Origin of the sequence: Enterococcus sp. DIV0170, from assembly GCF_051710765.1 — a bacterium.
Taxonomy (GTDB): Bacteria; Bacillota; Bacilli; order Lactobacillales; family Enterococcaceae; genus Enterococcus_A; species Enterococcus_A raffinosus.
The window spans coordinates 2,471,716-2,529,386 of record NZ_JBIOLG010000001.1; the positions used below are offsets into that span (position 1 = coordinate 2,471,716).

Genomic DNA, 57,671 nt, shown 5'->3' on the forward strand with positions numbered 1-57,671 from the left:
AGATCTGGGTTCTTGCATTCCCCAGTTTTTGGTGTATCTAATACTTTTTTATAAAAACGAGCCTCCTCGGTGAATCGTTGGTATTCTTTTTTGTTACTAAATAGTCGACCGATCACGGTTGTCCATTCTCCCTCTGCGGAAAAATAGTCTTTGAAATATACACAATATTTACGTAAAGCGTCATTCGGTTTAGCTGTTATAAATAATTCTCGAACTAAGTCATAGCACAAGAAGGAAAAGTCGCTACATACAATCGCATTCCGCAACATAACAACTACTAGATACTCGATGACTGAGGCTGTATCCTGTGTGTTTTTGAAATAGGTAAGAATTTTAGCTTCTAATCGTTCCCGTTTCATACTGAATAGTGCTCTCTGAGTTAGTGGCTGTGTCTTTTGGTTGGCTTTCATGATAGGCTCTCTCCTTTTTTGTATCCGTTTTCTTTTCTTAGGAATTATCATAACGTATTTTCTATAAAAAAATTTTCTTATTTTTTTTGCTAAATCGCGCAAAAAAAACATAACCCAAATAATATGGTATTTTTAAAGAATACGGGTATTTTAAAATAACAAAAATAAATTTATACATTCCACTTTCTCGTTTATATATTGTCGTTTATCAATAAAAAAAGAACAGCATTCGACTGTTATTAGTCGTATCGCTGTTCTAGTTTCTGTTTGTGAACCGTCATTATTTCCTGTAAAGAAATTTCATATTTATCGGCGATAATGAAGAGATTGTCTAAAACATCCCCTAATTCTTCGGTTAAATTTTCGAGTGATTTTGAACGATTAGACAGCATCTCATCTGGTCGATCACGCCCAATCTCAATGGTTCGAATCGCTCGACAAACCTCACCTACTTCCTCTGTTAAAAAGTTTGATCGGATAAACGGATCGTATTGATACCAGTCTCTTTTCTTATAAAAATCGCCGATCCATTCTTGATATTCTTGAATATCCAAAAAATCTCCCCCTTCTATTTCTTCGAACGCAAGTTCCCTTTATATGATATACTACTATCCATTGAAATGAAAGTGAGGGTTTATTTTGAAAATTATTGTATATTGTGGTGCTAGTAGTGGCAATGATCCTATTTATCTACAAACGACGGAAAAATTTGGCAAATGGATCGCCGAAAATGATCATACTTTGATTTATGGCGGCGGAAAAGTTGGTTTGATGGGAACAATCGCTGATACTGTCTTGAAGAATCATGGAAAAGTAATTGGAGTTATTCCGTCCTTTTTGATTGAAAGAGAGTTAGCGCATCCTCAATTGACAGAGATGCTTATTGTACAATCGATGGCGGAAAGAAAACAAAAAATGCTTGAGCTAGGAGATGCTTGTATTGCTTTACCAGGTGGTCCTGGAACATTAGAAGAAATCACTGAAATGATTTCTTGGGCAAGAGTTGGGCAAAATGAGAATCCTTGTGTATTGTTTAATGAAAAAGGTTTTTATGACCCATTGAAAAATCTCTATGATAGTATGGTTGAAAATCAATTTCTTACTCCAGAGGATCGTAGTAAAACTTTATTTTCTAATTCGCTGAGTGAAATCGATCATTTCATTCATAATTATACCCCTCCATTGGTTCGCAACTATTAATCAAAAAGACAGCAGTAAGCATAAATAATTATACTTACCGCTGTCTCATTTTTATTTTATTTCTGTTGGATTCATTTCTTGCCATTCTTTGCTTAAAAAGTAAGGATTATTGATTTTATAATTTTCAGCTTGCGATCTATGATCCTTTAAGAATGGCGCAATTTTCTTATCTGCTGCCAACCAGCCGTTCCATCCTAAGTGAATGGTGTCTTGCATGAAGTATGGCGTGTTTTCTTGTTCTGTATAGTCAGCGATATTATTGAAGCCCTGTGACGTCAATTGATACTTAATCTTGTCAGAGAACTGTTGCAGCATTTCTTTTGAAAGCCCCGTAAATTTCGCCCAGCGTCCATTGACGGGTGGAATAATAAAGAGCGCATCCGCATGTTCCTTGGCTAATTGATCCAAAGCTAGTTGGAAGTCAGAGAACTCTGGCGAGAATCGATAATCCCAATTTTTTTGTGAATCTGCTAAACGGTTCATATGTGGCTTGATTCGTTGATGGTAGAAACGTTGCTGAATCCCAAATTCATTTCCTTGAGTCGCCCGTTCACCTAATTGATTAGCCAACGTATCCAGCTCATCTTGATTGTATTTTTTCGGTAATGCCTTAACGTTTTTATCAATCTCAGCCTGTTTGCTTAACATACCAATGGTACTGAACAGTTCATCTTCCCGCTCCAGCATGTTTAATTTTAACTTGCTGACAGCGATATCTGATTTGTCAGGCAGTTGGCCATCCATCACTGCATCTAGCATCCGTTCTAGCCGTTCATCTTTTTTTACTACACCGTAATGCGTTAACCGTTGTGCCAAATATTTATCACTTGCTTGTACTTTTTTCAAGTTCAGCAGCCAATTCAACGTTTGCTCGGGAGAATAATACGCATCAAAGTAATCACGCTTGATCCCATGCTTAACAAACCATTGTGGAGAGATAATGAAGACTACTTTCCGATCCTTCAACTCATTTCCCAACGACTGCATCATCATGAATTGTGTCAATGATTGCGTCCCCGGTGCCCCCATCAAAAATGGCGTATAGCCCCGATCATATTTTTCTGCTAAAACCGACGGATGAAACGGACTGATTCGGCTCAATTCGGAAGAACCAAAAAATGGGACGTATTTATCAGTACTCAGAGCCTCTTTTGTGATACTGTTTCCTCGCAAGACATTTCCCGCCATCGAACTTGAAGCAGCCTTGATCAGCTCCGGATCATTGCTGTTGATTTTAAAGGGGGAAAAAAACAAGAGAATCAATAACATTGCCGCTAAAAGAATCGGCCCAAAGATACCGAAGAGTTTCTTTTTCATTAAGCTTGTAGAACCTTCACTTGTTCAATGATTTTATTGGGTGTGTTCCATTGAGCGCGGTCAAACTCTGAAACTGGAACCTGTACGCCTAATTGTCCTTCAATCTCAACCAATAATTGAACAGTTGCTAAAGAGTCCATTAATCCTTCTTCAAACAAATCCACATCGGGATTGTCTCTTACTTCGTCTGTTCCTGTAATATCTTCTAAAATGCTAAATAATGTGTCTTCCATGTTACTCGCTCCATTTCGTTTTTTTTAAGGAAATATAGTTTTTTCTATCGTTACTGTCCTTTATCATGTGGGCTAGCTCATTATAGTTGTCCGAATTTTTTCTAACGCAAAAATTCGAAACGTTTTCGTACGCATACCATCCGGCTAAACAGTTCATGCGATATCCTGCATTGAAACTATTCCGTCAGTTAGAGCTTTAGTTATCTGCTAAAAGCCGGACTGGCAAAAAATAATTTATCCAAGAAGCCTGAGAAGATTAAAAAGCTCAAGCAGACAGCGTTGAAGGTTAAGAAAATCGCCAACGCATGGGTAAATTTATTGGATGGAATTTGTTTCTTGTGTTTCTTTTTAAAACGCAGCCACGCATCGGTCAAACAGATCAAGGTTGCGTGGTAAATGCCATAGACAATGTAATACCAAGTCAAGCCGTGCCAAACACCCATGATTAGGAACAACGCGAAGTAGCCAACATTAGAAGCTACGATCCGGCTCTTGAAGGTCTTCTTCTTAATCAAGGTGAACATCAACCGCATATAGATATAATCACGGAACCAGAAGGACAAGGTCATGTGCCAACGATTCCAGAATTCCTTGATGTTCCAGGATAGGAATGGTTTATTAAAGTTCGGCGGTGTTTCATACCCCATCAGCTTGCTTGTACCGAGGGCGAACAGACTATAGCCGGCAAAATCAAAGAACAGATACATACTATAGACATACATATACCCGACTAAGCCCCATGAGATGCCGCCGTGATGCATCGCAATTCGATCAACAAGGGGCAGGAGCACTTGACCGAAATAATAACCGATCACGAATTTATATAAGAAACCGACAAAAATATCATGGACCCCCGCGCCTAACAGATCCACATATTTTTCTGGTGCTGGCGGCTCGTTTAAGTCCTTTTCAAATCGACGATAGCGATCAATTGGACCAGATGAGATGGTTGGGAAGAACAGCAAGAACTTGATATAGTTCAACGGACTGTACTCCTTAATCATGCCATCGCGCATTTCCATGATGATCTGAACGGACTTGAATGTCAGATAAGAAATTCCTAAAAAGCCGAAGATCGATGCCTGTCCATCCATAAACGGCGTCACTTTGACCAAAATCAGCGGCAGGATACTTAAAAATACGGCGAAGTAAAAGACCCCCGCTTGATTCTTATTTTTTCGGTAATGGTTGTAGCACCATACTAAAATGCTTTGGAATATCACATAGCCGATCAATGCTAAGCCTTGGCGATAATCTTTTCCGCCGAAGGAAATGTATAGAAAGAACAACGTAATCAGTGATTGGTACCAGCTGATTCGCTTCCCCCGAATCAATAAACTTAGAACCAACGGCAGCAGTGCCATCATTAAAATAATGAAATAAATCGGTGACGCATAAGGCACCATGTGAGGAATCAGCATCAGCTATTCACCTCGTTAATCAGTCGTTTACGGTCAATCTTGCCATTGGGTGTCAATGGCAGCTGATCCACATAGACAAATTTTTGTGGGATCATATAGTCCATGACCCCTTCTGCCAATTCTTCTTTGACTGCTTTCGTTAATTGATACGCTTTTTCAAAATCGTTTTCGTTCGCAACAATATAAGCAACTAATTGTTGAACTTTGTGTTCCTGATATTTTGGCACAACGGTCGCTTGCTTCACATAAGAGACTTTTTCTAAATGGTGATCAATATCCTCCAATTCAATTCGGAAGCCGTGCAATTTTACTTGGAAATCGATACGTCCTTCATATAGAAGCAATCCATCTTTTTCTATACGACCAGCGTCTCCTGTACGGTAGGCGGGCACTCCGTCAATCTCAAAGAAAGCAGCAGCTGTTTTTTCTGGGTTGTTCATGTACCCTTTTGATACACTTGGACCTTTGATAATAATCTCGCCTGCTTCACCCTTTGCGGCTTCCTGATCCCCATCGTAAATCAAGACCTCAGTATCTTCCTTGATATAGCCGATCGGTACACGATCGTATCGCGCTAAAACCTCAGCGGTCACTTCGATTTGAGTCATTGCGACAGTTGCTTCGGTCGGGCCGTATGTGTTAAAGATTTTCGCGTTTGGAAAACGTCGCAGTAATTCCTCCGCTGTTTTACGAGGAAGCTCCTCCCCGCAGAATTGGAATATTTTCAATGAAGGAACGTGCGCTCCATCAAATGTTTTCTCCATCAAACAAATATCCATAAATGAAGGGGTGGATACCCAAACTTCCAGATCTAACTGAGGAAGAAAGCTGAATAATTTTTTGAAATCGTTAATGACAGCTTTTTCCATTGGAACCAACGTCCCTCCACTGCAAAGTGCCGGATAGACACTCATGACAGACAAATCAAATGAATAGGGTGCTTGGGATAAGAAGCGCATGCCGGGTTCAATGCCGAAATCCTTTAGGTCCCAATTCGTAAAGCTCAATAGATTTTTATGACTGATCTGAACGCCTTTTGGTACGCCCGTTGTTCCAGAAGTAAAAATAATGTAGAAGGTATCCTTGTCTTCAACAGGTACCAACTCTTTTTTTTCGCCAGATGTTACAAATAGCTCCTGAAGTTCCTTTGGTGCAACAACTGGAATAGTCGCAGCGATTTCTTCCGGCCAAGGCTGTACACTCAAGATCATTACTGGCTGCGCAACGTCTAAAATCAACTGAATCCGATCCAATGGTGTATTCGATTCAATTGGAATGTACGCATGACCGCTCTTGACAGCGCCTAGAAAGCTAGCGATCATTTCAAATTCTAATTCACCAAATACAACAATCGGCGCTTTGTCCGTTATTTGCTGATTCAAGTGTTGCGCTAAGTTGTCTGACCATTGCTGCAATGTTTGATAGCTGTATTTTTCTGTTTCTGATTGGTAAGCGATTGCCTCTGGCTTCTCACTTGCCCATTTATCAATCGTTGTAATGATATTTTGCATGATATTCCCCCCGTTCAGTTCAAGAACGACTTATTATTAAAACTCGTTATAGATAAAATTACCGCCTTGGATGCTCTTGTAATGGTATAAGTAAACTAAAATCAAAAGGACCGCAAAGTAGAAAATCGTCTTTCCAATAAAACTCAACCAGTAACGAGCAGCGGGGCGTTTAAAAAAATCCTTCATCCAATCGCCCTCTCCTTTTTTCTTTTGAGCTAATTATAGAACCTTGAAAAAAAACTGCCATTTGTTCCTCTTACATATACCGCTTTCAAACGAACAGTTTTGTCACATGCTTAAAAATCCTTCTACGCAAAAAAAAGGATATACCAAAGTAAATTGGTATACCCCGTTGCTTTGCCGTTATAAAAGTTTTTTCTGATAGGCACAAGAAGCCCAATAAAACAGCGCATAGACTGCTAACATCAATCCACAGAATAAGTAAACGAACCAATAATCGGTATCTTTGGCTATGTGGGAAATCACCGAGATCGCCAGCATGCTATGGACGAGGGCCAAAAAGGCTGGAGTGAAAAATACCACACGATTCTCTCGTTTGATTTCCTGATAGATCGTTTTGTCAGGAATACCCATTTGCCGCAATAGCTGATATTTTTTCCGTTTTTGTTTAAATTCTGAAAGTTGTCGTAAAGTTACCATACTTGCCGTTGATATGATGAACGTCGTCGTTACGAATGTTACTACGAATAAAACAAGCCCCATGCTGCTGCGAGTCGCTCGATACACCTCTTGGTAAGAAGTATATTCCGATCGATAAACGGTAGAGCCATCATTTTTCGCCCCTTCGCCTTCAATGATATCTCCCACCAATTGATGATTCCGCCAAGACAACTCATAGTGAATCGGAAAGCCCCAGTCGCCCTTCAGTTCTTTGTGAATCAGTCTTGCCAATTTTTCTTCTTCTTGCTTTTCTACATCAATGGCTTCAATCGTATAGGAAATCCCCGATGTGCTATTAAAGACTTCATCAGAAACAACGATCAACCCCGTTCCGTAACGTAAACTCGCGTCTCCAAAAAAATTAGGATAGGTTCCCTGAACCGTCAATTTACGATCTTTTAAATAAATAAATCTACTGTAATGTGCGTATTCCGTTAAGTATCGCTGATAAGAGCTTAAAACGATGGTTGACGTAGGCGTGTTTAAATGAATATTAGGTAAGGTATGATTTATTTTTTGAAACGCTCGATAATCCGAAAGAGAGATCATATCCATTACTTCAGGCTGCGAATTTGTCCCTTCCCCGGAAATCTCAACGCTTTGTTTCGCCGGAACAGCATTAAACGTTAAGGACTGTTTCTGATAATCTTCAAACCTCTGGAGTTTAGGTGCAATTTTCTTATAGCTTTCTTCCGTGATCATTAAAGAGGTAGGAGCGATCTCGTTTACAGAACGCATTTCTAACGAAACAATTGCCGCCATCCCACCCAGAATCGCTAGCGCCAATCCTAAAGCAACCGTAATCGAGCCTAAAAAGCGCCAATCACTAAACAAGCGCAATTGCCATTCACTGCGGGACAGCATTCCCAAATTCTTGAATAAGCGTTTTGGCCGATAAGAATTGTACCATCTCATAGTAAAGCCGAAGAACAAGTAGCTGCCGATGACACATAGTAAAAAAATAGTCCCCATTAATAGGATGTTGCCTCGAATCAAACCGAGATGGTCACTCGCTTTGCGCGCAAAGATGATATAGCTCAGAGCCATTCCCCAGCCGCCTAGTAAACACAATGCCCCTGTCACACCTAGGAGCTTTTGCCATAAGGGCACCTTCATCGCCTGTATCTTCCGCAAATCAAGCCTCTTTAAGTGAGTGAATTTGTAACCCGAGACTAGCCATAAAATTTGAAAAGAAACAACGGCTAAAATAAATAGTACAACTAACCCTGTCATCATAATCGCATCGGTAGAAAAAAAGAAATGCACTTGCAGCGGCAGATCCATCGCCTTTACTAGAATCATACTGAAAAGCTTCGATAGTAACACCCCAAAACTGATTCCAACGACAAAAGAAAAGATACCAATAAAAAAGATCTCTAAAATAAACCAGAGACAAATCTGATAATAGCTCAACCCATATAAATGGAAGATACTGATATCTTTGCGGCGGTTTTCAATAAAAAAGCGATTGGTACTCGCCATAAAAAAGAGCAGAATCAAGACGACGGCAAAACTCCCGAAGCCCAACATTCCAACAAGCTCAGTATTTTTCCCGGCACTGCGGATTAACGGCTGCTCATAAGTCATCGCTGTAAAGGAATAAAACACCATGACCGCAAAGATCAAGCTAAAGAAAAAGACTAGGTAGTTTGATAGCTGTTTTTTAAAGCCGCGCCAAATAATTCTAATCAGCATTGGCCTTGCCACCCCCGCCGATCGTTGCCTGCATATCTATCACTTTCTCAAAAAAATCTTTTCGTGACGAACGGCGAACAATCTCAGCAAAAAAACGGCCATCCTTGATAAACAGCACACGATTGCAATAGCTCGCGGTGTAAGGATCATGTGTAACCATTAAGATCGTTGTTTCTTCATGAAGGTTCACATCGTCCAAATAGTTTAAAAATTCCGTCGCAGACTTCGAATCCAACGATCCGGTCGGCTCATCGGCAAACAAAACTAACGGTTTGCTGATTAATGCTCGAGCTGCGGCAGTTCGCTGCTGCTGCCCCACTGAAATTTCTTCTGGATAGCGCGCTAATATATGTTCGATCCTTAATATTCCAGCTAATCGAAGCACTCGTTCTTCGATTTCATTGTTCGAAAGTTTGCTGACTGTCAACGGTAAGATGATATTGTCCTTCACCGTCAAGCTGTCAATCAAATTAAAGTCTTGAAAAATGAACCCAAGCTTCTCCCGTCGAAAATCCGTCAATCGATTTTCCCGCATTTGAGTGATGTCTGCGCCAGCGATCTTAACGGATCCCATCGTCGGCAGTAAAATCGTCGAAAGGATATTCATCAGGGTGGTCTTGCCTGCACCGCTTGGCCCCATGATCCCGACAAACTCCCCCTTTTCCACCGTAAAATTCAAATCATTTAGGACAGTCACTTTATTATTTCGTGTGCCGTAGCTTTTGCTAAGGTGCTGCACGTTGATTATTTTTTCCATTCAATCCCTCCTATCTCGGGTTAGAAAAATAATTGATGCCCGTTCTGCTTGCCAGACTGCTAAAAACTGGCAAATGCTCTCGCTGAAATCTATTTGTAACATCAAATTTTTTTCTTTTATGGTATCATATTTGAGGTGAATTCCTATGTGAAACGACCTTCAATAACCTTACAATTTTTTCACTTTTTAGGAAAAATTATTTTCAGTTATTTTATTTTTCATAGAAGCTTGTCCTTATCAGCTTTCTTTTATCTTTCAGTAAACAAACACACTATATATGGTGTGTTTTTCTTTTTTGGCAAAAAAATAATACTATATATCGTTGCAACGGCATCAAAAATACTATATGATTGATAATGAACTTTAAAGGAAATGGAGTTGTTTATAATGATGGAAATCCACACAAAAGATTCGTTGCTCAACGAATATCAACCGTCGCTAAAAAATATAAAGGTCGTAAAACGTGATGGTCGTCACACAGCATTTGATGACCAAAAAATTTACGATGCCTTAATCAAAGCTGAAACTAAAATCAAAGGATCTGTCGACCCATTGGCTCATGAACGCATTCAGTCAATTGTTGAACGAGTAGATGCTGAAATTTCTGAACGTTTTACTAGCGATATCAAAATTTATGAAATCCAGAACATTGTGGAGCATACATTATTAGAACACAACGAGTATGAATTAGCAGAGGAATATATCAACTATCGTACACGCCGTGACTTCCAACGCAGCAAGGCGACCGATATCAACTTTACAATCGGAAAACTGATCAATAAGGATCAAACGGTGGTCAATGAAAATGCGAATAAAGATAGTGATGTTTTTAACACACAACGCGATTTAACTGCTGGGATTGTTGGCAAATCCATCGGGTTAAAAATGCTGCCGCCTCATGTAGCAAATGCTCATCAAAAAGGCGACATTCATTATCATGATTTAGACTACCATCCATACACACCGATGACGAACTGCTGTTTGATTGACTTCAAAGGCATGTTGAATAACGGCTTCAAAATCGGGAATGCGGAAGTAGAAAGTCCTAAATCCATTCAAACAGCTACCGCTCAAATTTCTCAAATCATCGCCAACGTGGCTTCAAGCCAATATGGCGGCTGTTCGGCGGACCGTACTGACGAGCTATTAGCTCCTTTTGCGCGCCTAAATTATGCTAAACACTTAAAAGATGCCGAGGAATGGATCGATGATCCAGAAAAACAAAAGGCTTTCGCCAAACAAAAAACACGTAAAGACATTTACGATGCGATGCAAAGTTTGGAATACGAGATCAATACCTTGTTCACTTCTAATGGACAAACCCCTTTCACTTCTTTAGGCTTCGGTCTTGGAACTGATTGGTTTGAACGTGAGATCCAAAAAGCGATCCTGCAGATCCGTATCGAAGGCCTAGGCAGTGAAAAACGGACAGCGATCTTCCCTAAATTGATCTTTACTTTACGTCGCGGGACAAACTTAGAACCAAATGATCCAAACTACGACATTAAAGAATTAGCGCTAGAATGTGCTACCAAACGGATGTATCCAGACATCTTGAACTACGATAAATTGATCGAATTAACTGGCAGCTTTAAGGTACCAATGGGTTGTCGCTCATTCCTACAAGGCTGGAAAAATGAACAAGGCGAAGAAGTTAACGCGGGACGGATGAATCTTGGTGTGGTGACCTTGAACTTACCAAGAATCGCTTTAGAATCTGGCGGCAACAAAGAAAAATTCTGGTCGTTACTGGAAGAACGTCTGCAAATTGCCAAAGATGCGTTAGTTTTCCGAATCGATCGCTGTAAAGAAGCGACCCCGGCAAACGCACCGATCCTTTATCAATATGGCGCTTTCGGCAAACGGTTGAAACGCACAGATGCCGTAAATGAATTATTCAAAAATAAACGGGCAACGATTTCGCTAGGTTATATTGGCCTTTACGAAGTTGCCAGCGTCTTTTACGGCGGCGAATGGGAAGACAATCCAGAAGCGAAAGACTTCACCATCGACATCATGAAAGACCTGAAAGAGCACGCAGATGCTTGGGGCAACGAATACGGCTATCACTTCAGCGTATATTCAACACCTAGCGAGAGCTTAACCGACCGCTTCTGCCGTTTAGACACAGAACGTTTCGGTATTGTGGAGAACATTACAGATAAGGATTACTATACCAATAGTTTCCATTATGATGTTCGTAAAAATCCAACACCATTTGAAAAATTGGACTTTGAAAAGGATTATCCTAAATATTGTTCAGGCGGCTTCATTCACTACTGTGAATACCCTGTTCTGCAGCAAAATCCAAAATCATTGGAAGCTGTTTGGGATTATGGCTATGACCGCATCGCTTATCTAGGAACCAATACACCGATCGATCACTGCTACGAATGTGGCTTCGAAGGCGACTTCAAACCAACGAAACGTGGATTTGAATGCCCACAATGCGGCAATCATGATCCAAAATCATGTGATGTAGTCAAACGAACTTGCGGTTACTTAGGCAACCCACAAGCACGTCCAATGGTACATGGACGTCACGAAGAAATCGCTTCTCGTGTAAAACACATGTAATAAAAGAACCAATGAACAGAACTATTTATGACAGGGACGGCGCTCTTTGCCGCTCCCTGTTTTACTTGAAAGGTGAAAAATATGCGTAATCCTAAACCAAAAGAGTGGTTGGCCAGCGAATTAAGTCAACAATACATCGCCGATTACAAGCCCTTCAACTTTGTTGATGGTGAAGGCGTCCGCAACAGTCTTTATGTTAGTGGCTGTCCCTTTGCTTGCGAAGGCTGCTTTAATGCTGCCTCCCAAAATTTTCACTACGGAAAACCCTTCACACAAGAAATAGAAGATCAGCTGATTGCCGACACTGCTCATGATTATGTTCAAGGAGTGACCTTTTTAGGCGGGGAGCCCTTCCTAAATACACAGGTCTGTTTAAAAGTGATTGATCGTCTACGCAGTGAATTTGGTGATACAAAGGATATTTGGTCCTGGAGTGGGTATACTTTTGAAGAACTGCTGCTGGACAGCGAAGACAAGCTTGAAATGTTGAGTAAGATCGATATTCTTGTTGATGGTCGCTTTGAGCTTTCAAAGAAAAACTTGATGCTGCAATTCCGCGGCAGCTCAAATCAGCGCATCATTGATGTTAAAAAATCATTGGCAAAAGGCGAAGTGGTCATCTGGGAAAAGCTTCATGATTCAGAAAAAGCCTTTGAACAAATCAAAAAGAGCGATCTAATTTGATCGCTCTTCCCATAATGGTAACACAATATTTTCATAGGCGACGGGATCTAGATTGGTCAGGGTAATACCGACTAATCGGATCCCTTTTTCTACACCGCCGATTTCCTCCCAAATCAAGCTTGCTTGAGAAAATAATTCCTCTTTCTTTTCTATGTAATAAGGCAAAGTAACCCGGCGCGTCACCGTCGTGTAATCCGCATAACGAATCTTAACGACGACCGTCTTCCCATGACGCTGGACTCGTTTTAGCGATCCTTCCACCTTCTCTGCCAGCTGTCTTAATTGACTTAATACTTCATCCTCTGTTGATAAAGGACGGCCATAGGTATGCTCCTTGCCAACAGATTTTCGCTCACGAGTGATGCTCACTGGCGAATCATGGATGCCTCGCACTTTTCGATATAAAGAATAGCCCATTTTCCCGAATTCTTGGATCAAAAACATTTCACTCTTCTCGTACAAATCCGCGCCCGTAAAAATACCAAGCTCATTCATTTTAGGAACCGTTTTCTTTCCTACCCCATGAAACTTTTCAATCGGCAAACGTTTCAGAAAAACCACGGCCTCTTCTGGTGATATCACCGTCATTCCCTTCGGCTTTTGATAATCAGAAGCTAGCTTGGCCAAAAATTTATTGTAGCTGACGCCAGCAGAACAGGTCAGCTGCAGCTCTTGCCAAATATCCTGCTGAATCATGCGGGCAATTTTGATGGCAGAACGCGCATCAATCTTATTTTCTGTCACATCAAGATAGGCTTCATCTATCGAAACAGGTTCGATAATATCCGTATAGCGATGAAAAATTTCTCGTACCTGCTTTGAGACCGCACTGTACTTTGCGTGATCCCCCGGCTTAAAAATCGCCTGTGGACATAATTCATACGCTTTTTGCGCACTCATGGCCGAATGAATACCATAGACCCGCGCCTTGTAATTCGCTGTCGTCACCACACCTTTTCCACCGGTATCGGAAGGATGGCGGGCAATCACCAACGGATGCTTCGCCAATTCAGGATCATCCCGTTCCTCCACGGAGGCAAAAAAGGCATCCATATCAATATGAATTATTTTCCTTGATGTATCATTTTTTAATGGAAACACTAGCTCAGCCAACCGATTCCCCTCCCTTCAGCGAATCATTCTAGTTCTATTATAAACGAACGTTTGTTCACAGACAATTAATCCTGCGGAAAGTAAGAGGAATTTAAGCAGAGGTTTAATTTATAATGAATAATTTTCGTACACATCCGATTTTTCTAATCACGCAAGTAAGAAGTAGGTCTGGCAGCTAGCTCCTTTAAAGGCATTCATTTTTCTTGGGAAAAATGAGTTCTATCTTCACTGCGCATACGATTCCACTAATCGTACTAAAAGTACGAAGTGGAACTCGCAGCTACCTCAATTATATGGATGAATTTTTTCTGAAGTAAAAAATTCTTCGCATTTTCGTACGCATACCATTTTACGAATCTGCTAAAGCAGGAAGTAAAACTGGCAAAAAAAAATAGACAGTGGCGACTGTCTATCGTTCGATCAGATTTACTTTGCGAATCATCAGCTTGTCGGCAGAACCCCGTTGGAATTCTTGTGGCTCGCCAAAAATTTCAGCATAGATAACTTTGTTGTGTTCCCGACGACGTAGTTGGTAGATAATTTTTCCTGTATCTTCCAGCTCCTTCATCATTTCTGTTACCCCGCCAAAACCGGTTTTCTTGGTGATAAAGCCGGTCGCTACCATGCGTTCATCTAAGTAACGAGCAGAGATCACTGAGCCCTTAGCCAACGTTGTTCGTAAGGCTGTTGCTAGCTCTTCTAATTCCTCTGGAACAGGAAGCTCTCGCTCTACTGGTTGATATAAAGTATCACGCAAAGTATTCAATTCTTCCACTAATGCTTCATACTGCTCTTTGGTCAGCATCACACCAGCAATTTTTTCGCGATTAAAAATGTAAACACCCGTCTCTGCTTTACGAGCCTGAGCAAAAACGTCCATTGGTGATTTTTTTACTTCTGTAATCGAAGATGTCGGAACATCTAGTTTTCGTAACCCCATTCTGCTCTCCTCCAATTAAATAGTTTCTCAAAAGAAAGAACTAAATTATTTTCATCTGTATACCTGTTGATCACACGTAAAAAAATAGTACAAACGTGTGAAATAGAACGGCATCTTCAACATAGTCTTCATCATTATAGCATAACCTTTCTTGAAGAAAAATCTTCATCTAACATTCCCTAATCAGAGAGTAAAAAAGGCTGAAACTTTTCTTGAATCAGTAGCGACGATTCTAGGTTAGGCGCTGTTGTCAAGGCCGTATAATGACTCACAAAAAGAATGTTCTTTACCGCCAAAGCCAACTCGTCTACACGACAATTGTTCAGTAAAGGGAGTTGCCTCTTCAATTCTTTACTAAGATGATAATAATTCTCTGAAACAACGCTTTTCTGCCACTTTAAATTGAAAACCGTTAGCGGCAGCCCCTGATGAATTCCAAAAAATAGATCGAACAGCTTCACATAGAAGGTGTTCTCTAATACTTCGTTTTTCCAGTTTATTACTTCCCCGATAATTTTACCAGCCTGTTTGACCTCATGATATAAATTTGTCTGATAACTTTTATGACAGTGATAAAAATCAACAAATATTTGAAAGTGATACCGCATATAATCAAAATAAAAATACGGAGCAAACTTGGATTGCAATTCAAATTTCTCGATAAAGGCTTGGAGACTCTTATCATCTGGAAACAGTTCTTTACTTATAGGGATCATAGGACTCCTCTGATGATATTGCTCCATTTGCTGAAAGATCTCCGCTTCCTCAAAATAATAAAAGTCTCGTAAATAGCGGAGCTGCAATAAGAAGATCAGTCCGCTTTCTCCTAATAAGCCTCCTATTTTGCAATCGGCGGAAAGATTTAAATAGATTAATTGTCGATTGAGTTCTTTCAATTTAGAATAATTAACCGTTTCAGAGCCTTGACCCCAAAGAAACTGTCGAAAAAGTTGAAACCGTGGATCTGTCATCAGCAACATTCGATACAGCTCGGAATAGCTTTTTTTATTTTGATAGTTTAGGTGCCACTCTCGCTCTTTTATTACATAGCCCTTTTGCTGAAGATCCTTAAGATAGCGCAGTATAGTTCTTCGACTGACCTTTACCTGCTTGGCCATTTCTGTCACTGTGTACATTTCTTCTTTTACTAATCCGATCAATTCCAATTGTCGCTGACATTTTTTTCTCGCTATAAATTGCCAAATCATCCTTCTCGCCCTCTTTTCTATGCATATAATTCCCCTAATTAAAAAATAGCACAAAACGAACGAAAGTTTTTTCTCAACTTTTTTCAAAAAAAAATAGCGTCTGAATAATCAGACGCTTAAAGTCATCGCATTAATAGCTACGATAATCGTACTTAAGGACATAAGAATCGCACCGACCGCTGGACTTAACAGAATTCCTATTGGAGCCAAAACACCTGCTGCAAGTGGAATGGCTAGGATATTATAGCCGGCTCCCCACCATAGATTTTGAATCATTTTTCGATGTGTATTTTTAGCCAAACGTACAAATTTCAAAATATCCGATAGGTTACTATTGGTTAAAACGACATCCGCAGAATCAATCGCAATATCTGTTCCTGCTCCGATAGCCATCCCGATAGACGCTCTGGCTAAAGCTGGTGCGTCATTGATTCCATCGCCTACCATCATTACCTTTTTGCTCTTATCGGTGTAGCTCTTGATAATTTTTTCTTTATCATCCGGCAATAATTCGCTGTAAAACTCTTTGATGCCCAAATACTCAGCCACCGCTTTCGCTGCAGCTTTGTTATCTCCTGTCAGCATTACAGGTTCAATGTCAGCCTCACGCAAGCGCGTTATGAAATCTTGCGCTTGATCTTTTAGCGTATCTCCCATTGCAAAGAAGGCGATCAATTGATCATCTACTAATAGGAAGGAAATCGTATTTCCTTGTGCTTGATAATTCTTCAGCTTTTCTTGATCAACGCTTAGTTTCCGCTTTTCTACTTCCTTCTGGTTGGCCAAAATCACTTGATGTCCTTCAACCAAGCCGCTTACGCCGATCCCTTTTAAAGTCGACACATCCTGTGCTTGATAAGGTTCGATCTTTTCAGACTTCAAGTAGTTCATGACACCCACCGCTAACGGATGATTGGTTTGACTTTCCAAAGCACCAATGTATTTTAGGACTTCTTCTTTATCTATATCAGTCAGCACTTCCACACCAGTTACTGTGAATTTTCCTTCTGTCAGTGTTCCCGTCTTATCAAGGAAGACATAATCCAATTGATTTCCTTGCTCTAAGGCCTGACGACTTTTCAGCAATAGCCCATTTTTTGCAGCCAAAGAAGTCGAGCGTGCAATAACTAAAGGAATCGCCAACCCTAAAGCATGAGGACAAGCAATAACGAAGACTGTCACCATTCGATCCAAGGCTTCTGGCAGGTCTGCTACGATCAGCCAAGCAATAAATGTTAATATCCCCGCAGCTAAGGCAACATAAAACAGCCATTTTGCCACTTTATCAGAAATAGATTCTAGTTTTGATTTTTCTTGCTGAGCTTCCTTCACCATCGTCATAACTTTGGCCAAGTAGCCGTCTTCACCGGTTCCTGTTACTTTTACTTGAATGGTTCCGTCACCATTGACTGAACCGCCAATAACTTTATCGCCGACGTTTTTTTGAACACCTTTTGATTCCCCAGTCACTGCTGACTCATCGACGATCGTGGAGCCGTCCATGATTTCTCCATCCGTTGGCATCTTATCTCCAGCGCGAACCAATAAAAGGTCGCCAGAATGAATGTCCTGCAGCTTCACTTTTTTCGTCGAACCATCTGCTTCGAGCTTATTGACCTCATCTGGCAGCAATTCTGCTAATTTCTTCAAGGCATTGCTGGCATTCGATACTGCACTCATTTCCACCCAATGCCCTAATAGCATAATGACAATCAAAGTAGCTAATTCCCAGAAAAAGTCCATTACATGCTCATGAGGGTTTATCTTATTGACAATAAAAGAGTACAAGCTATAAATATAAGCTACGGATATCCCCATCGCGATCAAGGTCATCATAGCAGGACTCTTCATTTTTAATTCCATTTTGGCACCGCTCAAAAAAGGCTGACCGCCATAAATAAAAAGAATCGTGGCTAAAACCAATACGACCCATTCAGATCCCGGAAAGGTAAATTGGAATGGCAGCTGCATCCCCATCATAGGAGATAGCACGATGATGGGGATAGATAAAACAAGCGAGAGCCAAAACTTCTGTTTGAAATTCCCCATATGCATCGAATGATCCATTCCTCCATGATCCATATCCTGATGATCATGTCCGCCCATTCCATGATTCATATTGTGATGATCGTGGTCATCCATCCCATGATCCATCTCGTGATGTTCATGCATTGAATGATCCATTCCCATTGATTCATTCATTTGTTTTTGTTCTCCCTGTTTCATCAGAAATCACTCCTACAATTTTTTCTGATTTAAACTAAGCGAGTTTAGCAGTACACTAACCGAACTAAAGGCCATGGCACCACCAGCGATGATCGGATTCAAGAAGCCTAACGCCGCAAAAGGAATGCCGATCACATTGTATAAAAACGCCCAGAATAAATTTTGTTTGATTTTTCTTAGTGTTAACTTGGATAAACGAATACTTTTTTCAACCGATAGAAGATCGCTGTTCATTAAGGTAATGTCCGCTGTCTCCATGGCGATATCCGTTCCGCTGCCCATCGCAATCCCGATATCTGCCAAAGCTAGTGCAGGAGCATCATTGATCCCATCTCCTACCATACCTACCGATTCGTTCTTCCCTTGGAGCTCTTTTACAACCTGTGCTTTGTCTTCAGGTAAAACCTCAGCGACAATATCAGACTCTTGAAGTCCAACCTGGGCTCCAATAAAACGAGCTGTCTGAGGATTATCCCCCGTCAGCATTTTTACATTGATTCCAAGCTGATGCAGCGCGTCAATCGCAGCTTTAGAAGAATGTTTGACTTGATCCGTTACTGAAATCAGCGCCAGAACACGTTCCTGATCGGTTAAAAACATGACTGTTTTTCCTTCCTCTTCTAACGCTAGCACACGTTCTTTTGAAAATGAAATATTTCGCTCCTTCAATCCCCGTTTTGACCCGACAAAATAAGAAGTTCCATTGATTGTTCCAGTCACTCCCTGTCCTGTCAAACTCTCAAAATTTTCAACTGGCAAAAGCTCTGTCTGCTCTTTCCCATACTGATAGATTGCTTTGGCTAAAGGATGTTCAGAGTATTGCTCCAAACTCGTTAAGTAAGCCAAGGCCTGCGGATCAGAAGAGTCAAAATCTGCCACCACGGGTTTTCCCTCAGTAATTGTTCCTGTCTTATCTAAGACAATCGTTGTCAAATGAGCAATTTTCTCCAAGGCACCGCCGCCTTTGATTAAAATACCGGATTTTGCCCCTAAGCCGGTCCCAACCATGATCGCTGTCGGTGTTGCCAGACCTAATGCGCAGGGACAAGCGATTACTAGAACAGAAACACTGTGTACGATCGCTTGTTGCCAATCGCCGGTAAATAAACCCGTAGCGAGCAATGTAAGTAAAGCAATTCCTAAAACTGTTGGGACAAATACCTTTGAAATTTTATCTGCGATTTGTTGGATTGGTGCTTTTTCTCCTTGCGCATCTTCCACCATCCGAATGATTCGTGAAAGGACCGTCATACTACCGACTTGAGTAGCATTAAACTGGATACTGCCTGTCGTGTTAACTGTTCCGCCAAACACCTGATCGTCAATTTGCTTATCCACCGGTAAGCTTTCACCAGTCAGCATACTTTCATCAATTGTCGTTTGACCAGCAACTATTTTTCCATCTACTGGAATCTGTTCCCCCGGCCGTACCCGCAGCAGATCACCTGCCTGCACTGTCTCGATCGGTACCTCTTTTTCTTCGCCGTCAACGATGATCGTTGCCGTCTTCGCCTGTAAACTCATGAGCTGTTTAATCGCATCGCTTGTTTTTGTTTTGGCTTTTTGTTCTAAATACTTTCCTAGCAAAATCAAAGTAATGATCATACCGCTGCTTTCAAAGTATAGATCGGAATTGTAAGGATTAAAGAAACCATTATATACACTCAATGCAAAGGCCGCCGATGTTCCCATCGCTACCAAAACATCCATATTCGGAGCTTTAGTTTTCAAAGCATGATACGCGCCGCGATAAAAACGCATGCCGACACCAAATTGAACGGGTGTTACTAAGATCAACTGAACCCAAGGCAGATGAAGAAAATGAACCCAGCCCGCATGACTTCCTAGCAGCATCGCGATCATAGCGATCATCAGCGGTGCAACTAAAACGGCACTTAGAATCAGATCCCGTTTCATTTTTTTTAAATGCGCTGCTTTTTCCTGCTCAATTTTTTGTTTATGGGCATCGTCAAAAAGAATCGCGCCATAACCAATTGCTTCGACACGTTGAATTAAGTTTTCTGCCGTCAATGTCTCATCAAATTGAACGGTGGCCTTTTCCGTAGCCAAATTGACATTCGCTTCTAATACACCTTCTGTCGCCTTCAATTCCTTTTCTACTCGAGCAGAACAGTTGGCACAAGTCATACCTGTGATCGCGAATGTTTCTACTGTTGCCTCTGCCAATTAGATCACCTCAGTTTCATACCCTGCTTCGGTCACTGCCGCAGCGATTTGATCTGCTGAAACCTGTGCTTCGTCAAATTTTACAACCCCTTGATTTTTCTTTAGGTTGATTTTTACTTTGTCGATCCCATCCAATTGATTGATCGCCTTTTCCACGTTCGCTACGCAGTGATTACAGCTCATTCCGTTGATTGCAAATTGTTTTTTCATGTTTGTTTCTCTCCTTATAATTGTTTTTTATTTATGATGATTGCATTCGCATTGTCCGGGAATACAATTACAGTCAATTTTGTCAACTGTCTTCTTATTTACTAACTGCTCCTTGATTAGCGCAACATCTGCATCTGTCAATTCTGCCTCGGCTACAAGCTCAGCAATGGTTTCCCCGATTCTCTTTGCACAGATATGAGAAAACAAATTTTCTGTCGCACTTTTAACTGTCTCGCCTTCACTAATTGCAGGATAATAAATATATTTTTTTCCTGACTGTTCCGTTCGCACAGCTTCCTTTTTTACTAGGCGACCTAACAAAGTCTTGATTGTCGCAGGCTTCCAGTCCATCGTTTGCCCAAGAATAGCAATAATTTCCTGTGCTGTAGTAGATCCCTGGGTCCAAATCACCCGCATGACTTCCCATTCCGAATCACTAATCTTGATTGGTGTAACCGTCATAGTCATAAGTATCACTCCTTTCGTTTACATTTGTAATCCACACTTTTAGTTTACAATTGTAATCGTTCGCCGTCAACCAATAAGACAGCTTTTTTTCGATTATTTTTTATGGAGCACAAAAAAAAGCTTTGCAGCAACGATTGCCACAAAGCCTTTGTATTAATTATTTGATTCTCAAACAACGCATTGCATTCAAAACAGCGATCACGGTTACACCGACATCTGCAAAAACAGCGGCATACATAGTAGCAAACCCTAATGCACCTAGAATCAGGACGAGAATCTTCACACCGATCGCAAAGACAATGTTTTGTTTAACGATTCCCATTGTTTTACGCGCGATACGAATCGCAGTAGGAATTTTCGCCGGCTGATCGTCCATAATAACCACATCTGCCGCTTCAATCGCTGCATCGGAACCAAGTCCACCCATAGCGATCCCAATATCCGCCCGCGCAAGTACTGGTGCATCATTCATGCCATCACCGACAAAAGCCGTTTTTTGTTCACGTTTCAATTCATCTTCTAAATGAAGAACTTTATCTTCCGGTAACAACTCACTATAGACTTGATCGATACCGATTTTCTTGCCGATTGCCTCCGCAATTCCACGATTGTCCCCAGTCAGCATCACTGTCCGCTTCACACCAAGATTTTTTACTTCAGTCAAAGCAGTCGTCACATGTTCCTTCAATTCATCCGCTATGACTAAATGTCCAATGTATTCTTCATCCATTGCGACATAAACGATCGTTCCGATTTCATTAACCGCTTGGAAGGAAATATCATATTTCGCTAATAGCTTTTCATTTCCAACTAAGAAGTGATGTCCTTCAATCTCAACAGAAATACCAAAACCGGCAATTTCTTCCAGTTGGCTAACTGCTGCCAAAGGCTGATCCACATATTTTACGATTGACTGTGCGATAGGGTGGCTTGAACTTTGCTCCGCACTCGCGACATAGCGTAAGAAATCTTTTTGATCAATCGTTGTTTCAACTGTTTGGACTTCAAAGACACCTTTTGTTAAGGTTCCTGTTTTATCGAAAACCAACGTTTCTACATTGGCTAAGGTTTCAATATAATTACTTCCTTTGATCAAGACTCCAGCTTTACTTGCCCCTCCGATCCCACCAAAGAAACTTAATGGAACGGAGATAACCAATGCACAAGGACAAGAAATAACTAAGAAGGTTAGGGCACGATAAACCCAATCATAAAAAGGTTCGCCCGTAACAAGTGGTGGAACCACCGCCAACAAGACAGCCAATCCAACCACGATTGGTGTATAGTAGCGTGCGAAGCTGGTAATAAAATTCTCAGCCGGTGCTTTTTTACTGCTGGCATTTTCTACTAAATCTAAAATCTTGCTAACTGTCGATTCGCCAAAGGTGGTTGTGACTTCTACCGTCAATTGCCCACTTTGATTAATGAAGCCACTAAGAATCTGTTCATCAGGATGAATACTGCGGGGAACAGATTCTCCAGTTAAGGCTGACGTATCCAACATGGAGTTTCCTTCCTTCACAATCCCATCCAATGGAACCTTCTCCCCTGGCTTAATCAAAATACGATCACCAACTTTGACAGCTTCTGGGGAAACCTTTTTGATTTCGCCATTTTGAATTAAATTTGCTGAATCAGGACGAATCGCTAATAATGAAGTGATTGATTTTCTTGATTTCGCTACGGCATAATCCTGGAAAAACTCTCCTACTTGATAAAACAGCATCACCGCAACAGCCTCCGGATACTCACCAATCGCAATCGCTCCAACCGTTGCGATCGCCATCAAGAAGTTCTCATCAAAGATCTCTCCATGGAAAATATTCGTAATAGCAGTCTTCAAAACATCATATCCGATCCATAGATACAGAATCAGATAGGCAATAAGCTTCCAAGGCATTGGCGGTGTAAAGATCGTAAGTAAGGCTAAGGCAGCAATTGCTGCTACAATTTGAATGATCTTTCCCTTAGAGCTTTCTTCGGCTTTTTCCGTTTGTATACTGTTAACTTCAACATCAGGCTCTAATTTATTAACAATCTCTTTTGCCTCATCGCTAATTCGATCAATCTCTTTTTCTGGAGCGACGATCGTGAGCTTCGTACTCATAAAATCAACCTGTGCTTTCTCAACCCCAGTAATTTGTTGAACCGAACGTTCAATTTTTGCTGCGCAGTTTGCACAATCCAATCCATCTAATCGATATACTTTTTCCATGAGATACCCTTCTCTCTAATTACATATGAATGTTTCTTCATGTTTATTATATATGAATGATCACTCATGTGTCAAGTATAAAAAGAAAGCTTTTTCAAAAATAATTTAGCTTTAAAACCTTGATATAATAGACTTTATAAAATATTTTAACTTTTTATTCGAAAAAGCATTGACAAATAGACCCACGGTCGGTATTATAAAGGTACAAACAACGACCGACAGTCGGTTTAGAGAAAGGAGCTAGTAAATGCGTATCGTAAAGGAACATGATGAACGAAGAAATGAAATCATCGCAACTGCCGAAGAATTTTTCCTAACAAAAGGATTCAACAAAACTACAATCAATGATATTTTGAAACGAATTGGCATCGCTAAAGGAACCTTCTACCATTACTTCGTTTCTAAAGAGGAAGTGTTAGATGCCGTTATCGGACAAATCATTGACCAAGAAATCCTTCGAGCCAAAGAGATTCAAAAGTCCAAGGCTACAGCTTTACAGAAGCTGATCACTTTTCTTTCACAGAATAGTTCAGAAGATACTCGCAAAGAAGAGATCGTCGATAAGTTTCAAATGCCTGAAAACGCACTAATGAAACAACGAGCGCTTGAAGGAACGATCAATCAAGTTTGTCCATTCTTAGCAGAGATTATTGAAGAAGGAAAACAACAAGAAGAATTCCGAACCAGCCATCCATTAGAAAGCATTCAATTTCTAATTGCAGGAATTCAAACCATGTTTGACAACATTGAAAAATTAGCGCCTGAGACAATCCAAAGCCGAGTCAATGCTGCTACCGATCTGATCTATAAAGTCTTAGATATTAATCCAACCGTCCACCCTTATGATGAGACAATGACAGAATTACAAAAAATCTTTATCCCATAGCTCAACAAACACTGTTGAGTTTAACTATTAAACCAATTTAGACCGACAGTCGGTCAAGGAAAGAGGAACCTATCATGAATCACACACAAACAATCAAAACATTAGCTAGCCAAACAAACGAATCGATCCACACCGTTGAACGTATCACAAAAAGTTATGAAAACTATTGCGATAAAAACATCACCCGCTACTCTCGAAAACATTTAACCGACATGGTTGAATTTATCAGTAATGAAACCTTGATACCAGTCGAAACCTGTTCAAAAGTAATGACACAATTCTTTGAGCTAGTAAAAAAAGAAATCAAAGGTAAATTTTTCAAATAAACTATCCCACAATAAAACTATAAAAGGAGAACATTATCATGAAAAAACTAACTATTATTGCATTGACACTGATTACTCTTGGAGCTGCTTCTCAAATCGTTGAGAAGAATATTGACAAAGAAGAAGTGAAAACTGTGGTTACGACTAACCTCAAAGAGCATGACGAAACAGACAGTGACATTGATTTTGGACATGACCACGATGAAGAAAATACTTTCGCTGAAAAAATCGGATTTTAATTAGGAGGAGATTTAACATGAAAAAACTAACTATTATTGCATTGACTTTAATCACTCTTGGGGCTGCTTCTCAAATCGTTGAGAAGAATATTGACAAAGAAGAAGTGAAAACCGTGGTTACGACTAATTTGAAAGAGCAAGACGAAAAGAACGAAGAGCTCTATTTCCAACATGACAACGACGAGAAAGCATCTTTAATAGAAAAAATTGGGTTTTAAACAAAGAAAAAACGCCGAGACTCTTCTCAGCGTTTTTCTTTATCTTCTATTATGGGTAAATTCGGTTTAACAAACGAGGGAAAGGAATAGCTTCACGCACATGGTCAATACCAGCAATAAATGTTATTGTCCGTTCTAGCCCTAGACCAAAGCCAGAATGTGGTACCGTTCCATATTTACGTAAGTCTAAATACCATGAATATTCTTCTTCGTTTAGACCTGTTTCACGAATTTGTTCTAACAAGTAATCGTAATCCGTCGCACGTTCTGATCCGCCAATGATTTCTCCGTAACCTTCTGGCGCAATCAAATCCGCACAGATGACAACATCCTCACGAGTTGGATGTGGTTTCATGTAGAAGGGCTTGATTGCCTTTGGATAATTCAAAATGAAGACAGGACGATCGAACGAGTTTGCGATAAAGGTTTCATGTGGCGAACCAAAATCTTCTCCCCACTCGATATCATCAAAACCATTTTTCTTCAGCAACTCAATAGCATCATCGTAAGAAATTCGTGGATAAGGAAGTTTGGTGTAATTCTTTAAAATTTCTTTATCCCGACCCAAAACATCTAGTGCGTAGTCACAGTTATCCAGAACATTTTGTACTAAGTAGGCTACATACTGCTCTTGAACTTCTAGACTATCTTCTTGATGCATGAATGCCATTTCAGGCTCAATCATCCAAAATTCGATTAGATGACGACGCGTCTTCGATTTTTCTGCGCGGAAGGTTGGGCCAAATGAGAAAACTTTTCCTAACGCCATAGCCGCTGCTTCCATGTACAATTGGCCACTTTGAGATAAATAAGCTTTGTGATCAAAATAATTCGTCTCAAACAAGTCACTAGTTCCTTCAGGAGCAGAACCTGTTAAAATTGGCGGATCAACTTTTACAAACCCATTATTGTTGAAGAATTCGTATGTCGCACGGATCACTTCGTTACGAATTAGCATGATGGCATGTTGTTGTGATGAACGCAACCAAAGATGACGATGGTCCATCAAGAAATCTACCCCATGTTCTTTAGGTGTGATTGGGTAATCATGACTTTCACCAATGACTTCGATTTCCTTTACCCCTAACTCATACCCAAATTTTGAACGAGTGTCTTCACGGATTTCTCCAGTAACGATGATGGATGTTTCTTGTGTCAATTCTTTGGCTAAATGAAAGACCTCTTCAGATACTTCACTTTTTACAACAACGGCTTGGAAATACGCTGTTCCATCACGTAATTGTAAGAAAGAGATTTTTCCGCTTGAACGTTTATTAGCGACCCAAGCGCCGATTTTTACTGTTTCGCCAACATGATTCTTGGCATCGATGATTTGAATTTGTTCCACAAATGTCTCTCCTAACATATTTATCCCGAAATGATGTTTTTACTTCTTACTATTTTCAATAAAGCGGCGAATCCGCACAACAGCTTCTTCTAAGTCCTCCATGCTAGCTGAATAACTCATTCGTACACTGTCTGATGATCCAAAACCTTCACCTGTGACTAAGGCAACCTGCTCTTGTTCTAGCAAATCATTGACCCAAGTCGTCACGTTGTCGTAACCACCCATCTCCATCGCTTCCTTGATGTTCGGAAACAGATAGAATGCACCTTGTGGTTTTTTTAGCTTAAATCCTGGTAAATCAGCTACCTTTGGATAGATCGTATTTAACCGTTCTTCAAACGCTTGACGCATTTTCTCAGCTGTCTCTTGTTCACCAATCAAAGCCTCTACTGCTGCCACTTGGCTAACGGCCGTTGGATTACTGGTAGCTTGTGACGCAATTGAAGTCATACCACCAATGATTTCTGCATTCCCAATCGCATAACCAATTCGCCAACCGGTCATAGAATAGGTTTTTGATACACCATTGATGATCACTGTATGATGGAATATCTCGTCAGATAAAGAAGCAATGTGCGGTGCTTCGTTCCCATTATAAACAAGATGATCATAAATATCATCTGCGACAATCAATAGCTCGTGACGGACTGCCCATTCTCCAATTTCACGCAATTCTTCCTCTGTATAAATCATTCCCGTAGGATTTGATGGTGAATTTAGAATAACCGCCTTCGTCTGCTCAGTGCGAGCATCTTCAAGCTGCTCAACCGTGATTTTATAGTCATTGTTTAGGTCTCCATTGACAAAGACTGGATTCCCTTGAGCCAATTTGACTTGCTCACCGTAACTCACCCAATAAGGTACTGGGATGATCACTTCATCTCCCGCGTCCAAAATCGTTTGGAACAGTGTATATAATGCAAATTTTGCACCGCTTGTCACGATAACGTTTTTGGGTTCAATCGTCAAATCATAATTTTTCTTAGTGAAATCAACGATCGCAGACTTCAACTCAGGTGTTCCGCCTGCAGCGGTATAAAAACTTACTTTTCCGCTTTTGATCCCGTCAATCGCGGCTTGTTCAATATTCTCCGGTGTTGTAAAATCCGGTTCTCCGACAGTCAAACTAATGACGTCTAATCCTTGGGCTTTCAATTCTTTGGCTTTAGCGGTCGCTGCTAATGTGACGGACGGTTCTAAGTTTGTTACACGCTGTGATAATTTCATAACTGATAACTCCCCTACCAAGATTTTTTAGATTTTTTAGATTTTTTTGATGGCTTTGATCGTCTTGCCGTCATTGAAGGCCAGCAAGTAATAATGAATCGCGCCTTGATCGTCTTTTGCCGTGATTTCCCAAGCTGTTTGATCACGGTAAATGCCCAAATTGGCCTTTTCAAAAACCAAATCTGGGTAATCACTCTCAAAGCGTTTTTCCGCTTGTTGTTCCGTTAGCCCATCCTTTTGATTAAGGACGCGAATTTTTTCACCCGATTTTGGAACAATCACAATGATCGATTCGCCGGTGTTATTTTCACCGGTAACGGTAAAATAAGTCTTTTCGCGGTTAAACCAATAAAATTGATCCACCGTTTTTAAGTCGGCATATTTCTCTGCCATTTGAACAGCCTCTTTTTTGGCCTGGTGCATCGGACGATTTGAACGGATAAAAATCATGGTCGCTGCCACAATAATGATCAATAAAAAAGTCACGATTCCTAATAGCCAGCGATTGAGCTTCTGTTGTCCTGCACTATTCGTATCCAAAATCATACTCCTCTCAGACAAGCTACATTATACCAAAAGAAGGGCGTTCACTCATTAATTCTCTTCACTTTTGTCAGAATTTAAAAATTGATCAGTTTCTGCCAAAATTTCTTCTAGTGGTAATTGTTTGATCGGCAATTCTTTAGGTAACGCCTTCCTCAATTTTTCCCCGTACTTGGCAGTGATGAAGCGCTGATCTAAAAGCAGCATAACTCCCTTGTCATTATCTGATCGAATCAGGCGCCCAAGTGCTTGTCGTAAACGCAAAGCTGCATGGGGAACTGCCTCTTGGAAAAATGGATTTATCCCTTCAGAGGCCAAAAAATCATTGCGAGCCTTAACCTGCAGCCGCTGAGGATTTTCAAAGGGCAAACGGGTAACGATCAAAATCTGCAGAATATCGCCAGGTAAATCAATGCCTTCCCAAAAACTATCCGCTCCAAACAATAGCGCATCCTTGGACAATAAGAAACGTTTTAGCAGCTTTTCTCGACTGCCGCCGATTCCTTGAGCTAATACTTCCCTTCCTTCATTTAATAAAGGGACGCGTACACGTTGATAAACACGATTCAAAATATCATGTGAGGTAAATAATACCAATATCGGGCGTTGCTGATTTTCTGACATTTTGTGAACGACACCCGCGACGTAATTCGCATACTGATCGGGCGATGTTGACTGAACACTGATACTATTAGTTGGTAAGTACACTCGCGCTTGTTTCGCATAATCGTAGGGACTACTGATAATCTTCAATGGCGTATCAGGAATTCCCCAGCGTTTAGCAAAGTAATGACGATCACTCCCGATTTTCAACGTTCCACCTAGATAAAGAATCTGCCGATACCGTTCATACCATTTTGTTTGACTAATCAATGAAGCCTCTAAGTCCTGAACCTGAAACGTTTTTCGTTTAGCGTTGAACCAATGAATATATCGAGCCTCCCATTTTTCACTGAACGTTTCAAAAGCCACCTGCTGTTGTTCTAGATTCTCTAGTAATGCCTGGAAATCACTCCAATCAGCTTGTTCTTTGATACCAAACGTCTCTTTATGCGTTCTAAAATAACCTTGGATCTGATCACCTAGAGTCAGGGCGTCCTGATACAATCGTCTGATTCGCTGCAATACTTGTTCTCCAGCTAAGGATAACTGATCGATCATATCCTTCGTAATCAAACGTTCATCTTCTGTAGGATACTCATCTTTAAAAATCTGATAAAAATCTGTCAAATCTTCGTTCAATTCTTGGATGACATCTTGAAGTATCTCAAGTACATGCAGTGTCTGATGATCCTTCTGGACTAGGCTTTGCCAAACGGCAAATTGCTGATCATCAAACAATCGATGAAATCCTCGCTGGATCGCCAACAAATTAAACTGCTGGCTGCTGATTTTCTCCAAAACACGGTTCAAATGATGCGCCTCATCAATAATGAGATAGGGACTTTTAGGCAACTGAGGTTCCTTTCGCTGATCTTCTTGAGCCAAGTAGGAATGATTCGTAACAATTAGATTGCTCTGTGCTAGTCTCCTCTGACGATGACGAATGAAGTCCACGTCGTAAAAAGGACTGCTGGAATTCAATGTGTGCGTACCTAAGTGTGAAACATCCTGCCAGAATGGATGCTTCAAACTAGTCATATTCAATTCATCAAAGTCCCCTGTTTCAGTCTGGGTCAACCAGACAAGTAGGGCCATCTGGTAAAACGTATACTGTTTTTGCTTGGACTTCTTTTGAAAGCTTTGATAGAAACGCTCTAAATCAATATAGTGTCGACTGCTTTTCATTACTACAGCCTGCAGCGGCTGATCCAATAATCGATTAATCAGCGGTAAATCATGATTGATAATCTGTTCCTGCAGCAGCAAAGAGACCGTACTGACAATGATCGGTTTTTCAGGGGTTGCCAAAAAACTCATTGGCAGTAAATAGCCTAATGTCTTCCCGATCCCTGTCGCTGCTTCTACTAAGATGTTCTTATCCTCTTTTTTATGAAAGAAATCATAGACAAGATTCATTAAGCGAGCCTGTTCTTTTCGAAACTCCAATTCACCCTGGTAGACTTTTTCTTTTGCCTTTCGAGAACGAGGATACGCCTTTGTTCCAAAGTAATTCTCTGAAAAGAGCGGTACGCTTTTTTTACGCAGAGCGAAACCATGTACAATAACTAAATCTTTTGATAAGGGTCTAGGATTAGTCTGCATTTCTTTTAAACAATCTTCTAAATAGTCCTTCGTTTGAAAAGCCATCTGATCGGCAGTTTCGATAATCTTCTCTAAGGTGACAATCGGCAACTCTTTTATTTTTGATTCTAGGTTCAATAATAGTTGAGCAGTAACATCTGCATCACTATCCGCTTGATGAGGATTTTCGTGGACTAAATGCAACTCTTCAGCTAAATCCTTCAGTCGAAAGCTCAATGACGTAGGCATGAATATTTGTGCCAATTCCACCGTATCAATCCCTGCTATTTTTAACGGCGGCATACCGCAACGTTCCAACTCATTACTTAAAAAGGGATAGTCAAAATGGATATTATGGGCGACAAAAACCGTATCCTCCAATAAATTAGTAATCGTTTGAGCGACATCTTCAAAATAGGGCGCCCTTCGAACACGCTGATTCGTAATTCCTGTCAGTGTCTGAATTTGTGGTGGGATAGATTGATCTGGATTAATATCCGTTGAAAAATGGGTAACGATTTTTCCTTCTTCAATCAATACACAACCAAATTGAATGATCCGATCCGTTTTGGGGTCAGTTCCTGTCGTTTCGATATCAACGACTGCATAATTTTTTTTCACACTCACCCCTCCTTCCTCGAACTCGTGCGTTGATTTTATCACTTTCGATGAATAACCTTAATAGACTGCTCATTCGAAAATACACTCTTAAATCAAAGATAATTATTAAGACCTTCCTCACGCATTATATCTGAATAGTACCACTTTCTACAAGAATGATCTTTGTTTAAAACGATTCCAAAGAAATTCTCTATTCAATAAATCTCTATAATCAAAATTTAGGCAAAAAAAAAGCCAGATGCTCGCGCATCTGGCATAAAAGTCTACTATAACTAAGCTTTGTTAACGTTTGTAGCTTGAGGTCCACGTTGGCCTTCTTCAACGTCGAAAGTCACTGCTTGACCTTCTTCTAAAGTTTTGAAGCCGTCGCCTTGGATAGCTGAGAAATGTACGAATACGTCATTTCCGTTTTCAGCTGTAATAAATCCGTAGCCTTTTTCTGAGTTGAACCATTTTACTGTACCTTGTTCCATGTTAAACATCCTCCTAGGATAAAAATTAATTTGTAATTACTTGAATGGTGAAATAGGAAAGATGTTGTCTGAAACAAACTTGCCAATATTACCGTACAAAAACTACAATTAGAAGTATAACACATATGAAGCGATAACACTAGGTTATCGCTCAAAAAGTTTTTACTTAATAAATTTGACCTGCTTAAGTATTAATAGCGTAAAATCGCCAATAAGCTTTTCTCATCCGGTGCATCCTTTTGGTCTAGAACAAAGACCTGTCCGCCATTTTTGATAACATTGTCGGCAATTTCATTCAATACCTGACGGCGGTCATACTCAACGTCTGGGTCCTCTCCAAAGCCGTCCACAAGATTAGAGGTTGCAATAAATAGATGGGAAATTTTTCCTTCTTTTGCGGCTGGCACGATATCAACCAATTGATCAATAAACTTGCGATTAATCAATTTTTGATAGGTTTGCGTCTCTACCTCTGCTAGTTGCCCAGAAAGCTTTTGCACTTCTTCCTTGATTTCATTGAAGCTAGCCTGAGCTGGTGAACCGCTGATCGCTGCTTTATCCGAGTAATAAGAATTTTTCGCAACCTTTTTGAATTGCGTTTGATTTTCTGGTAAAGCAAAAAGATACAGGGGCAGCTGATCAGGATTATCTAACTCTTTTATAAAATTATCAACTGCTTGGTAATAATTTACCCAGTCAATTTCAACCTCTTCGTCTTTCGTATTCACTCCATGGTAACTACCCACTTCTCCACCACGAGCAGAAACATTTAGATTGCCGCCTGTCAACTCGTCGCCTAAGGCCGTTACAATATCTTTTGGAGCGTCATCCGGAAGTTCAACCACTTTTACTTCTTTGTTTCGGACAAAGTAAAGTTTCATAGAATCTCTGTTCAATGCCATCAAGTAATACGCATAATTGAATTGGGCATTTTTTATGATCGCTAATAAATAGGGTAAGTCGCTAACATAGTATTGATCATCGACAGAAATGCTCAATCGATGAATATAGCTTTCATTTGCGGTCAAGATCACCGCAACACTTTTCGTACCGCTGCGCCAAAAATCTCCATCAGCGAGTAATTGATCGATTTTTTCTTGGAATGGTTCAAAGCTGTGATCAGTGTATTTCTTCTCAAAGCGTTTTTTCGCTTCTTTAGCAAAGTTTTTAAACATGATTTGATCTTTTTCAACATCTTGATGCGCGTGATGCGTGTTTAACATAAATGTGATAAACGGACCGGTTGCTTCTTCTGAAGTCAATTCAGTTAGTAACTTTTTACTGATATTTGCCATAAATGTACCCTCCTATATTAAATCTTCCAAATCAAGTGTACCATAGCTAGTAAATTCCTTAAAACGAAACGCAACCCTTACATTATGAAATTAACTGAAAAATTTTACTGGAATTTGCATAAGTTTTTTCTAATACATTTCTTAGTAATTAACAAACGGGTATTCATGAATTCATTGACTCTTTGCTTTATCATAAAAACATACCAATTATCCCGAATTGGTTTTTCATACTTACTCCTACCAAGAGTAAATAACAACCTTCATTTCCACCATAGTGACGGCTATGGTGGTTTTTTTGCTAGTTCCACTTCTCGCTTTTAGCGCGTTAGTGGAATCGTATGCGTACGAAAGTCTTTTGAATTTTTATGTTAGAAAAATTCACTCCTTATTAATGAGCTAGCTGTCAGTCCAACCTTTCGCAGTTACTCAAGCCAGTCTGACAAAATAGAATCTCAGACTTTATCTTCGTCTGTACCCTTTAGTTAGATGATAGGCGCAATGAAAATCAAACTTTTTTTTGCGCTTTTCAAAAAAATTTGTTTGCGTTTCCAAGTTTTGCTAAACTAAAACTAATAAAACAAAGGAGTACCTTATGAAAACTGCTGAAGAAATGTATCAATTTTGCCAAGACACTGGATTTTTCTCAGGTTCGGATCGCCAATGGGCGGTGAAGCTTTTTTCTGTATTAGAGAAGCATTTAGGAGCGGATGAAAAAATCTTAGTTTGCTTTATCGGTCTGCACAATCGAACATCCCCCACCAAAAATGATGGCTTCTACGCTTATGGCCTAACCAATCAGCGCTTTATCATGGGACAAAAGAAAATGATTGGTGATGATTTCAAGGTCATTCCATTAGCTAATATGCAGGGACTTCGTTTGTTGAAAGAAACCAGTTTAGATCTTTTGGAAATAACTTCTTTAGAGGGGGCTATCAAGATCGTCTTAACAGAGGAAGAAGCCCCAAAGATTTTAGCTAAGTTGGAAGATACTATTCAGCAGATAACGAAAGAAAATAATACTGAGGATTCCTTAAGTAAAGCTGAACAGCTTTTAAAAATGAAAGAATTACTAGATCAAGGAATCTTGACGGAAGAAGAATTTGCCAAGATCAAAAAAGATATTCTCAAATAAAAAATCTGTCCAAGAATAATTCTTGGACAGATTTTTTATTGGATAGCTGCCTTACCCGTTTCCCGTGTACGAATACGGATAGCTTCTTCAATCGGATAAACGAAAATTTTTCCTGTTCCACATTCTTCCGATTGACACGTTTCTAAGATCAAGTCAATCACACGCTCCACATCCTCATCAGCTAAGATGAAACTCACCGATACCTTAGGCAATAGTGTAGTGATAATTTCTTGTCCTCGAACATGGGTCTTTTGACCTTTTTGTAAGCCGCAGCCTAGTACTTGACTGACTGTCATCCCATTTACTTCAATTTCCTGGTTAATTGCCGCTTTTATCGCTTCTAATTTTTCTTGTCGAATAATTGCTTCAACTTTTTTCATCGCATTCGCCTCCTGCTATTTTAAGAATCCATTCCCATAAATGTTGGATAAGCATTCTCATCATGTTCAATTTTATCCAATCCCAGCGCTTCTTCTTGTTGAGAAACTCGAATTGGCATGAATACTCTGATTAAGGAAATAATCAAATAGCTGGCTACACCGGCAAAAACTAGTGTAAAGAGCACGCTCTCTATCTGTGCAATAAATAAATGTGTGTCGCCATAAATTAGACCTGTTCTGCCGCCAATCGCTGGATCTGCGAAAATCCCCGTTACGATACCACCAAAAATACCGCCAACTCCATGACAACCAAATGCATCTAAAGCATCATCAAAACCTAGTTTCTGTTTGATTACTGAGATAAAGAAGTAGCAAAACGGACTTACCAGAGCACCAATTAATAGACTTGACCAGATAGACACGAAGCCTGCGCCAGGCGTAATTGCAACCAACCCTACGACAGCACCTGTACATGCACCAACCACTGTCGGTTTCCCATTTAAAACTTTCTCAATCAACATCCACGATAGCATTGCACATGCCGCTGCTGTGTTCGTAGTAATCATCGCGTGAATTGCTAATCCGTCTGCGGCTAAAGCTGAACCGCCATTAAAACCAAACCAGCCAAACCATAAAAGGCCTGTTCCTAAAACAACAAACGGAACATTATGAGGACGATAACCACCAAGGTGATACTCCCGTCGGCGACCTAAAACGATCGCTAAAACTAAACCTGAAATACCTGAACTGATATGCACCACATTTCCACCGGCGAAATCGATCGATCCGATTTTATCGAGGAAGCCGCCGCCCCAAACCATATGTGCCATAGGGAAATACACGACCACCAACCAAATGGCAATAAACAAGAAGATCGCAGAAAAACGCATCCGACCAGCAACTGATCCTGTTAAAATTGCTGTAGTAATTAATGCGAACATCATTTGGAAGAAGGCAAATAGCCCTTCTGGAATGCTATCACCTTTCGTCATAGAAACTCCATTGAAAAACACCTTATCTAAGTTCCCAATAAAATCTCCCCCACCGCTAAATGATAAAGAATACCCAATAGCTACCCAAATTAAGGAAGCTAATCCCATCGTACAGATTACCATCATCATCGTGTTCAAAATGTTTTTCCGCCGTTCTAACCCTCCGTAGAAAAAAGCCAGTGCGGGTGTCATAAGAAAGACTAACCCTGAACAAATCAAAATAAATGCAATATTTGCAGCCATCAAATCACTCCATTTCTCTTTATGTTAAGTATTCTAACATCAATTCTGAATAAAAAAAGATTTTTTTCTCATTTTTTTCACTTTTATCTAATTTAATGACTTTCCGTGTCATGAAACTTCACATAAAAAGAGCAGAAGGAACCTTCTGCTCTTACAACTCATGATATTCTTTGTATACATCTTGTTTCTTTAGCCCATGTCGTTTCGCTACTATTTTAATTGCTTCCTTAGAAGACGTTCCATCCAAAGTCAACGCTTCGACCTGCTCTTTCAAGGTTCCTTCAAAGACTTCCTCTTCTTCCGCATCCGTTGCACCAGAGACTAGTAAGCAACATTCGCCCTTCAAGGCATGTTCAGACAAGTACTCGATTACCTCTTCGGCTGTTCCTCTTAAATACTCTTCGTAAAGTTTGGTTAATTCACGACAAATGACTACTTCACGATTACCGAGAACTTCTAATAGATTTTTCAGTGTCTCTTTGATTCGATGGGGGGACTCATAAAAAATCAGCGTTGCCGTTTGTTTTTTTAATTCCTCTAGTTCTCTCTTTTGAATGCTTCTCTTTCGTTGCAAAAAGCCATAAAAAAGGAAAGGCTGCGGCATTAACCCAGAGGCAATGAGGGCTGTCATCCCAGCAGTTGCACCCGGTAAAGCGACAACAGGAATATTTTCTTCAATGCAAGCAACAACGAGTTCATGTCCTGGATCACTGATTGAGGGCATTCCCGCATCACTTACTTGAGCAATTGAGTTCCCTTCTTTTAAAAAATTCAGCAATTCAGGGATACGCTCATTATAATTATGTTCATGCAAACTTTTTTGCGGCACTTTTACTTCGAAATGATTTAATAGCTTTTGTGTATTACGCGTATCCTCACTAGCAATCAAATCCACTGTTTGTAATGTCTTAACAGCGCGAAAAGTCATGTCTTCCAAGTTACCGATTGGTGTAGGAACTAAATACAGTGTACCTGTCTGCTGCGCAAAGCTTTTTTGAATCTTCACGGTCATTCTCCTTTTTTCGCTTTTATACAAATAAATGTAGGTATATCTAAACAGTCATAAAGAAAAAGCGGGTGTGACTAAGCAACGTCATACCCACTAATATTGAATAAAAAGCGATTTTGAAGCAATTTACTTCAGAAACGATTTTCTATTTATTTTTGTTTGCTCTCACGATAGATGACATCTAAACAAAATGCGCATGGCTCATCCTGTTCTCGGCGTGATCCGTAGAGCAAATTGCACACATGGAATCCGTCTTCGTAAATCTTTTCAAGATTTAAACGAGATTCTGAAAGCTCCTGGCGCTCATCTAAGACGGGCGATTTCTTTTCATCAATCTCGCGAATTCGTTCCCGCAAGCGTTCATTTTCCATTTCCAATGTCGCGTTCTTCTCAACAAGGTCAAGCAAGGTTTCTTTCATAGATACCAAATCTTCAAGATTTTTATTCATCTCTTGCTCTAATTGATTTAAGCCATCGTACAAGGAACGTCGATCCATCATGATACATCACCTGCTTCAACAAGTTCTTGATAATCAAAATCTACTGTCGCATCGCGACCGAATAGCCGTACTTTTACTACCTTACTCAGTAGATTCAAGCCGATGACTTTCCCACGTCCTTCAGGTGTATTGATTTCTTTACCATAATCAGGCATTTCCTTTTTTGCTGCCTCGTATTCGCCGTTTTCATATTTCAAACAGCACATTAAGCGACCGCAAAGCCCAGAAATTTTCGTTGGATTCAATGATAACCCTTGATCCTTAGCCATTTTAATCGAAACTGGAATGAAATCCCCTAAAAAGGTCGAACAACACAATGGCCGCCCACAAGGTCCGATTCCTCCAAGAATTTTCGCCTCGTCGCGTACACCAATTTGTCGCAGTTCAATCCGTGTGCGGAAAACACCTGCTAAATCTTTTACTAATTCGCGGAAATCGATCCGTCCATCAGCTGTAAAATAGAAAATCATTTTACTGCGATCAAAAGTATATTCTACTTGGATCAGCTTCATTTCTAGCTCATGGGCACGAATCTTTTCCTTCGCGACTTTAAAAGCTGCTTCTGCATCAGCTTCATTTTGAGCTACCTTTTTTAATTCCTTATCAGATGCTTTATGTAAAATCGTCTTTAAATCATCTGATAAATCCTTTTTTGCTATCTCTATTTTTGGAATTGCCACTGTCGCAATCTGGTGCGCCTGCTGCGACTCGACCAAGACTTTATCATTATAAAAATATTCATTTTTCCCCGGTGCATAATAATAGATATGACCGGCATCACGAAAACGAACACCCACAACTTCAACCATGGTTCTCCCTACTCTCTTAAATAACGCTAAGCAAACACAATGCGCAACGTTATTTGTTCTGCGATATTTTGGAATGATACGTTCGCTTCTAGTTTTCGACTGGCTGACAAAACTTCTTCCAACAGATAATTGTACGTCTTTAGAGCTGTTTGATTTTGTTTCATCACTTGATTACGTTTTTCTTTGACGAAATACGCTAACATTTCAAAGGCAAACTGTTGTTGCGTTTTGTCCTTGAATGTCTTTACCAACTTCTTTTGAACATAGATAAACGCTTGCGGATCATTTTTTTCGAGATAATTAAACCATTGAATAACAACATCTCTAGATTCATTAAACCATTCATCTTTTGAGATTTCAACAGCTTTTCCGTAACTATTTGTTAAATTTGCTAATAGTTTCGCGGTTTTCGCAGGGATTTGTTCAGATTCCAAACGTGATTGCAGTCGTTCTGTGGACAACGCCTGAAAATGAATGGTTTGACAACGTGAACGAATTGTTGGGAGTATTTTTCCTAATGATTGAGTTTCCAAAATAATCATAAAATTCGCAGGTGGCTCTTCTAAGAACTTCAATAGGCTGTTCGCTGAGTTTGAATTCATTTTTTCAGCCTGGTGGATAATCACGACTTTTTTCGCAGATTCAAAGCCGCTTTTAGCCAGTTCACTTTGCAATGCACGAATTTGATCGACCTTGATAGACTGGCCATCAGGTTCAATTTCTACTACATCGGGATGATCTTTACTAGTAATTCGCAGACAATTATTACATTTTTCGCAAGGCATTTCATTTTGTAAATTTAAGCAAAACATATGCTTGGCAAACCATAGCGCCAGCTCCGCTTTACCGGTCCCTTGATCGCCTTCAAAAAGATAAGCATGGGCCAAACGCCCATGCTCAAAACTATTTTGTAATTGACGAAAAACAATTGGCTGAATTGACTGCAGTCTTTGTGCTTCTTCCATCTTAATACTGGTGGAAGCCTTCGACAGGCAAGACAAAGACTGTCGCACCGCCGACTTCAACTTCAACAGGATAAGGGACCTGTCCATCTAGGGAGATATCCAATGTCACTGGTGTCGTGACGTATTGTGTACGCGCTTGACATGTTTCTTTGATCAACGCCAATGTATCTTCTACTCGTTCGTCTTCAATCCCGATAATGAATGTACTGTTACCTGCTTTTAAAAAGCCACCAGTAGAAGATAGTTTTGTTGCTCGAATGTTGGCGTCAATAAATTCATTGGCTAAGCGGTTAGAATCCTTGTCTTGAACAATCGCTAAAATAAGTTTCATAGTTTACACCTCTCATGATTGGAAATAGTCTGGACAACGTGTCAACAATTCGTAAAAACAATCTCTCACGACTTCATCTAAACGTTTCCGAGCATCGATTTTTATGATCCGATCTGGATTTGCATCCGCTAATTTTAAATAAGCATGTCGGACCCTCTGATGAAATTGTAACCCTTCCGAGTCCAAACGGTCAATTTGATTGGTTCGGTTCTTCATGATTCGTTGTAATCCAGTGTCTGAATCAACATCTAAATACAGTGTGATATCAGGGATTGTTCCTTCAATAGCAAATTCATTGATCTTGGCAACTTCTTCTATGCCGATCCCTCTACCTGCCCCTTGATAGGCTAACGAGCTGTCAACAAAGCGATCGCATAAAACGATTTTGTCTTCATCAAGTGCGGGCCATACTTTTTCCACTAGATGCTGACGGCGCGCTGCTGCATAAAGCAACGCCTCTGTTCGATCATCCATTCGGTCATTACTTGGGTCAAGGATCACGTGACGAATTTTTTCAGCGATCGGGATGCCTCCAGGTTCTCTCGTTTTGACAATTGATCGTTTCGCCGTCAATTGTAATTTTGGATAAAGTTCATTCAGTACACTCGTTTTTCCTGCACCGTCTGGCCCTTCAATCGTAATAAATAATCCGTTCACTTTTTTTATCCCCCAAATAATTTTGATCTTCTGTCTCTTTTTCAAAAAGACGCCGCAATATGTTTATAGTTCGCGGCGTCCTTCCACTGCTTTTAACAACGTGATTTCATCTGCATACTCGATATCACTGCCGACTGATAAGCCATGAGCTAATCGTGTTACTTTGATTCCAGCAGGCTTAATTAAACGTGATAGATACATAGCTGTCGCTTCGCCTTCGGTGGTAGCATTTGTTGCTATGATCACTTCTTTGACCTCATCATCATGAAGCCGTTTGATTAATGGCGCGATATTAATATCTTCTGGTCCTGTCCCTTCCATGGGGGATAGCACCCCATGAAGCACATGATATAGACCGTGATATTCACGTACTTTTTCCATTGACATAACATCTTTAGGTTCTTCTACAACTAAGATCGTGCTGCGATCACGAGTCGTATCCGAACAAATCTCGCATGGATCTTCCTCGGTAATATTTCCGCAAATACTGCAGAAACGTAAATCTCGTTTCACACTGATTAATGAGCGTGCAAACTCGTTGACCGATTCATCCTTCATATCAATCGTAAAAAAAGCTAAGCGCGTCGCGGTCTTCTGTCCGATTCCCGGAAGCTTCATATAGCTTTCAATCAGCTTTGCAATTGGTTCTGGATATTGCATTCTGTCCTTCCTCTCTGAACAAAGTCGCTTACATTCCAGGAAGTCCCTTTGTGTATTTCCCCATTGTTTGATCAGTTTCCTTTGTGATCTTAGTAATCGCATCATTAACCGCTAAAACGATCATATCTTGCAGCATCTCAGGGTCTTCCGGATCAATCAACTCAGGATTGATGTTCATTGATTTCATCGTTTTATCTCCAGTGAACGTCACTGTTACTAAATCATTGGTCGCGTTACCTGTAAATTCTTTCGCATTCAACTCATCTTGAGCCTTTACCATTTCTTTTTGCATTTTTTGCATTTGTTTCATCATGCCTTGCATATTTCCCATTCCGCGCATCATTTTATCTATTCGCTCCTTCTTCGTGTTTAACTTAATTTACGATTCATTTTTAACATGCTATTTACTAACTTTACGAAAACCGTGTCCGTCTCTAGTCATCCTTGATTGTTACAAGTTCACCAAAGAGGCTTTTGGCTTGTTCTACGACTTCATTTGTTTCTTCCGGTATCAGACTGATCTCTTCTTCAGTATCATTTGATTCCGCCGCTACTGGACGGTCATGATGCTGACTGACAAACGCTTTTCTTAGACTTGGCCAGCTCTCCCGAGTAATGAAGACAAAGTCCGGGGTATAATCTTTGACCATCATACTCAAACTGTTCTGCATATTCAAGCGCAGTTCCTCACTACTGTCCGCTCTCTGACAAACAATCTCATAATCAAAAGCGACTAGTAATAAGCCCGGACCAGCAGCCATCGGTTCACTAGCTTTTAGCATCGCACGCTGCGTCACAGGTAAAGCCATCAATAGATCTTCCCAAACATTTTTTACATTCATCAAATGATCTTTCGTTGCTTCACTCAGTACCTGATAAACTCGCTCAGTTGGTACGCGATAGCTGCTAGTTGTTTTCTTCGGCGTTACTTTCCGCTCTTCTTTTTCAACTGTTGGATTGGCTTTTAATTGCTGCAAATCATTTTGTAACTGCTGCAATTGACTTTTCAATGCTACTAATTCTGATTGATCCGCTGGGTTTGTCACAGCTGGTGCCGCTGAACTCATCGGCTGTTCTATTGATAGAGCACCCTCAGTCGTTTGTGGTGTTGCCATTTTAACAGTGGCCACTTCCAAATAGACATTGGCGTGGTTTGTAAAGCGAATTTCGTTTTGTGTTTCGCTTAAAAGCTTAATCATCACATATAGACGTTCAGAAGGTGTCGATTCCGCTAGTTGTTTGAACGTATCTGTTAAGTAAGCAGCGCGGTTCTCCAGAAGCTTGGGAGCTTGCTGATAAATCAACAGATCCCGACAATACAATAGTAAGTCTTCTGTCAATCGACGAGCTTCTTTTCCCTCAGACAGGATGCCCTCTAAGACCTCCAGTGCCCCGCTGACATCCTGATGTAGACAAGCTCCGATGAAGCTATCCATCATTTCAGTCGTCAGGCTGCCAGTCACAGCCAAAGCATCTTCCAAAGTAATGGTTTCATTACTAAAGGAGATTGCTTGGTCTAAGATACTCAAAGCATCCCGCATACCGCCTTCTGCCGCACGGGCGATCACGGATAAGGCCTGCTCTTCATAGGGTTGATTACTTTGTTCGAGAATATAGGCCATCCGCCCAATGATTGCTTGAACATCGATTCGTTTGAAGTCAAATCGTTGGGTTCTTGAGATAATCGTTGCAGGAATCTTATGAGGCTCTGTCGTCGCTAATACGAAAATCACATGTTCTTTAGGCTCTTCCAGCGTTTTTAGCAACGCGTTAAAGGCACCTGTCGAAAGCATGTGGACTTCATCAACAATATAAACTTTATAGTTAGCCGCAGTTGGCGCGTAATTCGCGCGATCACGAATAAAGCGGATCTCTTCCACACCATTATTGCTTGCAGCATCAATTTCAATCACATCTTCTTGCCGTCCTTCAGTAATAGAACGACACATCTCACATTCGTTGCAAGGCTCACCATCAACACTGTTGGGACAATTGATGGCTTTGGCAAAAATTTTCGCCGCACTAGTCTTCCCTGTTCCGCGTGGGCCGGTAAATAAATAGGCGTGGGAAGTTTTCTGCTGCTGGATCGCATTTTTCAGTGTCTTTGTGATTGCCTCTTGTCCGACTAAATCATCAAAACGCTGCGACCGCCAAACGCGGTAAAGTGCTTGATACGCCATAATTTTCCTCTTTTCTTTCAAAATCACTGCTTTTTATTATACGTGATTTTGTACAAAAAAACTATAGAAACCAATTGTTCGCTTCAATTGTTTAACGTCTTTTAATCTGTCCGGTTGCATCCTTTCTGTTTCGAAAAAACCCTGTGGTATAATAGAAAAAACGTTTTTATGGAGGGATATTCATGGGACTATTTAAAGCAGCAACTAGCAGTATCGGCGGAGGCCTTGCTGATCAGTGGCTAGAAATTATTGAACCAGCCAATATGGGACAGACTACGGTCATGTCAAAAGGCGTCGCCGTAAGAAAAGATGACAAACGCGGCAGCAATAAAAAAGGAACCAGTGACGTGATTACAGATGGCTCTGTTATTCACGTTTATCCAAATATGATGATGCTTCTTGTCGATGGCGGAAAAATCATCGACTATACTGCTGAAGAAGGCTATTACACGGTGGAGAACAATTCTGCTCCTTCAATGTTCAACGGCTCATTAAAGGAAGCTGTTGCTGAAACCTTTAGCCGTTTCAAATTTGGCGGTGTGACACCACAGAAACAACAAGTATTCTATATAAATCTGCAAGAAATTAAAGGCATCAAATTCGGAACTAGTACGCCTTTGAATTATTTTGATAATTTCTACAATGCGGAGCTATTCTTGCGAGCACACGGAACGTACTCGATTAAAGTAACGGACCCAATTCTATTCTTCGCTAATGCCATTCCACGAAACATGGATCAAGTGGACATCAGCGATATCAATGAACAATATCTGCAAGAATTTCTAACTGGGCTACAAGCGGCAATTAATCAAATGTCCGCGGATGGTCAACGTATTTCTTATGTGCCGTCAAAAAGTATGGAGCTAAGTAAATACTTATCTGACGTACTGGATGACAGTTGGAAGGAACTGCGTGGCATGGAGATTGTATCTGTCGCTGTCGCCAGCATCTCTTACACAGATGATTCCACAAAATTGATCAATATGCGGAATGAAGGTGCTATGCTAGGAGACCCAAATGTTCGTGAAGGCTATGTTCAAGGCTCAGTCGCCCGAGGTATGGAAGCTGCTGGTAAAAATGACGCAGGAGCCGCTACAGGCTTCTTCGGAATGGGGATGGGGATGAATGCTGGCGGCGACTTCCTTAACCAAGCATCGCAGAGTAACAATCAGCAAATGCAGCAGAACCAACAAGCACAACAAAAATCTGCAGGCGATCAATGGACTTGTCCAAAATGCGGAGAAGAAAATACTGGTAAATTCTGCAGCAACTGCGGCGAACCGAAACCTGCTCCAGCTACAGCAGCAAAGATTCAAATGAAATGCAGTGAATGCGGAGAAGTTGTTGATCTAAGCAATGGTGTGCCAAAATTCTGTCCTCATTGCGGCAAACCCTTTAAAGCTGTTCCATTAGACTAAAACTACCACTATCTACAGGAGGGCTTGTACATGGCAGACGTATTAACACATCACTGTCCCAACTGTGGCGGACCTTTGACGTTTAATCCCAGTGATCAAAAATTCCACTGTGATTATTGTTTGAGTATTTTTACTGTAGCAGATATTGAAAAATTTGAAGCGAAGAATCCTGATACGACCGTAGAAGCTTCTTCTGAGCCGACAAGCTCTACTGAAACAACTGATAGCGACATGGATCTTTTTCTCTGTCCCAGTTGCGGTGCTCAAATTGTTACGGATCATACTACTGCCGCCACCTATTGCTACTTTTGTCATAACCCCGTTGTCTTGTCGGGACGTTTGACTGGTGAATTTTTACCAAATAAAGTATTGCCTTTCAAAATTGATCGCAAAAAAGCGGTCGCTGATTTTTTGGCATGGACTCAGAAAAAACGGTTCGTACCGAAAGATTTCTTTAACGAGCAACAGATTGAGAAGATGACGGGTGTCTATTTTCCTTATTGGGTCGTAGATGCTGAAACCTCTGGAAATTTGACTGGCAAAGGAACTTCTCTGCGTGTATGGATCGTTGGTGAGATCGAATATACCGAAACGAAAGTTTATCAGATTTTTCGTAAAGGAAAAGCAAAAATCAAGCATCTGACTAAGAACGCGCTGAAGAAAAACATACAGCAAAAAATGGTTGAAGGCGTCCAGCCCTTTCCAATTGATCAAGCTGTAGACTTTCACACAGAGTACCTATCAGGTTTTCAAGCGGAAAAACGAGATATAGAAATCCAAGATCTTGCTGAGCAGATCAACCATGAATTGAAGGACTACACGGAAGATTTACTGCGTGATACCGTTTCTGGTTATACTACGTTCACACCAAGTAATAAATCCGTTGATGTTGAAAAGCAAGATAATCATTATATGCTGCTGCCTGTTTGGCTGGTAACGTATCAAGATGCCTCTGATAAAACATATTACTATGCCATGAACGGACAAACAGGAAAAGTCAGCGGCGTGCTGCCAATTAGTAACAAACGCTTAGGTCTGTTTTCTGGAGCAATATTCGCGACTGTTCTGATAATCGCAATGATTGTGGGGTATTATTTGCTATGAAAAAACTCCTTTTACTCTTAGGCTTTCTCGCACTGTTCAATCCGTTAAGAGCTTTTGCTGCCTCGGATACAGTAGATGATCAAGCAAACCTGCTGTCTCCAGAAGAACGAACAGAGCTATCGAAGCAAGCAGATGCCATCAATAAAGAAATCAAAGGCGAAGTCTTTATCCTAACAACAACGACTAATTCCGAAGAACCACGAAAGTACGCTAATGAGCAATTAATGGATCGGGTTGGAAAAAATAATAATGGCGCATTGCTTTTATTGGATATGAATCAACGGGAAATTTATCTATCAACATCAGGGAATATGATCGATTTTATTACTGATAAGCGGAGAGATCAGCTTCTAGATGATGTGACCGCTGCGATGAAGGATGGCAATTACTACCAAGCCAGTGCCGCTTACCTATCTAATGCTAAAGATTTTGTTGATGCCGGTGTCCCTGGCGGTTCCTATCGAAAAGATGAAAAAACTGGTAAAATCACTTATTACAAGTCAATCACCCCTGTTGAACTTACGATTGGTGTGATCATTGCAGCAGTTGTGGCAATTGGATTCTTCGTCTCTGTGCGCTTACGTTATCAACTGAAGACTGGAACCTATCGCTACCCTTATCGCCAAAATGCCCAATTGGATCTAACTGAACGCCAAGATCAATTGGTCAACTCCTTTGTCACCACTCGTCGAATTCCAAAGCCTTCCAATAACAACGGAGGCGGAGGTGGCGGCAGCACGACAAATTCCAGTGGCGGCGGAACCTTTGGTGGAGGCGGACGCAGCTTTTAAACAAATAAAATAAAAAATGTTATCATCTGACACTAGAGTCTTTCAGAATTAATGAAAAACTCTAGTGTTTTCATGTGTTTTCATGTATTTTCTTGAATTCACCCTATGATTTTGCTAAACTTTTATGGTTAATAGAAGTAAAGGAGCCCACCAATGAATAAAAAGAAAAGATTCCCCCTTGTTTTGGTCGTCCTGGTACTCTTTTTCCAAAGCCTCATAGGAATCTCCGCCCGAGCAGCTGACGACTTTTCTGTCAATGCTAATGCGGGATACGCCATTGACGCTGACTCAGGAAAAGTTTTTTTCAACCAAGACGGTGATACTCCCAAAGGCATTGCTTCCATCACTAAAACGATCACGGCATACCTCGTTTTAGACGCAATTAAACAACAAAAAATTACCTGGGAGCAAGAAGTACCGATTTCAGAATATGCTGAAAAACTGAGCACAGTCCCTGAATTATCCAATGTTACGTTAGTCCGTGGTCAAAAATACACGGTCAAGGATCTTTTTGAGGCTATGATTGTTCAATCAGCAAATGCCTGTGCGGTGGCTTTGGCTGAATTAATTGCTGGCAATGAGCATACATTCGTCAACCAAATGCGCGAGCAGCTTGTGAAATGGGACATTAAAGATGCAACTATCATTAATTCTTCTGGTTTAAGTAATGTCTACCTCGGTGAACATATGTATCCAGGAACGCAGGAAAACGATGAGAATTTGATGTCTGCTCGTGATGTAGCCATTATTGCGCAGCATTTAATCAAAGATTTCCCTGAAGTCTTAGAAACTTCAAAAATCAAAGAAAAAACTTTCGCTCCCAATACCTCTCAGCCAGATGAAATGAAGAATTGGAACGTCATGCTATTTGATGGCCCCAACTATAAAGAAGGCGTCGATGGTCTAAAAACCGGAACAACTGATCTTGCCGGCGCATGTTTTGTCGGTACGATCCAAAAAGATGGTCGCCGTGTTATTACCGTCATCTTAAATGCTTTAGATCAGCCAAACGATGAAAATGCGCGCTTCGCAGAAACGGGCAAGTTGATGGATTACTGCTTAAATAATTGGAGTCAGCAGGATGTGACTGTCGCAGGTCAAACACCGACAGACAAAAAAGAACTGAAAGTCACTGAAGGCAAGGAAAAAACAGTTGGTCTAGCTATGGAAAAGCCCGTCAAACTTTGGGTACGAAATGACATGGACCCAAAAAACTTAACGATTAAGACTACCTTAGATCAATCTTTATTAGACAATAATGCTGTCATTGCTCCTGTTCACAAAAATGAAAAACTCGGTACTGTCAGTGTTTCCTTGACACAAGATACCTTAGGTTATGTTCAAGAAAATGAGGCAGCAACGACTGATCTTGTAACAAAGAATGAGGTTCAAAAAGCCAGCACCTTTGAATTAATTTGGCAAAAAATTACTGGGCTGTTTGCCTAATAAAAAGCTTTTGACATCGTTTGAAAAGGCAAGATGATAAAAAAAATCGACTTCACTCCAAGTATTCGAGAGTGAAGCCGATTTTTTTATTTTGCTTTGAAAGGAAAATATAATTCAACTTCACCTTCTGCAAAATGCGGTAAATAATGTTCCTGGATTGCTCCAGCAAGTTCTAGCTTTTCTAGAGGAAAGATTTCTCCCAACATTAGATTGGTCGCTTCCTCAATTTTTTCTGCACTGGCCATTACTGTCAAGTAGCTCATTGGCGCCAGTTCCCAACGTACCCAACCTTCTGGAGCTTTAGCCTCTTCTGGTACTTGAACGCCAGCCAAATAGCGTCCTTCTTCTTGCCATGGCTCTAACCAGTGTTCGCTGTCACTCATCAGTCCCCATAGATGCAAATCTTTCATTTCTTGATCCGCTAAAAGATCCACTATTTCTTCAAAATGGCTATTCATCTGATCCCATAGTAAAGGAACCCATGATGCGCTATCTTCTGATAAGCCGCTTCCTTCTTTACCGATGACAAAAGTCGTTGGCAGATCTACACGATTGACTCCTTTTATCTCCATGCTCATTCCCCCTCCCCACAATTTTACTAATCTTCCAAAATAAAACCAACTAATAGTTCCTAACTAAGTATTTACTCTTTTCTTTGGTATACTGACATAGAGAAATAAATAGACAATTTTATCGAAATTTTATTAAATACGATATGGAAGCAGAAGAGCATTCATAAATTGTCGTATCTTTAAACTTGGAAAGGCGTGATACACTTGGGCATGCAAAGAGATTTCATTGCTATGGCTCTTTATTTTATTGTACTAATTGGCTTATGGATTCGTTTCAAAGGAAAGCGGCTAAGTCGATTTCTTATTTGGACAGGGATTTTTATGCTCTTATATTTTTGTATCCTTGAAATACAAAATCGGACATTCTTCATTTTAATTCCATTATTTTTTCTTTTACTATTCTGCTATTTCTACTTTAAAGAAAAATGTCGCTTAAGAAACGGGTGGTTGTTTAACTTAATGCTCATTAGCTTTATGGGCTATGTCGCTATTGTTACAGCTACAAATGGCTCACTGATTGGCGCGGGAATTCTTGCCATATTAGCCGTTCTTTTCTTAATTGTTATTCTATTTGGCCTATATGCTGCGATTATTTTTTTGATTGGGAATAGTTTTATTGTTCTCCGACACGAATCGCGAAGACTGCCGAATTTGTTAACATTAATCTTAGCATTGGCAATTATTGCATTGATAGTCATGCAAATTTATGGACCGAAAATTCTACCAAACTGGTCAGTCATTTTATTATCCATTCCTACCACCATTGCTTTTTATTTTTTTGTTGTCTTTTGGAACTTTTTATCCATCTCTGTCATTTATCAATTTAATCAACCAAAATTCAATCAAGATTATATCGTTGTTTTAGGTGCTGGATTAATTGGTGGTGAAAAGGTTACTCCTTTATTAGCAAAACGGATCGACCGAGCCATTCAATTTTATAAAAAGCAAAGCGAAGAGACGTTGTCGCCGCCGCAGCTTTTAATGTCCGGTGGACAAGGACCGGATGAAAAAATTCCGGAAGCACAGGCTATGCGGGAATATGCTTTGGAGCAAGGAATTCCAGATGAAGATATCCTAATGGAGGCTCAATCAACGAATACGCTTGAAAATATGCGTTTCAGTAAAGAAATTATGGAACGGGAAAACCCGTCAGGCTATCACGCGATCTTCACTTCTAACAATTACCATATTTTCCGTGCAGGGATGTATGCTGAAGAGGTTGGCTTAAAGATCGACGGGATCGGTTCAAAAACCGCACGCTATTATTTACCGAATGCGTTTCTAAGAGAATTTATTGCCGTTGCCTTGATGAATAAACGCCTTCATCTCTTTGTCTGTGGACTGATTGCCTTAGGTTTTATTGCTCTGGCAGTAATCAATTATCTTTTTATCGGATAAAATCAAAAGAAGGAATGCCTTAATCTCGGCATTCCTTCTTTTTCTATTCAGCTCGCAAAGCAATTGCAGCATCTTTTTTCGCTGCCATTCTTGCCGGAATATGTCCGCCAATCATCGTCAAGACTGTTGAAACAACAATCAAGATGATTCCATGAACGGGATTCAATTGGGCAACGTTCTTTAATTCGGTCATGTTGTATAAAATCGCGTTGATAGGGAATGTCGCTAGATAAGCAATGACGACACCCAGTGTTCCTGAGGCAACTCCTAAAATACAGGTCTCTGCATCAAATACACGTGTAATATCCTTTTTCCGCGCTCCTAACGCTTTTAATACACCAATTTCTTTCGTCCGCTCAATTACTGAAGTATACGTAATGATCCCGATCATGATCATGCTGGTTACTAACGAAATACCAGCGAAAGCTACCAAGACATACGTGATGGCGTCCATCAATCCCCCGGTTAACTCTGTCATTGTTCCTGCTAAGTCAGTATAGATGATTTTGTCTTCTTTTTTCTTACCCTTATTGTAATCATCCAAATAACTCAAAATTTGTTCCTTATCCTTATAATTATTCGGATAAATCATAATGCTGCTTGGAATGCTGCTTCCACCTAGATAAGCAATTGTACTATCTTTCGTTGTATCATCTAGTTTCTCGTTCGTCATGAGGTTTGTATCGGTCTCTTTTTGCGCTTTAACAATTTCTGAGTTCTCATTGTCTTTTACGATTTTCGAGGTTAGCTCATTACTATAAGCAATCCCCGGTGCTAAAAGATTCATCGTCGAAGATTGTTTTACTCGTAAAATACCAGAGATTTTCAGCGTATCATTATTGGCATTATCATACATCGCTTTGTAATCATTGTTGGGAATAAAATTGCCTGTTGGAAGCTTTGTGTAATACTCATTATTATTAATTAGTTTAAATTCCGTTCCCACGATTTTATCGAAATCTATTTTCTCACCATCTTTGACATCAAAGCCTAGATTCTTCAATGAGTTGATATTGGTGCTGTTATTCGCATCCACAATTAATACAACATCTGTATCGCTTTTTGGATAAGCTCCTGACAAGAGCTTGTAGTTGTCCTCTAAGAAATTCCCTGAATTCTTATCTAACTGTGTTGGAAAAGAGGATACGCCCATTCCTGTCATACTAGACATCGCACTCATCATTGAAGGACCACTATCAGGTGCTTCGTTCGATAATTTCACTGGTTTTACATCGCCGTCTACATCGCGTAGAAGATTCATTCCCACAACACGAGTAAATCCGATATTATTGCTCAGCTTAGGATCTATATCATTAATGTAATCTACATAGTCTTGATTAATTTTATTTGTATGCTGGGCTTTATCTTCATCGCTGATTTTTGCAACAATATTGTTCTTATTTTCTTTACTTGCCCCACTGGCTTTTTCCGATCCCAGCGCTTGATTTCGATTGGCTGTTTGATCGGTGGTTGTTTTTGAGATTGTGATTGGATACTTCGCCATCGTTTCTGCTTGAGTACTATCAATTTGCTTTTGGAAGCCGCTTGATAGAGATAGGACAATCCCGATGCTGATGATTCCAATACTTGAAGCAAAGGCTGTTAAGAAGGTCCGTCCCTTTTTCGTCCGCAAGTTATTAAAGGAAAGCTTCAAGGCAGTCATGAATTTCATTTTCGTGCGTTTTAGCTGAAATTGTTCGCCTTTTTTCCCTTCAATATGAGGATGAGAGTCATCCATGATCCGACCATCAGAAAATCGAATGGTACGGTCCGCATATTTACTTGCCAATTCAGGATTGTGGGTTACCATAATAACCAATTTTTCCTTTGATAACTCTTGGATCAAATTCATAATCTGTACACTGGTTTCTGTGTCCAATGCACCAGTAGGCTCATCACAAAGTAAAATGTCTGGATTGTTGGCTAATGCTCGTGCAATCGCGACCCGCTGCATTTGTCCGCCAGAAAGCTGATTAGGCTTCTTATGCATGTGATCCTCTAAGCCGACACGTCTCAGCGCATCTTCAGCCCGTTGTTTCTTTTCTTCTTTCGAAACGCCACTCAAGGTCATTCCAAGTTCCACATTATCAATAATACCCAAATGACTGATTAAATTATAGCTTTGAAAAACAAAGCCAATAGAATTATTTCGGTAAGCATCCCAATCTGAATCCTTAAATGTTTTCGTCGATTTCCCATCGATCACCATGTCTCCTGAGTCATAGTTATCTAATCCCCCGATTACATTCAACATAGTGGTCTTACCAGAACCGCTGGCACCTAGAATCGCGACAAACTCCTGTCGACGAAATGCGACAGATACACCATCTAAAGCTTTCGTGGTCGTATCCCCCACATGATAATATTTTTTTATATCCTTTAACTCTAACATTGCGTCACCCTTTTTCTCTTAGTTTACTTTGCCAAGATAGCATGGCATTATTAACTCAAAATGAACAAAAATTCATACTAGGTTCACAGTGATTTGATACTATTATTAAGCAAAAGGGAGGGCAACGCAAATGAATCGAATACTTATCGTGGAAGATGATGAAAACTTATCCTTACTTTATCAATCCGCTTTAAAAAACGAACGCTTTGAAGTTTTTCGTGCGATGAACGGCATAGAAGCCTTAGATATTTTGGACAAACAATTTATAGACCTAATCATCAGTGACATCATGATGCCTGACATGGATGGCTATGAATTGGCTGAAAGTTTGCGAGAAGCAGACTATGATCTTCCGATTCTTTTTATCACGGCAAAAGATTCTTTTGAAGATAAGAAACGCGGCTTTAAGATCGGTATTGACGATTATATGGTAAAGCCGATTGATGTAAATGAGATGCTTTTACGTGTCGACGCCTTATTAAGGCGAGCACAAATTGTTCATACGAAAGAGTTGACCATTGGTGATACCCGTCTTGATCAGGAAACCTATCAAATTAAAACACCCTCACTAACTGAAACGTTACCACAGAAAGAATTTTTGCTTCTTTATAAATTACTTGCCTATCCAAATAAAATTTTTACTCGGCAACAATTAATGGACGAAATTTGGGGGCTAGATTCGGATACTGATGAACGAACGATTGATGTTCACATCAAACGGCTTCGTACGCGTTTAGAAACAAATCCTAATTTTTCGATTGAGACCATTCGCGGGCTAGGCTATAAGGCGGTCATCCACACATGAGAAAGAAATTATTTTCCCAACTATGGATATACTTCGTCGCAATTACCTTTTTAATGATGGTCATCGTTCTGTCTGTTTTCGTGGGTCTGCTTTTTACGGTCAATCACTATCAGCTGCTAGCCCCCGAGCGAGAAGGTCACCTTTTTCCATTTTATTTCATCATTTTTTTGAGTTTAGTGATTGGTGCTGCCCTTTCATTCTTTGTCGGCAAACGTATTTTGCAGCCTATCGGTGATTTGAGACAAGCCATGAGTAAAGTTTCAAAGGGCGACTTCGCAATCCAATTAGATGAACAACAGCAAATGGAGGATGTGAAGGAACTCTATCATGATTTTAACGTTATGGTAAAAGAACTCAGCAGCATTGAAACCTTACGAAATGATTTTGTTTCTACCGTCTCTCACGAATTTAAAACACCTATTGCTACAATCAAAGGATACGTACAGCTGTTGCAAGACGACTCTTTATCTAAGGAAGAACGTCAAAATTATTTGGAACGCATGCTAGATGGCACGCAGCAGCTGACACATTTGACAGATAACATATTGAAGCTTAGCAAACTTGAAAATCAAGGCTTGGGATTAGATTTTCAACCCTTTCGATTAGACGAACAAATTCGTGAAGTCATCCTATTCCTTCAGCCGAAGTGGGAGCAGTTAAATCTAACATTGGATTTAGATTTGCCTCATACGATTTACAATGGAAATGAAGAATTTCTTTATCAAGTGTGGCTGAATTTAATGGATAACGCCATTAAATACAGTCAAAGAGACAGCAGTATTCATGTTCATTTAAGTGATGTAGAAGATGGGAAAGTAATCACTCTCAGCGATGAAGGGATCGGTATGACTAACGAGGTGTCGAGTCGCATTTTTGATAAGTTTTACCAAAGTGATACGAGTCGAAAAACTAAAGGCAATGGTTTAGGCTTAGCTTTAGCAAAACAAATCATCGAGCTACACCAAGGAACAATAAAAGTCAACAGTTCCCTCAATCAAGGAAGTGTTTTTAAAATATTTTTGCCAAATAACCAAAAATCTTCATAAATATTTGAGTTAAAGCATCTCAAAATTCACAGTTAGTTAATATTTGTTTTGTAAGCTATGAGTAACTTATAAGAAAGGATGGCTCATATGATGGAGGGACAAAAAATTACTAAATCAGTCTATTTTGTCGAAGAAACACAAAACATCGAAGGCGCTTATGTTGAAGTCAATACTCTTTTTGTCGCTGATAATCCAGAGCAAGCAACTGAGTTTTATGAAAAATTAGTCAAAGAAAAACCAAAAAAATCTTTTGGTCTTTTATTAAATGAATACATTATTAATGCTGAAGGAGGTTTTTTCCACAATCTTTTGGAGTCGTGGAAAAATCTACCAGCTGATTTTTACCGAAAAATGCAGGTCTTAACTTATCGGCCAATTGCTGAATATCAAAATTAAAAAATAGACATCCTTAAACGGATGTCTATTTTTTAAGGTTCTATAATATTTTGTGTTGGTGGGAAATCGAACCCGATTTTCTGCCAGCACTTTTTACTTGTCTTCAAATCAAAAAGAGACTACCGTTTGGTAAGATTTAGCCTTCTAAAACCAACCTAACCAAAGGAGTCCCTCTATGGATAATCATACTAGAAATTTACTTGGATTAACAGACAAACACTTTCACTTCGATGACGATTGGCTCGAAGAAAGAAGATACAAAGGGGTTCAAGCCCAATTTATTAAAGGAAAACTAATCACTTTTCCTAGTCGTTGTGAAAACTGCGGCTCCTTAGAAATCATTCGCAATGGTTCCTATACGACCCGTTCTCAGATGCTAAAAGTCAAAGAAAAGCTAACCATCTTAGAATTGAAACGATCTCGCTTCTTGTGCCATGCTTGCGGCACAAAGTTTTCTGCCAAAACCGACTTAGTCGATGATCACCACCAACTAACGAAAGAACTGAAACATGCGATACTCATGGAGCTATTCGAAAATCAATCTCGCAAATTAATCGCAAAGAAATTCTTTGTTTCTGACGGTACCATCACGCGGATCTTACGAGAAGCGACGAAGGACTATCAACCAAACAAAAAATACTTGCCCACTGTCTTATGTATGGACGAATTCAAATCCATGAAATCTGTCGCTGGATCGATGAGCTTTATCTGTGTTGATGGAACGACAAACAAATTGTTTACCATCCTTGAGGATCGCCGATTATTTAAGCTCACACAATACTTCATGCGCTTTCCCAGAAAAGCACGGCTAAACGTCAAATACCTTGTCATGGATATGAACGCCAGCTACAATCAGCTACTAAAAAAGGTCTTTCCCAATGCGGAAATCGTCACGGACCGCTTTCATATCGTGCAGCACATCAATCGGAATTTCAATCAATTGCGCGTACAAATCATGAATCGTTTTCGCACCTCTCGTTCAGAAGATCAAAAGAAATACCGTCGGCTAAAACGCTATTGGAAACTACTGCTCAAAGATTCAGATAAGCTGGAGCCGCTCAAACGCCACTATCATCGGCTGTTCAAAAAGGAAATGAGCCAGACAGAAGTGATTGATGAACTCCTGAGCTACAGCGAAGAACTACGAAAAGCCTATCACTTTGTCCAACTATTGCGTTATTATTTCAATAAACGTGATAATGAAGGATTTCAAGAAACACTGAAACACATAGACCCTACCTTTCCTAAAGCATTCAAAAAGAAATTCCAGATCTTTTATCGCTATCATTCTGGTATCGCCAATGCGTTTAAAGTGAAACTTTCAAATGGAGCAACAGAAGGACTAAACAACAAAATCAAATTGATTAAGCGGATCGCATTTGGCTATCGTAATTTCTACAACTTCAGAGCACGGATTTATTTACAGCAAGGATTGATCTTTGAAAAGTAAAAAAGTATGCGGTGCACAACTCGCACCGCATACCGGACTAAATTTTATTCAGATTTGTCTCCACCAACACGATTTGACGAAGAGCCTTTTTTAAAGCATCGATAATACAAACACAGCGGCTAAACCGGTAATCACTGAAATAGCCATCGAGCGAGTCTTATAGGCAACACCAGCCACTAAAAACATTGCAATGATTCGAGTATTGCCAATCAAATCAAAGCTATTATTACTGATAAATACATCCTTAAAGACTAATGCCGCAAACAATGAGATCGGCACATATTTCATCCAATCACTAAACCACTGAGGCACTTGTCGTTGCGAAAAATAAAGCATTGGAAAAAGTCTCGGTAAATAGGATGCCCCAAATAGGCAAAGAATTAACAAAAGCAATGAAGTATTACTCATGGTGGACCTCCTCGCCAGTCAAATCATAATGGTCCGGTCCATCATTTTTCTTATCAGCAGTTTTACGAAACCGCTCGATCAGATAACCGGTGAACGAAGCCAATAATGTCGCCAAAATCAAACCAAAAGTATTTTTGATTACTAGCATAAAAATGACTGCCAAACCGCCAGATAACAAACCAGTAACAAGTAAAAGACCATTGTTCAACTGCATCATAAACATAAAGATAAACATTGCTGTTAAAGCAAAATGAACCAATTCCGTATCCACATGGATCACAGAACCAAAAATATTTCCCACTACTGTACTGGCTGTCCAAGAGGCCATTGAAAACCAATTGACAAACAAAGCTTTTTTTCGATTCCATTCAGGATCAGTAGAATATTTTAAATAATTTACCGCATAATTCTCGTCATTCATTGACTGAGAAAACAGCGCAATAAATGATCGCTTTTCCTTTTTAAAAAATTGTGACAAACTAGAGCCCAGTAATGCATAGCGCAACTCCAAGAAAAAAACCATTAAGATTGTGGACACAAATGATGCATGCACACTTATCATTGAGACGACTAAAAATTGTGCGCCTCCAGAGAAAACAAGCATCGAAAGTAAGACAGTTAATAGGATGTTAAATCCCGCTTTTTGCAGCAACATGCCACAGGCCAAGCCAACCGGAATATAACTCAAACAAAGCGGCAATGCCGCGTAAAATGCCTCTAACCATGGTGTCCTTTTTTTTACAGGCATGGTGTGTTCTCAATTCCCTTCACGTTCACAGGATAAAAAGCATTTTCATTCTAACACATTCTTTATAAAAAGGTAGCACCTCGTGAACAACTTGTTACTTCAGTAAATTTTTATCCAACCGTTCGTAAAATCTTATGCTTTTAACAATAACTACTACTATAAACAAGGTTCAACGTCAATAATCCGAATTATAAAGTTAAAGAAGAAGCAATCATTTGCTTTTGCTAAAGAAAAAGAGGAAAGTTTTAAAGTTTTCTTATGAAAACTTCATGTAGATTTTCACCCGTTTCTTGTTTATATACTGAAGAATTATTTCCAAAATCATGGTAATCCACTATTTTTTGTACGAGCTATCATGGAGACGCAGGTTCTTGTCCTATCATTTAGAAGCAATCGTGAAACTGATTAACAGTTTTCTGAAAAATATGGTAAGATAGTCAGCGAAAAGAGATGAATCATAGATGGAGAATAGTTTTCATGAGAATCGTTCCGTAGGACTAGTGCTGACTTTTATTGGTGGGATGGTTGATAGCTATACTTATATTCGTTATGAAGCCTTCGCTTCTGCTCAAACTGGGAACTTAATTTTAGCGATCATTCAAGCCTATGAGCGACAGTGGAATATGGTTGGAAAAAAATTGCTTTCCACTTTATTCTTTTTTATGGGAATTCTTTTAGCAAAGTTCTTAATTGATTACTTTAAAAGAAAAGAAAAACATTTTTGGCGTTTGTTCTTGCTTTATTTCGAAGCGATTGTCTTTTTTGTTATCAGCTTACAGGTCTTACAACCACACCCTGCAGTCATCACAATCATTATTGCTTTTACTGCCGCAATCCAGTGGGTCTCCTTTGATAAAATCAATGGACTTGCTTACACGAACCTGTTCACTACAGGAAACCTTAAAGGAGTGGCAACAAATCTTTACGACTATTTAAGCACGAAGGATCAAGCAGCTAAAACCCGTTTCATCCATTTTCTTTTAGTCGTCTTGGCCTTTATCGCAGGAGCAATTTTGTCTGTATTTTCTTATCGAAGGTTTGGAACAGATGCCGTTTTAATCATTGCGGGATTATTCCTGTATTTAGCTATTTCGGAAACAATTTTAGTTTGGCGCTTTCAACGAAAGACAAACATCCTGCAAAAAAAATAGAAGGTTCTATAGAACACCGTTTATACAGAAAAGGGAGTAGTGACAAGTTTTTTTGTCACCACTCCCTTTCTTATACGCCTAACGATTGCCAAAAATCAATAACAGGATTACACCTAGACAAAAAATACCTGCTATTGTCTTGATTACCATCACAAAAGAGTTCATTCATTATAAGCTAAAGTCATTAGGTTCTCTTCCTTTTAGAACACAGGTTATTGAACAAAGGCGATTTCAATATCTCCATTGCTGGTTTTCACTTCTAATTCTTTTGAGCC

At 40.0% G+C, this 57,671-nt stretch carries 57 protein-coding genes (2 of these 57 only partly in view); 18 read left to right on the plus strand and 39 right to left on the minus strand.

The annotated features are described in order from the left end of the window. Both IGI50_RS11925 and IGI50_RS11930 read right to left on the minus strand, forming a co-directional pair. On the minus strand, nucleotides 1-410 hold the start of the coding sequence (locus tag IGI50_RS11925) for a hypothetical protein (RefSeq protein ID WP_438777060.1). The gene continues 676 nt to the left of window position 1, outside the view; 410 of the gene's 1,086 nt are visible here — the first part of the coding sequence; its start codon is at nucleotides 408-410; its stop codon lies beyond the left edge, outside the window. Nucleotides 411-649: 239 nt separating this feature from the next. Beyond that, complete coding sequence (locus IGI50_RS11930) at nucleotides 650-964, minus strand: MazG nucleotide pyrophosphohydrolase domain-containing protein (RefSeq protein ID WP_010745664.1); 315 nt, start codon at nucleotides 962-964, stop codon at nucleotides 650-652. Between the two features lie 85 nt (nucleotides 965-1,049). Between IGI50_RS11930 and IGI50_RS11935 the strand changes: the two genes are divergently transcribed. After that, nucleotides 1,050-1,610, plus strand: a complete 561-nt coding sequence (locus tag IGI50_RS11935; RefSeq protein WP_010745663.1) for a TIGR00730 family Rossman fold protein — start codon at nucleotides 1,050-1,052, stop codon at nucleotides 1,608-1,610. A 51-nt stretch (nucleotides 1,611-1,661) separates the two neighbouring features. On the opposite strand, the gene dltD is transcribed toward IGI50_RS11935, so the two are convergent. The 7 genes from dltD to IGI50_RS11970 form a co-directional block, all read right to left on the minus strand. After that, on the minus strand, nucleotides 1,662-2,927 hold the full coding sequence (gene dltD / locus IGI50_RS11940; protein ID WP_438777061.1) for a D-alanyl-lipoteichoic acid biosynthesis protein DltD: 1,266 nt from the start codon (nucleotides 2,925-2,927) through the stop codon (nucleotides 1,662-1,664). Further along, nucleotides 2,927-3,160: a D-alanine--poly(phosphoribitol) ligase subunit DltC gene (gene dltC / locus IGI50_RS11945; protein ID WP_016250129.1), complete on the minus strand. Its 234-nt coding sequence runs from the start codon at nucleotides 3,158-3,160 to the stop codon at nucleotides 2,927-2,929. The genes dltD and dltC overlap by 1 nt, the downstream gene beginning before the upstream one ends. A 200-nt stretch (nucleotides 3,161-3,360) precedes the next feature. Next, the gene (gene dltB, locus IGI50_RS11950) at nucleotides 3,361-4,581 is read right to left on the minus strand and encodes a D-alanyl-lipoteichoic acid biosynthesis protein DltB (protein ID WP_438777062.1); all 1,221 of its coding nucleotides are present in this window, start codon (nucleotides 4,579-4,581) and stop codon (nucleotides 3,361-3,363) included. After that, nucleotides 4,581-6,092, minus strand: a complete 1,512-nt coding sequence (dltA, locus tag IGI50_RS11955; protein ID WP_438777063.1) for a D-alanine--poly(phosphoribitol) ligase subunit DltA — start codon at nucleotides 6,090-6,092, stop codon at nucleotides 4,581-4,583. Before dltA ends, dltB begins: the two co-directional genes overlap by 1 nt. Before the next feature lie 36 nt (nucleotides 6,093-6,128). Continuing rightward, the gene (locus IGI50_RS11960) at nucleotides 6,129-6,278 is read right to left on the minus strand and encodes a teichoic acid D-Ala incorporation-associated protein DltX (RefSeq protein ID WP_438777064.1); all 150 of its coding nucleotides are present in this window, start codon (nucleotides 6,276-6,278) and stop codon (nucleotides 6,129-6,131) included. A 177-nt stretch (nucleotides 6,279-6,455) separates the two neighbouring features. Then, complete coding sequence (locus tag IGI50_RS11965; protein WP_438777065.1) at nucleotides 6,456-8,468, minus strand: FtsX-like permease family protein; 2,013 nt, start codon at nucleotides 8,466-8,468, stop codon at nucleotides 6,456-6,458. Then, nucleotides 8,458-9,225 (minus strand): ABC transporter ATP-binding protein, encoded by a 768-nt coding sequence (locus tag IGI50_RS11970; protein ID WP_438777066.1) that lies wholly within the window; start codon nucleotides 9,223-9,225, stop codon nucleotides 8,458-8,460. The genes IGI50_RS11965 and IGI50_RS11970 overlap by 11 nt, the downstream gene beginning before the upstream one ends. A 387-nt stretch (nucleotides 9,226-9,612) precedes the next feature. Here IGI50_RS11970 and nrdD point away from each other — a divergent pair, with 387 nt between their 5' ends. Together nrdD and nrdG are read left to right on the plus strand one after the other, a co-directional pair. Next, on the plus strand, nucleotides 9,613-11,802 hold the full coding sequence (gene nrdD / locus IGI50_RS11975; protein WP_010745655.1) for an anaerobic ribonucleoside-triphosphate reductase: 2,190 nt from the start codon (nucleotides 9,613-9,615) through the stop codon (nucleotides 11,800-11,802). A gap of 81 nt (nucleotides 11,803-11,883) precedes the next feature. After that, complete coding sequence (gene nrdG / locus IGI50_RS11980) at nucleotides 11,884-12,486, plus strand: anaerobic ribonucleoside-triphosphate reductase activating protein (RefSeq protein ID WP_010745654.1); 603 nt, start codon at nucleotides 11,884-11,886, stop codon at nucleotides 12,484-12,486. On the opposite strand, the gene dinB is transcribed toward nrdG, so the two are convergent. From dinB to IGI50_RS12020, 8 genes are all read right to left on the minus strand, one after another. Then, entirely contained in the window at nucleotides 12,478-13,599 is a 1,122-nt protein-coding gene (dinB, locus tag IGI50_RS11985; protein ID WP_010745653.1) for a DNA polymerase IV, read from the minus strand. The genes nrdG and dinB overlap by 9 nt on opposite strands. 409 nt (nucleotides 13,600-14,008) lie before the next feature. Further along, a complete protein-coding gene (locus IGI50_RS11990; RefSeq protein ID WP_010745652.1) occupies nucleotides 14,009-14,539 on the minus strand; it encodes a hypothetical protein in 531 nt (176 codons plus the stop codon). Between the two features lie 179 nt (nucleotides 14,540-14,718). Next, nucleotides 14,719-15,747, minus strand: a complete 1,029-nt coding sequence (locus tag IGI50_RS11995) for a helix-turn-helix domain-containing protein (RefSeq protein ID WP_438777067.1) — start codon at nucleotides 15,745-15,747, stop codon at nucleotides 14,719-14,721. A 108-nt stretch (nucleotides 15,748-15,855) separates the two neighbouring features. Then, nucleotides 15,856-17,973 carry a heavy metal translocating P-type ATPase gene (locus IGI50_RS12000; RefSeq protein WP_438777068.1) on the minus strand — a complete coding sequence of 706 codons (2,118 nt, stop codon included), beginning with the start codon at nucleotides 17,971-17,973 and terminating at the stop codon, nucleotides 15,856-15,858. A gap of 12 nt (nucleotides 17,974-17,985) precedes the next feature. Beyond that, a complete protein-coding gene (locus IGI50_RS12005) occupies nucleotides 17,986-20,160 on the minus strand; it encodes a heavy metal translocating P-type ATPase (protein WP_438777069.1) in 2,175 nt (724 codons plus the stop codon). Further along, entirely contained in the window at nucleotides 20,161-20,370 is a 210-nt protein-coding gene (gene copZ / locus IGI50_RS12010; RefSeq protein WP_010745648.1) for a copper chaperone CopZ, read from the minus strand. Between the two features lie 27 nt (nucleotides 20,371-20,397). Continuing rightward, nucleotides 20,398-20,838 carry a CopY/TcrY family copper transport repressor gene (locus tag IGI50_RS12015; protein WP_438777070.1) on the minus strand — a complete coding sequence of 147 codons (441 nt, stop codon included), beginning with the start codon at nucleotides 20,836-20,838 and terminating at the stop codon, nucleotides 20,398-20,400. 157 nt (nucleotides 20,839-20,995) lie between these two features. Continuing rightward, nucleotides 20,996-23,053, minus strand: a complete 2,058-nt coding sequence (locus tag IGI50_RS12020; protein WP_438777071.1) for a heavy metal translocating P-type ATPase — start codon at nucleotides 23,051-23,053, stop codon at nucleotides 20,996-20,998. Nucleotides 23,054-23,300: 247 nt separating this feature from the next. Here IGI50_RS12020 and IGI50_RS12025 point away from each other — a divergent pair, with 247 nt between their 5' ends. From IGI50_RS12025 to IGI50_RS12040, 4 genes are all read left to right on the plus strand, one after another. After that, a complete protein-coding gene (locus tag IGI50_RS12025; protein ID WP_010745645.1) occupies nucleotides 23,301-23,939 on the plus strand; it encodes a TetR/AcrR family transcriptional regulator in 639 nt (212 codons plus the stop codon). A gap of 74 nt (nucleotides 23,940-24,013) precedes the next feature. Then, the gene (locus IGI50_RS12030; protein WP_010745644.1) at nucleotides 24,014-24,265 is read left to right on the plus strand and encodes a hypothetical protein; all 252 of its coding nucleotides are present in this window, start codon (nucleotides 24,014-24,016) and stop codon (nucleotides 24,263-24,265) included. 38 nt (nucleotides 24,266-24,303) lie between these two features. Continuing rightward, a complete protein-coding gene (locus IGI50_RS12035; protein WP_060789083.1) occupies nucleotides 24,304-24,504 on the plus strand; it encodes a hypothetical protein in 201 nt (66 codons plus the stop codon). A gap of 17 nt (nucleotides 24,505-24,521) precedes the next feature. Next, the gene (locus IGI50_RS12040; RefSeq protein ID WP_010745643.1) at nucleotides 24,522-24,722 is read left to right on the plus strand and encodes a hypothetical protein; all 201 of its coding nucleotides are present in this window, start codon (nucleotides 24,522-24,524) and stop codon (nucleotides 24,720-24,722) included. Nucleotides 24,723-24,771: 49 nt separating this feature from the next. On the opposite strand, the gene asnS is transcribed toward IGI50_RS12040, so the two are convergent. The 6 genes from asnS to IGI50_RS12070 all read right to left on the minus strand — a co-directional run bounded on the left by asnS (nucleotide 24,772) and on the right by IGI50_RS12070 (nucleotide 32,413). Then, nucleotides 24,772-26,070 (minus strand): asparagine--tRNA ligase, encoded by a 1,299-nt coding sequence (asnS, locus tag IGI50_RS12045; protein ID WP_028021247.1) that lies wholly within the window; start codon nucleotides 26,068-26,070, stop codon nucleotides 24,772-24,774. Between the two features lie 39 nt (nucleotides 26,071-26,109). Beyond that, nucleotides 26,110-27,297 (minus strand): pyridoxal phosphate-dependent aminotransferase, encoded by a 1,188-nt coding sequence (locus IGI50_RS12050; RefSeq protein ID WP_010745641.1) that lies wholly within the window; start codon nucleotides 27,295-27,297, stop codon nucleotides 26,110-26,112. A gap of 36 nt (nucleotides 27,298-27,333) precedes the next feature. After that, nucleotides 27,334-27,837, minus strand: coding sequence for a cell wall elongation regulator TseB-like domain-containing protein (locus tag IGI50_RS12055; RefSeq protein ID WP_060789087.1), 504 nt, complete (start codon nucleotides 27,835-27,837; stop codon nucleotides 27,334-27,336). 54 nt (nucleotides 27,838-27,891) lie between these two features. Beyond that, the gene (locus IGI50_RS12060) at nucleotides 27,892-30,645 is read right to left on the minus strand and encodes a helicase C-terminal domain-containing protein (protein WP_438777072.1); all 2,754 of its coding nucleotides are present in this window, start codon (nucleotides 30,643-30,645) and stop codon (nucleotides 27,892-27,894) included. Nucleotides 30,646-30,917: 272 nt separating this feature from the next. Next, complete coding sequence (locus IGI50_RS12065; protein ID WP_010745638.1) at nucleotides 30,918-31,118, minus strand: cold-shock protein; 201 nt, start codon at nucleotides 31,116-31,118, stop codon at nucleotides 30,918-30,920. Nucleotides 31,119-31,309: 191 nt separating this feature from the next. Further along, nucleotides 31,310-32,413 (minus strand): baeRF6 domain-containing protein, encoded by a 1,104-nt coding sequence (locus IGI50_RS12070; RefSeq protein ID WP_438777073.1) that lies wholly within the window; start codon nucleotides 32,411-32,413, stop codon nucleotides 31,310-31,312. 592 nt (nucleotides 32,414-33,005) lie between these two features. Here IGI50_RS12070 and IGI50_RS12075 point away from each other — a divergent pair. Then, nucleotides 33,006-33,545, plus strand: coding sequence for an SHOCT domain-containing protein (locus IGI50_RS12075; RefSeq protein ID WP_438777074.1), 540 nt, complete (start codon nucleotides 33,006-33,008; stop codon nucleotides 33,543-33,545). 35 nt (nucleotides 33,546-33,580) lie between these two features. On the opposite strand, the gene IGI50_RS12080 is transcribed toward IGI50_RS12075, so the two are convergent. The 11 genes from IGI50_RS12080 to dnaX form a co-directional block, all read right to left on the minus strand. Further along, nucleotides 33,581-33,925 carry a P-II family nitrogen regulator gene (locus IGI50_RS12080; protein WP_438777075.1) on the minus strand — a complete coding sequence of 115 codons (345 nt, stop codon included), beginning with the start codon at nucleotides 33,923-33,925 and terminating at the stop codon, nucleotides 33,581-33,583. Nucleotides 33,926-33,945: 20 nt separating this feature from the next. Next, on the minus strand, nucleotides 33,946-35,160 hold the full coding sequence (locus IGI50_RS12085; RefSeq protein ID WP_438777076.1) for an ammonium transporter: 1,215 nt from the start codon (nucleotides 35,158-35,160) through the stop codon (nucleotides 33,946-33,948). 151 nt (nucleotides 35,161-35,311) lie between these two features. Next, nucleotides 35,312-36,172 (minus strand): 16S rRNA (cytidine(1402)-2'-O)-methyltransferase, encoded by an 861-nt coding sequence (gene rsmI / locus IGI50_RS12090; RefSeq protein WP_438777077.1) that lies wholly within the window; start codon nucleotides 36,170-36,172, stop codon nucleotides 35,312-35,314. A 146-nt stretch (nucleotides 36,173-36,318) separates the two neighbouring features. Next, nucleotides 36,319-36,666 (minus strand): DNA replication initiation control protein YabA, encoded by a 348-nt coding sequence (locus tag IGI50_RS12095; RefSeq protein ID WP_438777593.1) that lies wholly within the window; start codon nucleotides 36,664-36,666, stop codon nucleotides 36,319-36,321. Beyond that, nucleotides 36,666-37,478 carry a PSP1 domain-containing protein gene (locus IGI50_RS12100; RefSeq protein WP_222225780.1) on the minus strand — a complete coding sequence of 271 codons (813 nt, stop codon included), beginning with the start codon at nucleotides 37,476-37,478 and terminating at the stop codon, nucleotides 36,666-36,668. Before IGI50_RS12100 ends, IGI50_RS12095 begins: the two co-directional genes overlap by 1 nt. A 26-nt stretch (nucleotides 37,479-37,504) precedes the next feature. Then, nucleotides 37,505-38,443: a DNA polymerase III subunit delta' gene (gene holB, locus IGI50_RS12105; RefSeq protein ID WP_010745630.1), complete on the minus strand. Its 939-nt coding sequence runs from the start codon at nucleotides 38,441-38,443 to the stop codon at nucleotides 37,505-37,507. Nucleotide 38,444: 1 nt separating this feature from the next. Beyond that, entirely contained in the window at nucleotides 38,445-38,774 is a 330-nt protein-coding gene (locus IGI50_RS12110) for a cyclic-di-AMP receptor (RefSeq protein WP_010745629.1), read from the minus strand. Between the two features lie 12 nt (nucleotides 38,775-38,786). Next, nucleotides 38,787-39,431, minus strand: a complete 645-nt coding sequence (gene tmk / locus IGI50_RS12115) for a dTMP kinase (RefSeq protein ID WP_010745628.1) — start codon at nucleotides 39,429-39,431, stop codon at nucleotides 38,787-38,789. 63 nt (nucleotides 39,432-39,494) lie between these two features. Continuing rightward, nucleotides 39,495-40,091 (minus strand): recombination mediator RecR, encoded by a 597-nt coding sequence (recR, locus tag IGI50_RS12120; protein WP_010745627.1) that lies wholly within the window; start codon nucleotides 40,089-40,091, stop codon nucleotides 39,495-39,497. A gap of 28 nt (nucleotides 40,092-40,119) precedes the next feature. Continuing rightward, nucleotides 40,120-40,434, minus strand: a complete 315-nt coding sequence (locus IGI50_RS12125; RefSeq protein ID WP_438777078.1) for a YbaB/EbfC family nucleoid-associated protein — start codon at nucleotides 40,432-40,434, stop codon at nucleotides 40,120-40,122. A gap of 91 nt (nucleotides 40,435-40,525) precedes the next feature. Then, the gene (gene dnaX, locus IGI50_RS12130; protein ID WP_438777079.1) at nucleotides 40,526-42,271 is read right to left on the minus strand and encodes a DNA polymerase III subunit gamma/tau; all 1,746 of its coding nucleotides are present in this window, start codon (nucleotides 42,269-42,271) and stop codon (nucleotides 40,526-40,528) included. 182 nt (nucleotides 42,272-42,453) lie between these two features. Between dnaX and IGI50_RS12135 the strand changes: the two genes are divergently transcribed. The 4 genes from IGI50_RS12135 (at nucleotide 42,454) to IGI50_RS12150 (ending at nucleotide 47,030) form a co-directional block, all read left to right on the plus strand. Beyond that, a complete protein-coding gene (locus tag IGI50_RS12135) occupies nucleotides 42,454-43,689 on the plus strand; it encodes an SPFH domain-containing protein (protein ID WP_222225783.1) in 1,236 nt (411 codons plus the stop codon). Nucleotides 43,690-43,719: 30 nt separating this feature from the next. Next, a complete protein-coding gene (locus IGI50_RS12140) occupies nucleotides 43,720-44,793 on the plus strand; it encodes a TFIIB-type zinc ribbon-containing protein (RefSeq protein WP_438777080.1) in 1,074 nt (357 codons plus the stop codon). Further along, nucleotides 44,790-45,584, plus strand: a complete 795-nt coding sequence (locus IGI50_RS12145; RefSeq protein WP_438777081.1) for a TPM domain-containing protein — start codon at nucleotides 44,790-44,792, stop codon at nucleotides 45,582-45,584. The genes IGI50_RS12140 and IGI50_RS12145 overlap by 4 nt, the downstream gene beginning before the upstream one ends. 153 nt (nucleotides 45,585-45,737) lie before the next feature. Further along, a complete protein-coding gene (locus IGI50_RS12150) occupies nucleotides 45,738-47,030 on the plus strand; it encodes a serine hydrolase (RefSeq protein WP_438777082.1) in 1,293 nt (430 codons plus the stop codon). Nucleotides 47,031-47,116: 86 nt separating this feature from the next. Here IGI50_RS12150 and IGI50_RS12155 read toward each other — a convergent pair whose 3' ends face one another. Beyond that, nucleotides 47,117-47,602, minus strand: a complete 486-nt coding sequence (locus IGI50_RS12155) for a GyrI-like domain-containing protein (RefSeq protein WP_222225786.1) — start codon at nucleotides 47,600-47,602, stop codon at nucleotides 47,117-47,119. A 204-nt stretch (nucleotides 47,603-47,806) separates the two neighbouring features. On the opposite strand from IGI50_RS12155, the gene IGI50_RS12160 reads away from it, so the two are divergent. After that, nucleotides 47,807-49,000 (plus strand): YdcF family protein, encoded by a 1,194-nt coding sequence (locus IGI50_RS12160; RefSeq protein ID WP_438777083.1) that lies wholly within the window; start codon nucleotides 47,807-47,809, stop codon nucleotides 48,998-49,000. 43 nt (nucleotides 49,001-49,043) lie between these two features. On the opposite strand, the gene IGI50_RS12165 is transcribed toward IGI50_RS12160, so the two are convergent. Continuing rightward, complete coding sequence (locus tag IGI50_RS12165; protein WP_438777084.1) at nucleotides 49,044-51,392, minus strand: ABC transporter ATP-binding protein/permease; 2,349 nt, start codon at nucleotides 51,390-51,392, stop codon at nucleotides 49,044-49,046. Between the two features lie 130 nt (nucleotides 51,393-51,522). Between IGI50_RS12165 and IGI50_RS12170 the strand changes: the two genes are divergently transcribed. The 4 genes from IGI50_RS12170 to IGI50_RS12185 all read left to right on the plus strand — a co-directional run bounded on the left by IGI50_RS12170 (nucleotide 51,523) and on the right by IGI50_RS12185 (nucleotide 55,089). Then, the gene (locus IGI50_RS12170) at nucleotides 51,523-52,197 is read left to right on the plus strand and encodes a response regulator transcription factor (protein ID WP_010745617.1); all 675 of its coding nucleotides are present in this window, start codon (nucleotides 51,523-51,525) and stop codon (nucleotides 52,195-52,197) included. Then, entirely contained in the window at nucleotides 52,194-53,243 is a 1,050-nt protein-coding gene (locus IGI50_RS12175) for a sensor histidine kinase (protein ID WP_438777085.1), read from the plus strand. The genes IGI50_RS12170 and IGI50_RS12175 overlap by 4 nt, the downstream gene beginning before the upstream one ends. Before the next feature lie 87 nt (nucleotides 53,244-53,330). Continuing rightward, entirely contained in the window at nucleotides 53,331-53,639 is a 309-nt protein-coding gene (locus IGI50_RS12180) for a hypothetical protein (RefSeq protein ID WP_010745615.1), read from the plus strand. Between the two features lie 175 nt (nucleotides 53,640-53,814). Further along, nucleotides 53,815-55,089: an ISL3 family transposase gene (locus tag IGI50_RS12185; RefSeq protein WP_438777086.1), complete on the plus strand. Its 1,275-nt coding sequence runs from the start codon at nucleotides 53,815-53,817 to the stop codon at nucleotides 55,087-55,089. A gap of 90 nt (nucleotides 55,090-55,179) precedes the next feature. On the opposite strand, the gene IGI50_RS12190 is transcribed toward IGI50_RS12185, so the two are convergent. Both IGI50_RS12190 and IGI50_RS12195 read right to left on the minus strand, forming a co-directional pair. Next, nucleotides 55,180-55,497 carry an AzlD domain-containing protein gene (locus IGI50_RS12190; RefSeq protein WP_438777087.1) on the minus strand — a complete coding sequence of 106 codons (318 nt, stop codon included), beginning with the start codon at nucleotides 55,495-55,497 and terminating at the stop codon, nucleotides 55,180-55,182. Continuing rightward, a complete protein-coding gene (locus IGI50_RS12195; RefSeq protein ID WP_010745613.1) occupies nucleotides 55,490-56,245 on the minus strand; it encodes an AzlC family ABC transporter permease in 756 nt (251 codons plus the stop codon). The genes IGI50_RS12190 and IGI50_RS12195 overlap by 8 nt, the downstream gene beginning before the upstream one ends. A gap of 461 nt (nucleotides 56,246-56,706) precedes the next feature. Between IGI50_RS12195 and IGI50_RS12200 the strand changes: the two genes are divergently transcribed. Continuing rightward, entirely contained in the window at nucleotides 56,707-57,396 is a 690-nt protein-coding gene (locus IGI50_RS12200; protein WP_438777088.1) for a YoaK family protein, read from the plus strand. A 212-nt stretch (nucleotides 57,397-57,608) separates the two neighbouring features. Here the strand turns inward: IGI50_RS12200 and IGI50_RS12205 are convergent, their stop codons facing one another. After that, nucleotides 57,609-57,671: the 3' end of a DUF4097 family beta strand repeat-containing protein gene (locus IGI50_RS12205; protein WP_438777089.1), read on the minus strand. Its footprint extends 753 nt past the window's final position; 63 of the gene's 816 nt are visible here — the last part of the coding sequence; the start codon falls outside the window, past its right edge — the gene reads right to left on this strand; its stop codon occupies nucleotides 57,609-57,611.

What these genes read in the sequence shown, in the direction of transcription:
- dltD (WP_438777061.1), bottom strand. Translation starts at nt 2,927, where the DNA reads ATGAAAAAGAAACTCTTCGGTATCTTTGGGCCGATTCTTTTAGCGGCA.
- dltC (WP_016250129.1), bottom strand. Translation starts at nt 3,160, where the DNA reads ATGGAAGACACATTATTTAGCATTTTAGAAGATATTACAGGAACAGAC.
- dltB (WP_438777062.1), bottom strand. Translation starts at nt 4,581, where the DNA reads ATGCTGATTCCTCACATGGTGCCTTATGCGTCACCGATTTATTTCATT.
- dltA (WP_438777063.1), bottom strand. Translation starts at nt 6,092, where the DNA reads ATGCAAAATATCATTACAACGATTGATAAATGGGCAAGTGAGAAGCCA.
- IGI50_RS11960 (WP_438777064.1), bottom strand. Translation starts at nt 6,278, where the DNA reads ATGAAGGATTTTTTTAAACGCCCCGCTGCTCGTTACTGGTTGAGTTTT.
- IGI50_RS11965 (WP_438777065.1), bottom strand. Translation starts at nt 8,468, where the DNA reads ATGCTGATTAGAATTATTTGGCGCGGCTTTAAAAAACAGCTATCAAAC.
- IGI50_RS11970 (WP_438777066.1), bottom strand. Translation starts at nt 9,225, where the DNA reads ATGGAAAAAATAATCAACGTGCAGCACCTTAGCAAAAGCTACGGCACA.
- nrdD (WP_010745655.1), top strand. Translation starts at nt 9,613, where the DNA reads ATGATGGAAATCCACACAAAAGATTCGTTGCTCAACGAATATCAACCG.
- nrdG (WP_010745654.1), top strand. Translation starts at nt 11,884, where the DNA reads ATGCGTAATCCTAAACCAAAAGAGTGGTTGGCCAGCGAATTAAGTCAA.
- IGI50_RS11990 (WP_010745652.1), bottom strand. Translation starts at nt 14,539, where the DNA reads ATGGGGTTACGAAAACTAGATGTTCCGACATCTTCGATTACAGAAGTA.
- IGI50_RS11995 (WP_438777067.1), bottom strand. Translation starts at nt 15,747, where the DNA reads ATGATTTGGCAATTTATAGCGAGAAAAAAATGTCAGCGACAATTGGAA.
- IGI50_RS12000 (WP_438777068.1), bottom strand. Translation starts at nt 17,973, where the DNA reads ATGAAACAGGGAGAACAAAAACAAATGAATGAATCAATGGGAATGGAT.
- copZ (WP_010745648.1), bottom strand. Translation starts at nt 20,370, where the DNA reads ATGAAAAAACAATTTGCAATCAACGGAATGAGCTGTAATCACTGCGTA.
- IGI50_RS12015 (WP_438777070.1), bottom strand. Translation starts at nt 20,838, where the DNA reads ATGACTATGACGGTTACACCAATCAAGATTAGTGATTCGGAATGGGAA.
- IGI50_RS12020 (WP_438777071.1), bottom strand. Translation starts at nt 23,053, where the DNA reads ATGGAAAAAGTATATCGATTAGATGGATTGGATTGTGCAAACTGCGCA.
- IGI50_RS12025 (WP_010745645.1), top strand. Translation starts at nt 23,301, where the DNA reads ATGCGTATCGTAAAGGAACATGATGAACGAAGAAATGAAATCATCGCA.
- IGI50_RS12030 (WP_010745644.1), top strand. Translation starts at nt 24,014, where the DNA reads ATGAATCACACACAAACAATCAAAACATTAGCTAGCCAAACAAACGAA.
- IGI50_RS12035 (WP_060789083.1), top strand. Translation starts at nt 24,304, where the DNA reads ATGAAAAAACTAACTATTATTGCATTGACACTGATTACTCTTGGAGCT.
- IGI50_RS12040 (WP_010745643.1), top strand. Translation starts at nt 24,522, where the DNA reads ATGAAAAAACTAACTATTATTGCATTGACTTTAATCACTCTTGGGGCT.
- IGI50_RS12050 (WP_010745641.1), bottom strand. Translation starts at nt 27,297, where the DNA reads ATGAAATTATCACAGCGTGTAACAAACTTAGAACCGTCCGTCACATTA.
- IGI50_RS12065 (WP_010745638.1), bottom strand. Translation starts at nt 31,118, where the DNA reads ATGGAACAAGGTACAGTAAAATGGTTCAACTCAGAAAAAGGCTACGGA.
- IGI50_RS12070 (WP_438777073.1), bottom strand. Translation starts at nt 32,413, where the DNA reads ATGGCAAATATCAGTAAAAAGTTACTAACTGAATTGACTTCAGAAGAA.
- IGI50_RS12075 (WP_438777074.1), top strand. Translation starts at nt 33,006, where the DNA reads ATGAAAACTGCTGAAGAAATGTATCAATTTTGCCAAGACACTGGATTT.
- IGI50_RS12080 (WP_438777075.1), bottom strand. Translation starts at nt 33,925, where the DNA reads ATGAAAAAAGTTGAAGCAATTATTCGACAAGAAAAATTAGAAGCGATA.
- IGI50_RS12085 (WP_438777076.1), bottom strand. Translation starts at nt 35,160, where the DNA reads ATGGCTGCAAATATTGCATTTATTTTGATTTGTTCAGGGTTAGTCTTT.
- rsmI (WP_438777077.1), bottom strand. Translation starts at nt 36,172, where the DNA reads ATGACCGTGAAGATTCAAAAAAGCTTTGCGCAGCAGACAGGTACACTG.
- IGI50_RS12095 (WP_438777593.1), bottom strand. Translation starts at nt 36,666, where the DNA reads ATGGATCGACGTTCCTTGTACGATGGCTTAAATCAATTAGAGCAAGAG.
- IGI50_RS12100 (WP_222225780.1), bottom strand. Translation starts at nt 37,478, where the DNA reads ATGGTTGAAGTTGTGGGTGTTCGTTTTCGTGATGCCGGTCATATCTAT.
- holB (WP_010745630.1), bottom strand. Translation starts at nt 38,443, where the DNA reads ATGGAAGAAGCACAAAGACTGCAGTCAATTCAGCCAATTGTTTTTCGT.
- IGI50_RS12110 (WP_010745629.1), bottom strand. Translation starts at nt 38,774, where the DNA reads ATGAAACTTATTTTAGCGATTGTTCAAGACAAGGATTCTAACCGCTTA.
- recR (WP_010745627.1), bottom strand. Translation starts at nt 40,091, where the DNA reads ATGCAATATCCAGAACCAATTGCAAAGCTGATTGAAAGCTATATGAAG.
- IGI50_RS12125 (WP_438777078.1), bottom strand. Translation starts at nt 40,434, where the DNA reads ATGATGCGCGGAATGGGAAATATGCAAGGCATGATGAAACAAATGCAA.
- dnaX (WP_438777079.1), bottom strand. Translation starts at nt 42,271, where the DNA reads ATGGCGTATCAAGCACTTTACCGCGTTTGGCGGTCGCAGCGTTTTGAT.
- IGI50_RS12135 (WP_222225783.1), top strand. Translation starts at nt 42,454, where the DNA reads ATGGGACTATTTAAAGCAGCAACTAGCAGTATCGGCGGAGGCCTTGCT.
- IGI50_RS12140 (WP_438777080.1), top strand. Translation starts at nt 43,720, where the DNA reads ATGGCAGACGTATTAACACATCACTGTCCCAACTGTGGCGGACCTTTG.
- IGI50_RS12145 (WP_438777081.1), top strand. Translation starts at nt 44,790, where the DNA reads ATGAAAAAACTCCTTTTACTCTTAGGCTTTCTCGCACTGTTCAATCCG.
- IGI50_RS12150 (WP_438777082.1), top strand. Translation starts at nt 45,738, where the DNA reads ATGAATAAAAAGAAAAGATTCCCCCTTGTTTTGGTCGTCCTGGTACTC.
- IGI50_RS12155 (WP_222225786.1), bottom strand. Translation starts at nt 47,602, where the DNA reads ATGGAGATAAAAGGAGTCAATCGTGTAGATCTGCCAACGACTTTTGTC.
- IGI50_RS12165 (WP_438777084.1), bottom strand. Translation starts at nt 51,392, where the DNA reads ATGTTAGAGTTAAAGGATATAAAAAAATATTATCATGTGGGGGATACG.
- IGI50_RS12170 (WP_010745617.1), top strand. Translation starts at nt 51,523, where the DNA reads ATGAATCGAATACTTATCGTGGAAGATGATGAAAACTTATCCTTACTT.
- IGI50_RS12175 (WP_438777085.1), top strand. Translation starts at nt 52,194, where the DNA reads ATGAGAAAGAAATTATTTTCCCAACTATGGATATACTTCGTCGCAATT.
- IGI50_RS12180 (WP_010745615.1), top strand. Translation starts at nt 53,331, where the DNA reads ATGATGGAGGGACAAAAAATTACTAAATCAGTCTATTTTGTCGAAGAA.
- IGI50_RS12185 (WP_438777086.1), top strand. Translation starts at nt 53,815, where the DNA reads ATGGATAATCATACTAGAAATTTACTTGGATTAACAGACAAACACTTT.
- IGI50_RS12190 (WP_438777087.1), bottom strand. Translation starts at nt 55,497, where the DNA reads ATGAGTAATACTTCATTGCTTTTGTTAATTCTTTGCCTATTTGGGGCA.
- IGI50_RS12195 (WP_010745613.1), bottom strand. Translation starts at nt 56,245, where the DNA reads ATGCCTGTAAAAAAAAGGACACCATGGTTAGAGGCATTTTACGCGGCA.
- IGI50_RS12200 (WP_438777088.1), top strand. Translation starts at nt 56,707, where the DNA reads ATGGAGAATAGTTTTCATGAGAATCGTTCCGTAGGACTAGTGCTGACT.